Raw genomic sequence first — 55072 nt, forward strand, 5'->3', positions numbered from 1 at the left:
TCACGAGGTTCTGGCCGATTTGGCCGATAGCCTGTCGATGGACGGCGCGATGATCCTGCGGCTTTTGCAGAGTGATGCGGACCGAGAGGATATCGCCAATCGCGACAAACAGTTTCGTGAAATGGGCATCACCGGCGTGCCGACCTTTATCGTCGCCGGCCAGCATGCCGTGCCCGGCTGTCAGCCCGCCGATCTCTGGCTCAAGGTGATCGACGAGCTTGGCGCACAGGCGGGGGCCTGACCCGGGATGCAGCGCGCCAAAGCCCTTACCCTTGTGGCGATGCTTGTCCTGATCATCGCGGGGGGCACGGCGTTTTTTCATGCGGTCGAAGGCTGGAGCTGGCTTGACAGCTACTTCTTTACAGTCGTGACGCTTTCGACGGTCGGCTATGGCAACCTTGTGCCCGCCACGGCCCTCGGCAAGATCGGCACCACGGTCTTTATCATGATCGGCCTTGGCATCTTTGCCGTCATCATTCAGCAATTCGGCTCTTTCGCGGTGAAAAAGCGCGAAGAGCATACCGAATGGCTGATTGCGCGGCTGGGGCACCACCACAAGGCCGCGCCAGAGTCGGAACAGGCCGAAGAAGCCCCCCCTTCGGCCAATCGCGACAGGCCTCCGCAGTAACGCCCGCTCGGGATTTCAGGCGCAACTGCTGCCGTCTTGCGCGCCATGCTAAGCCGCCGCGGCAGACACCCCAAAGGACAGCCAATGCCCGCCGCCCCCCTTCCCGCCTCGCGCCCGATGTCGCAGGCCGAATTCATCGCCATGATGGCGATGATGGTGGCGACGGTGGCGTTTTCCATCGACGCCATGCTGCCCGGCCTGCCCCATATCGCCGAGGCGCTGACCCCCGAGGTGCCGAACCGCGCCCAGCTTATCATCACCAGCTTTCTGATGGGGCTTGGCGCGGGCACGCTGATCGCCGGGCCGCTGTCGGATTCCTTCGGGCGCAAACGCATCATCATGATCGGTGCGGTGATCTATGTCGCGGGCGCGCTTTTGGGGATGATCGCGCCAAGCCTGACCACGCTTTTGGCGGCGCGCGTCTTGCAAGGCCTTGGCGCGGCGGCGTTTCGGATCGTGTCGCTGGCGATCATCCGCGATATGTTCTCGGGGCGCGAAATGGCGCGGCTGATGTCCTTCGTGATGACGATCTTTGCCATGACCCCGGCGATGGCGCCGCTGCTTGGCGCGGGCATCATCTCGCTTGCAGGCTGGCGCGGGGTTTTTGGCGCATTCGTGGTTTTTGCCGGCATTCTGACGCTGTGGATGGCGCTGCGCCTGAACGAGCCCTTGGCGCCAGAGCGCCGCCGCCCGTTTCAAGCGCGCCCGATTGTGTCGGCCATAAAAGAGGTGCTGGCCAATCCGGTGACCCGGCTTGCCATTTTGGTGCAGACGCTCTGCATGACCACGCTGTTCACCTCGCTCAGCATGGTTCAGCCGATTTTCGAGCTGACCTTTGACCGCGCCGAGAGCTTTCCGCGCTGGTTCTTTGTGATGGCGCTTGTCGCCGGAAGCGGCAGCTTTCTCAATGCCCGCCTGATCATGCGTTTGGGGATGGAGCGGATGATCGGCTTTGCCCTTGGCGCACAGATCATCCTGTCGGTCCTGGCGATCGCGCTCTGGATGATCGGCCTGCCGCCACAGGCGCAATTCGCCGTCTTCGTGATCTGGCAGACCAGTGTTTTCTTTCAGGCCGGCCTGACGCTTGGCAATCTCAACGCGCTTGCGATGGCGCCGATGGGCGCGCTTGCGGGCACTGCCGCAAGCGTGATCGGCGCCGTCGCCACGATCGGAAGTGTCAGCCTCGCCATTCCCATCGGGCAGATGTTTGAGGGCACGCCCCTGCCCTCGCATATCAGCGTTCTGATCGCCGTGCTTGCGGGCTATGCCCTGATGTTGCGGCTCAAACATCACGCGGCTCTGGCATTTTGATGCAATTTAATTTTGTATACTGTCGCATACCGTCTTTCATGCACCACCGATTTGCGCTATGACCCGCCCAAGCAAACGATTCCGTGCCGCGCGTGTCTGCTCCGCCCCTGCGCCAGACCCACGGCACATTTCTTAACCTGATCGAGAGGTATGCCCGATGGTCAATAAAACTGTTCCCGATATCATTTACACCAAGGTTGACGAAGCCCCCGAGCTTGCAAGTGCTTCGCTCCTACCGATCATCCAGCGCTTTGCCGCCGCCGCCGACATCACCGTCGGCACCAGGGATATCTCGCTTGCCGGTCGCATCCTGTCGACCTTCCCCGACAAGCTGAGCGCCGATCAGCGCGTGTCAGACGACCTTGCCGAGCTGGGTGAACTGGTCAAAACGCCCGAGGCGAATGTGATCAAGCTGCCGAATATCTCGGCCTCGGTCCCGCAGCTTTTGGCCGCCGTGAGCGAGCTTCAGGCGCAGGGCTATGACATCCCCGATTATCCGTCGGAGCCCGCAACAGACGCTGAAAAAGACGTGCGCGCGCGCTATGACACGATCAAGGGCTCGGCCGTGAACCCGGTCCTGCGCGAAGGCAACTCTGATCGTCGCGCCGCCGCTGCCGTCAAGAGCTTTGCCCAAAAGAACCCGCACCGCATGGGCGAGTGGAGCGCCGACAGCAAAACCCGCGTCGCGGCGATGGACGGCGGCGACTTTTTCTCGAACGAGAAATCCGCCACCCTTGCCGATGCCGCCAAGGCCAAGATCGTTCTGGAAACCGCCGATGGCGAAACCGTCCTGAAGGACGGGCTGAGCTATCCCGCCGGCACAGTGGTCGATGCGACCTACATGAGCGCCGCAGCGCTTGACGCCTTCCTTGCCGAGGAAATCGAGAAAACCAAGGCCGAGGGCGTTCTGTTTTCGATGCACCTCAAGGCGACGATGATGAAGGTCTCTGACCCGATCATCTTTGGCCATGCGGTCAAACAGTTCCTTGCGCCGGTCTTCGAGAAATTCGGCGCCGAGATGGACGCGCTTGGTGTCTCGCCCAATTCAGGCCTTGGCGATCTGCTTGAGCGGGTCAAGGGCAATGCAGACATCATGGCCGCGATTGACGAGACCATGGCCGCGCGCCCGCCGATGTATATGGTCGACAGCGACCGTGGCATCACCAACCTGCATGTCCCCTCTGACGTGATCGTTGACGCCTCGATGCCCGCGCTGATCCGCGCCGGCGGCAAAGGCTGGGGCCCGGACAACAAGGAACATGACGCGGCCTGCGTCATCCCCGACAACAGCTATGCGCCGGTTTACGACGAGGCGATCAAATTCTTCAAAGCCAATGGCAAGCTCAACCCGGCGACCGCCGGCACGGTGCAGAACATCGGCCTGATGGCGCAAAAGGCCGAGGAATACGGCAGCCACCCGACCACCTTTGAAATCCCGGTGAACGGCAGCGTGAAAATGGTGCTTGATGACGGCACCGTGCTGCATCAGCACAGTGTCGAAGCAGGCGACATCTGGCGCTCTGCCTCGGCGCGCAAGGCCCCGATCGAGGATTGGGTGAACCTTGCCATCGCCCGTCAAAAGGCGACCGGTTACCGCTCGATCTTCTGGCTCGATGCGGCCCGCGCCCATGACGCCGAGCTTATTGCCATGGTCAAGCCGATCCTTGAGGCCCAGGGCGTGGCCGACAAGTTCGAAATCATGACCCCGCGTGACGCGACTCGCGCCAGCCTTGAGACCATCACCAAGGGCGAGAACACGATTGCCATCACCGGCAACGTGCTGCGCGATTACCTCACCGACCTCTTCCCGATTCTGGAACTGGCGACCTCGGCCAAGATGCTCTCGATCGTCAAGCTGATGCAGGGCGGCGGATTGTTTGAAACCGGTGCCGGCGGTTCGGCCCCCAAGCACGTGCAACAGCTTCTGGGCCAAAACCACCTGCGGTGGGATTCACTGGGCGAATTCTGTGCGCTTGGTGAAAGCTTCAAGTTCCTGGCCGAGACCAAGGACAACGCCCGCGCCAAGGTTCTGGGGGAGACCGTCGAGACCGCCACGCAGGGCATTCTTGACAATGGCCGCTCGCCAAGCCGCAAGGTCGGTGAGCCCGACAACCGCGACAGCCACTACTGGTTCGCGCGCTACTGGGCCGAAGCCCTCGCCGCGCAGAGCGACGACGCGGCCCTTGCCGCAGAATTCGCGCCCGTCGCAAAGGCCCTGGCCGAGAATGAGGGCAAGATCACCGGCGAGCTTGCCGAAGTTCAAGGCACACCGGCGGATATCGGCGGCTATTACCATGCCGACCCGGCCAAGCTTGTCGCCGTCATGCGCCCGAGTGCGACCCTGAACGGCATCATCGGCTAAGCCAAAAGGAGCGTGGGTTTCACCCACCCTACATGTGACAATGAGCGGGGGCCGATTTGGCCCCCGTTTTTATTGGCCGCGATTGTGGGTCTTTTCGTACATCTCGGCGATCATCCGGCTGGCGGTTTTATCAAACATCGCCGGGATAAGCGCATGGATCAGCGCCGCGAAACCCGCGCCAAACAGTTTCAGGCTGAACGTGCCGGCAAAGCGGGCATGCTCAAGATAGGTTTCATCGACAGACTTAGGATGATCGAGAAAGACTTTGGAAATCATGGCCTTGGCCCCCTTGGTTGATTGCTTGAATTGAAATTATCCCCGGGTCATGGCAATTTTTTCCCAAAGATGCGGGAAAATGCCGTAATTGTGGGATATTATCCCAAAATTAGAGGATTTCATGAGCACTCTTGACGACATCGACCGCCGTATCCTCAAAGAATTCCAGCGCGACGCCGCCATGGCGCTTGATGCCTTGGGCGAAAGGGTCGGCCTGTCGCGCAATGCCTGCTGGCGCCGCGTCAAGGCGCTTGAGGCCTCGGGCGTGATCCGTGCTCGCGTGGCCCTGCTTGATCCGGCAAAGCTTGGGCTTGGGCTGACCGTGTTCCTGCAAATCCGCGCCGCGCGCCATGACGCCGAGTGGCTGGCGCAATTCGCCCGCGCCACCCGCGCCCTGCCCGAGGTTCAGGGGGTTTACCGCATGTCGGGGGATCTCGATTACCTGATCCGCGCGCAGGTCGCCGATATGGCCGATTACGACCGTCTTTATCAGACCTTGATCGCGCGGGTACCGATGGGCGATGTCTCGGCCAGCTTCGTGATGGAAGAGATCAAACATACCACCGAACTCCCCCTGACCCACGCCTAGACATTTGCCAAATTGCGCCGTCGCGAAAAATTGGCTAGGGCTGGACGGGTTCAAGACGAAAGGTCGCGCATCATGATCCCCCAAGTCTATCTCGTTCTCGCCTTCGCCATCCTTGCCGAGACCGCCGGCACCACCGCCTTGCAGGCCAGTCAGCAGTTCACCCGGCTCTGGCCCTCGGTGCTTGCCTTCGTCGCCTATGGCATCAGCTTTTACTTTCTGGCGCAGGCCCTTCGGGTGATGCCGGTCGGCGTGGTCTATGCGATCTGGTCTGGCCTTGGCATCGTGTTCATCGCCGCCATCGGCTATCTGGTGTTTGGCCAGAAACTCGACCTGCCCGCGATCCTTGGCACCGCGATGATCCTTGCCGGTATCGTGGTGATCCAGCTGTTTTCGCGCGCCGGGGCACATTAATCTGCCAAAGCGGGCAAAAAGCCTAGAATCCTGCGTCGCTTGCCGCTATCCAGCGCGCGATGTTTAGACGCCCACCGTCCTGACACACACCGCAACCAAAAAGGCGGGGATTTGCCGCGATGACACGAGTGATGAAGCTGGCCTTTGGCAGTGTGTTCATCGGCCTTCTGGTGATGGGTCTCAAGGTGATCGCCTGGTGGCTGACCGGGTCGCTGGCGCTGATGTCGGATGCGCTTGAAAGCCTTGTGAACGTGGCGGCGGCCCTCGCCGTGGTGGTTGCCCTGCGCGTGGCAGAGCGCCCCGCCGACAGCAACCACCCCTATGGCCACCACAAGGCCGAGTTCTTTTCCGCGGTTCTCGAAGGCGTTCTGATCGTGATCGCGGCGCTCTTTATCCTGCGCGAGGCCTACGGCGGCTTCATGGCGCCCTTCGCGCCGGACGCGCCCTTTGCGGGCATGCTGATCAACGCGGGCGCCAGCCTGATCAACGGGGCCTGGGCCTTTGTTTTGATCCGTGCCGGGCGCGCGCATCGCTCGCCGGCGCTTGTGGCCGATGGCAAGCACCTGATCACCGATGTTGTGTCCTCGGTCGGCGTGCTGATCGGGGTCGGGTTGGCGCTTGTCACCGGATGGTGGGTGCTTGACCCGGTGATGGCGGGGCTGGTGGCGCTCAATATCCTGTGGTCGGGCTGGGGCGTGATCAAGCAATCGCTGAGCGGGCTGATGGACGAGGCGGTTTCGAACGAGGAATTGACCAAGATCCGCGAGACCATCGCCCTTGCCGCCAGCAGCGGTGACGCCGTCGAGGCGCATGACCTGCGCACCCGCCACGCCGGCCAGGTCACCTTTATCGACTTTCACCTTGTCATGCCCGGCGCGACCACGGTGGATGAGGCGCACATGCTCTGCGACCGGATCGAGGCGGCCTTGATGGATGCCCTGCCCGATGCCCGCGTCACTATCCATGTAGAGCCCGAACACAAGGCCAAGCATAACGGCATTGTCGTGCTGTCATAACGTCGGCTTTGGCGCTTTCCTTTGACAGGTAAGCCGGGCTAACAGGGGATGATCCTCTCACGAAAGACGGCGTTCAATGGAAAACCTGCGCGGCAGCATTCTCATGGTTCTGGCGATGGCCGGTTTTGCGCTTGAGGATATGTTCATCAAGCGGCTTGCCGTCAATCTTCCGGTCGGCCAGATCGTGATTTTCCTCGGCATCGGCGGCGCGATCATCTTTGCCGCGATCACCCTGTCGCAGGGCCACCGTCTTTTGTCGCGCGATGTGATATCGCGCCCGGTTCTGCTACGTAATTTCGGCGAGCTGATCGGCACCATCGGCTTTGTCACCGCGATTGCGCTCACGCCGCTGTCCTCGGCCTCGGCAATCTTGCAGGCGACGCCACTGGCGGTCACGCTCGGCGCGGCGCTTTTCCTTGGTGAGGCAGTCGGCTGGCGCCGCTGGAGCGCCATTCTGGTTGGCTTTTGCGGGGTCTTGATGGTGATCCGCCCCGGCGTGCAAGGCTTTGAACCTGCGTCACTTTTTGCCGTGCAGGGGGTGATCGGCCTTGCCATCCGCGACCTGGCCACCCGTGCCGTACCGCGCAGCATTTCGTCGATGCAGCTCTCGACCTATGCCTTTGCCACGCTGGTGCCGGCGGGCCTTATCCTGCTGGCGATCTCGGGCACGCCCGCCGTCCCCTCGGCGGTGGACTGGCGCGATTTCGGCTTTGCGATGATCACCGGGGTTGCCGCCTATTACGCGATTGTCGCGGCGATGCGGCTTGGCGATGTGGCGGTGATCACGCCGTTCCGCTACTCGCGGCTTGTTTTTGCCCTGATCATCGGCACCACGCTGTTTGACGAGCGCCCCGATGTCTGGACCCTCACAGGCGCCGCGATCATCATCGCCTCTGGCCTCTACACGTTTCTGCGCGAGCGCCGCGTTGCGCGCCGCTCGGTCGCGCCAAGTGCTGCCAGCCTGCCGCGCGGCTAACGAAGCACGGCGCCTATGTTAGCACTACCTGTCGCAGTTTCCATTTCCCGTGAAACTTGCTAAGGCACAGCCAACTTTAATGCATGCAAGGAATCCCCAATGAGCAGCATCATCGACATTCACGCCCGCGAAATTCTGGACAGCCGGGGCAACCCCACGGTCGAGGTGGATGTAACGCTGGAAGATGGCACAATGGGGCGCGCCGCCGTGCCGTCGGGTGCCTCGACCGGCGCCCATGAAGCGGTTGAGCGGCGCGATGGCGACAAGGCCCGCTACATGGGCAAGGGCGTGCTTGAGGCCTGCGCGGCCGTCAACGGCGAGATCGCCGAAGAGCTTGCCGGGTTTGATGCCACCGAACAGGTCGCGCTTGATATGGCGATGATCGAGCTTGACGGCACCCCCAACAAGGGTCGCCTCGGTGCCAATGCCATTCTCGGCGTCAGCCTTGCCTGCGCCAAGGCGGCGGCAGATTTCTCTGGCCAGCCGCTTTATCGCTATGTGGGCGGCACCTCGGCGCGGCTTTTGCCGGTGCCGATGATGAATATCATCAACGGCGGCGAGCATGCCGACAACCCGATTGATATTCAGGAATTCATGATCATGCCGGTCGCGGCCGAAAACATCCGTGACGCCGTGCGCATGGGCGCCGAAGTCTTCCACACCCTCAAGAAAGAGCTCTCGAACGCGGGCCTCTCGACCGGCATCGGCGATGAGGGCGGCTTTGCCCCCAACCTTAGCTCTAGCCGCGACGCGCTTGATTTCATTCTGAAATCCATCGAAAAGGCGGGTTATAAACCGGGCGAAGATATCTATCTTGCGCTCGATTGCGCGGCCACTGAATACTACAAGGGCGGCAAATACGAGCTCTCCGGCGAAGGCAAATCCCTGAGCTCGGATGAGAACGTCGCCTATCTTGCGGCGCTTGTGGCCGATTATCCGATCATCTCGATCGAGGATGGCATGTCCGAAGATGACTGGGACGGCTGGAAATCCCTGACCGACGCCATCGGCGACAAGGTACAGCTTGTGGGCGACGATCTTTTCGTCACCAACCCCGAGCGTCTTGCAATGGGGATCGAGCGGGGCTGTGCCAACTCTATGCTGGTAAAAGTAAATCAAATCGGGAGCTTGACAGAGACTCTTCAAGCGGTCGACATGGCGCATCGCGCGCGCATGACCAATGTGATGTCGCACCGCTCGGGCGAAACCGAGGATGCCACCATCGCCGATCTCGCCGTGGCCACGAACTGTGGCCAGATCAAAACCGGCAGCCTTGCGCGCTCGGACCGGTTGGCGAAATACAACCAGTTGATCCGCATCGAGGAAATGCTTGGCGAAACGGCGCAATATGCGGGCCACTCAATTCTGCGCGGCTAAGGTGTTTTGCACCTGGCTTTTTGAGGGCGCCCATATAATCGGGGCGCCCTTTTTCGTCTTAGGTCACGGCAGCACGCCCGACCCGTCGTACCTTGCTCGTTTATGGGCAGGGCGCTGTGTAATAGGTGCCATCGCCACGCGAATAGGCACAATTTTCCGTCGCAGTGTTCTGCGCCACCACGGTGCCTGCCGCCGCACCGGCCAAGGCCGCAATCAGACGCCATTCATTACTGGCGCCAAGCGCCTCGGCGGTGATAAGCCCGGCTGCAGCGCCCCCGGCCACACCGGCAACGGTTCTCGATTCAGGGGACATGCCCTCGCAGCCGCCCAGTGTCAGAACCGAAGCCCCCGCCGCGATCATCATCAAAATTCGCATCTGTTTCTCCTCTCGTATATGGCGACAGGCCGTGACACGACCTATCGGGCCAGACCTTGACCCGCGCCAAGTATAGCCGCGCCCAAAGAACGGCATTATGCGCCAGATCAGTTTTGCGCAGAATTCCGCCGCACCTTGATCCCAATCAAAATAGGGGTGCGCATTGCCACCTATGATTGGGCGCAGAGGGCAGGAACTGGCCCGGAAAACAGGAGACGACCTACGATGAAACGACTTACAGTCTTGTTGCTTGCCCTCATGACCACCGGCATGCTTGGCGCATGTGCTGAAGAAGGGCGATATCCGATCTCCGGCGAAGAATGCGGCCCCGATGATCCGGTCAAGGATATTGAGCCCGTTGCAGTGGATTGCTTACCAAGCTTCTGAACCAAAAGGGAAATTATAGCGCTCGCGTCACCGCGGGCGTGATCGCCGTCAGGTCATGAAGCCGCGCGCGAAGGCGATCAGTTGACGGGTGGAGGCATCTTTTTGCGCGCCATCGCGCGCGCCTTTCAGGATCGGCTCTAGCGTCACGGCCAGTTGCTTGCCAAGCTCGACGCCCCACTGATCGAAAGAGTTGATGCCAAGGATCACCCCCTCGACAAAGACGCGATGCTCGTAAAGCGCGATGATCTGGCCAAGGCGGCGCGGCGTCAGCTGATCATAAATCAGCGTGGTCGAGGGGCGATTGCCCGGAAACACCCGATGGGCGGCCTGACGCTCTAACTCGGCACCCTCAAATCCTTTCTCGACCATCAGGGCGCGCGCCTCTTGCATGCTGCGCCCGCGCATCAGGGCCACCGACTGCGCGAGGCAATTGGCCACCAAAAGCTGATGATGATGTTCCAGCTCGGGTTCGTGGCCTTTGGCGGCAACCAAGAATTCGCAGGGGACCACCGCCTTGCCCTGATGGATAAGCTGGTAAAAGGCATGTTGCCCGTTGGTGCCCGGTTCGCCCCAAACGACAGGGCCGGACGGCCCCTCAAGAGGCGCGCCCTGCATCGTGACGCCCTTGCCGTTGCTCTCCATTTCAAGCTGTTGCAGATAGGCCGACAAACGCGCCAGACGCTGGTCATAAGGCAGCACCGCGCGCGTGCCATGGCCGCGCACCTGATGATGCCAGACGCCCACAAGTGCCAGCATGATCGGCATATTTTCAAGTGGCGCGGCGGTTTGAAAATGCCGGTCCATCGTCTCGGCGCCGACCAGGAAGTCGGTGAACCTCTCGGCGCCGATGGCAATCATCAGCGCCAGCCCGATCGGCCCCCAGACCGAATAGCGCCCGCCAACATAGTCGCCAAAGCCAAACACCTGCTCGGGCGGGATGCCAAATTCATCCGTCTTGTCCACGGCTGATGAGACCGCTGCAAACTGCTTGCCAGGGTCTTTGACCGCCGCCGCCATCCAGGTCCTCGCCGTGGCGGCATTGGTCATGGTCTCAACCGTGGTGAAGGTCTTGGAGGCCACGATCACAAGCGTGCGTGTCGGATCAAGCCCCTTCAGGCAGTCGGAAATATCGGCGCCGTCAATGTTGGATACGAAATGACAGCGCGGCCCGTCATGATAAGGTCTAAGCGCCATCACCGCCATTTCAGGCCCAAGATGCGAGCCGCCTATGCCGATATTGACGATATCGGTGATCGCGCCGCCCGCCCCCTGAAACCGCCCCGAGCGGACATCTTCGGCAAAGCCCTGCACGCAGGCACGGGTTGCGTTGATCTCGGGCATGACATCCTCGCCCGCAACCCGGATCGCCCCGCCCGACAGGTTGCGCAACGCGGTGTGCAGCACGGCGCGACCTTCGGTTTCGTTGATCGGATCCCCGCGAAACATCGCGTCCCGCCGCCCCGCCACGTCACGCGCCGCCACAAGATCAACAAGAGCGGCACGGGTGGTCTCGGTCAGGCGGGTCTTGGAATAATCAAACAGCATCCCGTCAAACCGCAGCGAAAACGCTTCTGCCCGGTCTTTGGTCTTGAACAACTCAATGATGTCCACGGTCTCGGCCTCATCGGCCAAAGCCTTGAATTCTTGCCACATCGAAATACCCCTAACAGTGCCCTCTTACGGGGCCCAATGCACTGTTGCACCTGACAAAACCGCCGCAATCGGCGCGTCGACAGGTCTCATATAACGGGCGCGTTCAATGGCTGCACGCTTTTGATCGCCGGTGATGACAATATGTTTGCAAAGCGCTTCATCAAGCACATGCGCCGAGAGGGTCACCCGTACCTCGGGCACATTCGGTGCGCGCATCGGCACAAGGATCGGCGCGCGCGGCGCCAAGGCCTCTTCCAAGTTGTCGGCACCGGGAAAGATCGAGGCGGTGTGCATATCCGCCCCCATCCCGAGAAGACAGACCGAGATCGGCAGGTTCGGCGCGATATTGGCCTCCAACTCGGCCAGGACGGCCTCGGGGGTTTCGGCCCTGGCATAAAGCGGCAAGTACCGTGCCTTGGCCGCCCGCCCGGTCAAGAGCCGCTCGCGGATCAGCCGGCTATTCGAGCGGATATGCGCCTCGGGCAGCCAGCGTTCATCGCTGAGCAGCACATCGACCCGGCTCCAATCCAGCTCGGCGTCGCAGAGATCGTCAAAGATCGGCCCCGGCGTCGTCCCGCCTGGCACTACGAAAACTGCGCGCTCCTGATGATCGAGCGCCGCCTTCAATTCTCCGGCAAGCTCATTGGCCACGGCAATCGCCAGCATTTCGGAATCGGCATATTCGACAAAACTCATGGCTTGATCTCCCTCCAGCGGCGCCCGTCGCGATGCATCAGCATAAGCGCCTCATCGGGGCCGGAACTTCCCGATACATAGGGCAGCGGCGGCGCCGCACTTTCGGCCCAATCGGCGATGATCGGATCGGTCCAGGCCCAGGCCGCCTCGACCTCGTCACCGCGCATGAACAGGGTCTGGTTGCCACGTATCACATCCATGATAAGGCGCTCGTAAGCATCTGGAAAATCTGCATCTTCCGGCCCCAGAGCCTCGGAAAATGTCATGTCGAGCGGCACGTCGATAAGACGCATCCCCCCCGGCCCCGGTTCCTTGATGGTCACCCCAAGCTCGATCCCCTCGTTGGGTTGCAGGCGGATCGTGAGGATGTTGCGATGGCGCCCGGCATCGGCGCCAAAGATCGAATGCGGCGCGTCCTTGAACACCACTGCAATCTCGCTGGCGCGATCACGCAAGCGCTTGCCGGTGCGCAAATAGAACGGCGTGCCCGCCCACCGCCAATTGCTGATCAGCGCCTTGAGGGCGACAAAGCTCTCGGTGGTGCTTTCGGGGTCTTCAACCTGGGTGCGGTAGTCGGGCCGCTCGCCCTGTGCCTCGTATTGACCGCGCACCACATCGGCGCCGCGCACCGGATCAAGCGCGCGGATGACCTTGAGCTTTTCGTCGCGCACCGCGTCGGGATCAAACTTGGCCGGGGGTTCCATCGCGATCAGGCACAACAGCTGCATCATGTGGTTCTGCACCATGTCGCGCATCGCGCCTGATTTATCATAATAATCGCCGCGCCCGCCGACGCCGACAGATTCGGCCACCGTGATCTGGATGTGATCGACGTATTGGCTGTTCCAGAGCGGCTCGAACAGAACATTGCCAAACCGGATCGCCATCAGATTCTGCACGGTTTCCTTGCCGAGGTAGTGGTCAATCCGGAAAATCTGGCATTCATCGAAATGCAGCGCCAGCACCCGGTTAAGATCGCGCGAGGTTTCAAGATCGCGGCCAAAGGGTTTTTCCACCACGATGCGGCTTGTGTCATCGGCCATGCCATGCGCGTGCAACCGCTTTGCCAGATCGCCAAACAGCGAGGGCGCGACCGAGAAATAAAACGCCCGAATGCGATCCGGCCGCATCAGCACGGCCAGTTCAACCCAGCCTGCATCGCCGCGCGCATCCAGCGTGACATAGTGCAACATCTCGAGAAAGGACGACAAATCGTCTGTGCGCCCGGATTCTTCGCCGCCATGTTTCAAAATGGCCTTGTTCACGAACTCCTTGAACGCAGCGCTGTCCATCCCGCCACGGGCCGCCCCGATCAGGCGCACGTCACCTTCTATCTGCCCGGCCACAAAGCGGCGGAACAACGCGGGCCAGATCTTGCGGCGGGCAAGGTCGCCCGTGCCGCCGAAAATCACCAGATCAAAGGGTTCTACCGGGATCACCCGCGACGCCATGACGACCACTCCTGCTTTGCCGTACCCGATCTTTTCGGATGACGTGCCATCGCTGCCAACTCTAACATGTCGTGAGGCCTTCACAATGGCGTCAAGCGTTCTCAGACCCCTTCACTTGCCAGTTCACAGCAGATAGGCGACAAAAAGCAAACAGAAAGCGGATTGCAGTATGAAAGATGTCGTCGCGGGCCCGGCCAATTCGGGCAAGTTTCAGCACCCCAACGTTACCGCCGATGGCCAAACCCGCGCCAGCGTGGCGCTGAGCCATCCTGAAACGCTGTGGTTCAACACCGGAACGCTGTGCAATATCGAATGCGCCAATTGCTATATCCTCAGCTCGCCCAGCAATGACGCGCTGGTTTACATCACAGAATCAGAGGTGCGCGCGTATCTCACACAGATTACCGCCCGCGACTGGCCGATCACCGAGATCGGCTTTACCGGCGGCGAACCCTTCATGAACCCCGAAATGATCGCAATGGCGCGCGCCGCGCTTGAGGCCGGTCACGAGGTCCTGATCCTGACCAACGCCATGCGCCCGATGATGCGCAAGACCATGCGCGCGGGCCTGCTTGATCTCGCCAGGAACTGGCGCGACAAGATCACCCTGCGGATTTCTCTCGACCACTGGTCAGAGGAGCGTCACGACGAAGAGCGCGGCAAGGACGCCTTCAAACGCACCATCGAGGGCATGCAATGGCTGCGCGACAACGGGTTTGCCATGACCGTCGCCGGGCGCACCGTCTGGGGCGAGAGCGATGCGCAATCGCGCGAGGGCTATCGCCGCCTCTATTCCGAGCATGGCTTTGACATCGACGCCAACAACCCCGCCGCCACGGTGCTTTTCCCCGAGATGGACGAAACCGCCGAAGTGCCCGAGATCACCACCGCCTGTTGGGACATCCTTGGCAAAAGCCCGAGCGAGCCGATGTGCGCCTCGTCGCGCATGGTGGTGAAACGCAAGGGTGCCGAGAGGCCGGCGGTGCTGGCCTGTACCCTGCTGCCCTATGCGCCCGAGTTCGAGCTTGGAGAGACCTTGGCCGAGGCCGAGCGTGACGTCGCCCTTAACCATCCTCATTGCGCCAAGTTCTGCGTTTTGGGCGGGGCAAGCTGTTCGGGATAGGGCCCTGACGGGGGCATGTCCCGCTTGTCAGGCCGCGCGCCCTGCCCCATATATCTGGTATGATCCGTTTCACACCCATCCTTTTGGCGGTGCTTTACGCCTTTGTCATGTACCGCTTTTCGGTCTGGCGCACCTCGCGAGAGCTTGACGCGCAATCGACCGAGCTTGCCGATCCGATGCTCAAGCATATGACCGACCGGATGGCACGCGCGCTCGATATCGCGCGGGTACGGGTGCATATCTATGAGATCGACCCGGTCAATGGCCTTGCCGCGCCGGATGGCCGGATTTTCATCACCCGTGGATTTTATCGCAAGTTTCAGACCGGCGAGGTCACCGCCGATGAAATGGCCAGCGTCATCGCCCACGAGTTGGGCCATGTGGCGCTTGGCCATTCGCGCCGCCGGATGATCGACTTTTCCGGCCAGAACGCCCTGCGCACCGCGCTTGCGATGGTTCTGTCGCGGTTTCTGCCCGGCATTGGCGCCTGGATCGCAAGCGGTTTGACCCGGCTTTTGGCGGCGCGCCTGTCGCGCGGCGATGAATACGAGGCCGACGCCTATGCTGCCGCGCTCTTGACCAAGGCCGGGATTGGCACCGCGCCGCAAAAGTCGCTGTTCAAGAAGCTTGATGCGCTGACCGAAGGCGCGGGCGGCGTGATGCCGGCCTGGCTCTTGAGCCACCCCAAGACGTCCGAGCGGATCGCGGCGATCGAAAAGCTTGAAGACCGCTGGCAGAACGCCCTCAAATAGCATGCGGGATCGAGGCCTTTGACTTGGCTTTGAATTTTTTGATCAAATTATCTTGGCAAAGCCGGTGGCGAGCGGATAGTCTGTGGCAAATCATGTTCAGGATGTTTTTCAAATGGACCTTACCCAGTTCCAGACCTTCCGCGTGGCCGCCTGTGATCTCAACGGTCGCATGCGCGGCAAGCGCCTTCCCGCCAGCCACGCCAGTAAACTCGCCGATGGCAGCGTGCGCATGCCGCTGTCGTCGCTCAATGTCGATGTTTTCGGCGCCGATATCGAGAATTCTCCGCTGGTCTTTGAATCCGGCGATATCGACGGGCGGCTGATGCCGACCGATCGCGGCCCCGTGCCCCTGCCTTGGCTTGACGTGCCACAGGGCCTTGTGCCGATGGTCTTGCATAACGACGATGGCACACCGTTTGCGGGCGATCCGCGCCACGCGCTTGAGCGGGTGCTTGCCCGTTTTGCCGCGCGCGGTTGGACGGTCGATGCCGCAACCGAGCTTGAGTTCACCCTTGTCGACGACAGCGGGCGCAGCCTCAAGACCGTGCGTGACCCGCGCAGCGGGCGGCGGATGTCGGCCCCCGGCATCCTGTCGCTTGGCCAGATGGACGCCTTTGACGAATTCCTGAGCGCGCTTTATTCGGCCGGCGCCGAGATGGAAATCCCGGTCGAGACCGCTGTCAGCGAGGCCGGAATCGGCCAGTTCGAGCTTACCCTGCACCACCAGACAGCCTTGCGCGCGGCCGATGATACCTGGCTTTTCAAGACCATGATCAAGGGCCTGGCGCGCAAACATGGCTTTGTCGCCACCTTTATGGCCAAGCCGTTCGAGGATGACACCGGCAACGGCATGCATATGCATTTCTCTGTTCTCGACGCAGAGGGGCGCAACGTCTTTAACGACGGCACTGATGCGGGCACCGATTTGATGCGCGCGGCAGTGGCGGGCTGTATCGCGGCGATGCCGCCCTCAAGCCTGATCTTCGCGCCCAATGCCAATAGCTATACCCGGCTTGTGCCCGGCGCCCATGCGCCCACCGGCGCGGGCTGGGGCTATGAAAACCGCACCGTCGCGATCCGTATTCCGGGCGGGCCACCAGCTGCGCGCCGTATCGAGCACCGTGTCGCAGGCGGCGATATCAACCCCTACCTGAGCTTTGCCGCCATCCTTGGCGCCGCGATCACCGGGATCGAAGAGGGCATGACCCCGCCGCCGCCGATCAGTGGCAATGCCTATGAGGTGGACCTGCCGCAACTTGCCCCCGATTGGCAGAGCGCGATTGATATCTTCGAGAGCGACCCGATGATCGCCAGGATATTTGACGCCGAACTTATCCGCAATCTGGTGATGACCAAACGCCAGGAACTTGCGCGGATGGCGGAAATTCCCGAGGAACACCACTGGAAGACCTATCTCGATACGGTATAGCCTGATCCAGACCCGGCCATATCCGCCGCCCTTGCAGCCACGCATCGGTCGGGTTAGGCTAAATTTGATCAAATTATGAGAGCCCTATGAAGATCGGAATTCTGAAAACCGGCCACGCCCCCGATATCGTGCTTGATGAGCTTGGCGATTACGAAGTGATGTTTGCCAATCTGCTTGCCGGACACGGGTTCGAGTTTGACGCCTATAACGTGGTCGATGGCGACTTTCCCAGTGGTCCCACGGCCGCCGATGGCTGGCTGATCACCGGCTCGAAACATGGCGCATATGAGGATCTGCCCTGGATCGCGCCGCTGGAACAGCTGATCCGCGAGATATATGCCGATGGCCGCCCGCTTGTCGGGGTCTGTTTCGGTCATCAGGTCATCGCGCAGGCGCTTGGCGGCACGGTCGAGAAATTCGACGGCGGCTGGTCGGTGGGCGTGACCGAATACGAGATCGAAGGCACGCGCCTGCCGCTGAATGCCTGGCATCAGGATCAGGTCACCACCCTGCCCGAAGGGGCAGAGGTCGTGGGATCAAGCGCGTTTTGCGAAAACGCGGCGCTGGTCTATGGTGACCGGATCTATACGATCCAGCCGCATCCCGAATTCACCGCCACGATGGTGGATCGACTTATTCATCACCGTGGGCCCGGAAATGTGCCCGATGCCCTGCTCAAAGACGCGATGGAGCGACTGGACCAGCCGGTCGCAAATGCCGAAATAGCCAACCGAATGGCGACATTTTTCAAACGAGGTGCCTGAAATGGCCGATCTGTCCAAAATTACCGATTCCCTGCCCGCCGCGGCGCAGGCCTATCTTGAGGGCCGTCGGCTTGACGAGGTTGAATGCATCATCTCCGACCTGCCCGGCATTGCGCGGGGCAAGGCGGTGCCGGCCTCGAAATTCGCGCGGCAGGATTATTTTCACCTGCCCGACTCGATCTTTTTTCAGACCATCACCGGCGATTGGGGCGAGGCCGCAGGCGAAGACGGCTTTATCGAGCGTGACATGATCCTCAAGCCGGACATGAGCACCGCCACCGCCGCGCCGTGGACTGCCGACTGGACGCTTCAGGTGATCCATGACGCCTATGATCGCGACCACACGCCGATCCCGTTTTCCCCGCGCAACGTGCTGCGCCGGGTGGTGCAGATGTACAAGGATCGCGGCATGAAACCCGTGGTCGCGCCCGAAATGGAATTTTTCCTCGTGGCGCGTAACATCGACCCGGCGCAGGAAATCAAGCCAATGATGGGCCGCTCTGGCCGCCCCGCCGCCGCGCGCCAGGCCTATTCGATGACCGCGGTCGACGAATTCGGCCCGGTGATCGACGACATCTATGACTTTGCCGAGGCGCAGGGTTTTGAGATTGACGGCATCACCCAGGAGGGTGGCGCCGGACAGCTTGAGATCAACCTGCGCCATGGCGACCCGATCAAGCTTGCCGATGAGGTGTTCTACTTCAAGCGCCTGATCCGCGAGGCCGCGCTGCGCCACGATTGCTTTGCCACCTTCATGGCCAAGCCGATCGAGGACGAGCCCGGCAGCGCCATGCATATTCACCACTCGATTCTGGATATCGAGACCGGACGCAACATCTTTGCCGGGCCGCAGGGCGGCGAGACGGATGCGTTCTTCCACTTTATCGGCGGCTTGCAGCGCCACCTGCCCTCGGCCATCGCGGTGATGGCGCCCTATGTGAATTCCTATCGCCGTTACGTCAAGGATCACGCCGCGCCGATCAACCTTGCCTGGGGGCGCGACAACCGCACCACCGGCATCCGCGTGCCGCTGTCGGGGCCCGAAGCGCGCCGGGTGGAAAACCGCATGGCGGGCATGGACTGCAACCCATATCTTGGCATCGCGGCAAGCCTTGCCTGTGGTCTTTTGGGGATCATCAACGAAGAGCGCCCCGACAAGCAATTCAAGGGCGACGCCTATGCCGGGGATAGCGATATTCCCAACGTGATGGGCACGGCGCTTGACATGTTTGAAGAGGCAAAAGACCTGCACGCCATTCTCGGGCCGGAATTTGCAAGGGTTTACGGCATCGTGAAACGCACGGAATACGAGGAATTCCTTCAGGTCATCAGCCCGTGGGAACGCGAGCATCTGTTGCTGAACGTGTGACGCCGCTCGCATGAGTATTTGAGCCAAGAAGAAGCCCATGAACCTGCTTTATGCCAATGACCGTCGCGGCGAGTATCCACAAAGCTGGTACGCGGCGAGCGCGACGCCCCTGCCCGCATTTGCGCCGCTGAAGGGGCGCGGGCGGGCGGATGTCTGCGTGATTGGCGGCGGCTATACCGGGCTTTCGGCGGCGCTGCATCTGGCCGAGGCGGGCATGGATGTGGTGCTTTTGGAGGCGCAGCGCGTCGGCTTTGGCGCCTCGGGGCGCAATGGCGGGCAGTTGGGCAGCGGTCAGCGGATGGAGCAGACCGGGCTTGAGCGCCTGGTCGGGCGCGACGATGCCGCAAAGCTCTGGGGGCTGGCCGAAGAGGCCAAGGACTTGATCAAGTCGCTGGTGGCAAAGCACAAGATCGACTGTCATCTCAAGCCAGGCGTGGCGCATGCCTGTTTTTCGCCGCGCGAGGTGAAGGACGAGCATGGCTATGCCGAACATCTGTCCCGGATCTATGGCTATGATCAGATCGAGACTCTCGATCATGACGCGATGCAGGCGATCTGTCCGTCCCCGGCCTATAAGGGCGGCACTCTGGATATGGGGGCGGCGCATTTACACCCTTTGTCTTATGCGATCGGGTTGGCCCGCGCGGCGGCGGCGGCGGGCGTGCGCATTCACGAGGGATCGGCGGTGCATCACATCACCCGCGGCGCCCGCGTCAAAGTCGCAACCGATGCCGGGGCTATTGAGGCCGACCACGTGATCCTCGCTTGCAACGGCTATCTTGGCGGGCTTGATCGCAAGGTGGCCGCACGGGTGATGCCGATCAACAATTTCATCGCCGCCACCCGCCCGCTTGACGATGAGGTCGCGCGCGTTCTGACCCGCGATATCGCCGTGGCCGATACCAAATTCGTGGTGAATTATTTCCGCCTGAGCCATGACAAGCGCCTGCTGTTCGGCGGCGGCGAAAGCTATGGCTACAGGTTTCCGCGCGACATTGCGGCGACCGTGCGCAAGCCGATGGTCGAGATTTTCCCCCACCTGCGCGATGTCGAGATCGACTATGCCTGGGGCGGCACGCTGGCGATCACCATGAAGCGGATGCCCTATCTGGCACGGGTCGCGCCCAACATGCTCTCGGCCTCGGGATACTCCGGGCATGGTGTGGGAACAGCGACCCATGCCGGCAAATTGATGGCAAACGCCATTCTGGGCCAGGCGGCCGGGTTTGACACCATGACACGCGTCCCCACGCCAAGTTTTCCCGGCGGCGCGGCGCTGCGCTCGCCGCTTTTGGTGATGGCCATGACCTGGTTTTCCTTGCGCGATCGCCTGGGCGTGTAATCCACCCTTGTTTTGCGAAATGGCAACACCTTGCCCCGCGCCATTCCGGCCGCGGGTTTTTCTTTGGCTTTTTGCTACTTTCCCAGGATATACATTTATAAAATCCGAAGCTTACTTTCAGGAAAGCCGAATACATGACCCTATCCCCCAATGTTTATGACGCCGAACCGATCCCCGAAGCCGCCCGCGCCGAGGTCGACAGGATGCTGAAATCGGGTGATCTGTTTCGCTATACAGCGCCGGAAAATGCCCCCGTTACCCTGCTTGAGGCAGAGTTTGCGGCTTTGCTTGGCGCGAAATACGCCTTGGCGGTCTCATCCTGTTCGGCGGCGCTTTTCCTGTCGCTCAAGGCGCTTGGCCTGCCGCGTGACGCGCGGGTTCTGATCCCGGCCTTTACCTTTGCCGCAGTGCCCTCGTCGGTGGTTCACGCCGATTGCGTGCCGGTGCTCTGCGAGGTGGGTGAGAATTACCGCATTGACATCAAGGACTTCGAGGCGCGCCTTGCGGATAAGATCAGCGCCGTCATCATCAGCCACATGCGCGGACACACCTCGGACATGGATGCGATCCTTGCCCTTTGCGATGCGCGCGGCATTCCGGTGATCGAGGATGCGGCGCATTCGCTTGGCACCACATGGAACGGGCGCAACATCGGCACGCTGGGGCGGATCGGCTGTTTCAGCTTTCAGTCCTACAAGATGGTCAATGCCGGCGAGGGCGGCATAATGATCACCGATGACGCCGATCTTATTGCCCGCGCCGTGATCATGTCGGGCGCTTATGAGCACAACTGGGCCAAGCATATTGCCACCCCCGACCCCTTGCTTGAGGCGGCCTTCGCGCGCGCGCAGAACAAGTTTCCGCTTTATAATCTGCGGCTTAACAATCTGTCGGCCGCGATCATCCGCCCACAGCTTTCCGAACTTGCCCGCCGTGTCAGCCAGGGGCGCAGAAATCACGACTATGTCGCCGAGCGTCTGAACCTGTCGCCTTGGCTGAGCGTTCCGCCAAAACTCGGCCCGGAAGAGCGGGCCCCGGATTCGATCCAGTTCAACCTTGTCGGGCTCAGCGATGAGCAAACCCGCGCCTTTGCCGATGCCGCCTCTGCGCGCGGCGTCAAGGTTCAGGTGTTCGGGCAAAACGTCGATAACGCCCGCGCCTTCTGGAACTGGCAATTCATTCCCGGTGAGACGCCCCATCTGCCGCAGACGCGTGCGATGCTGATGCGGGCCTGTGATACGCGCCTGCCCGCGCGGCTGAGCATGCCCGAGTTGGACATAATTTCCGACGCGCTTGTCAGTGCCGCAGAGGATGTGATGGGCGTTGCGCGCGCCTACGGCACTTAAGGCGGCTCAATCAGAGCAACACAAAAGGCCGCCTGCATCCCCGCAGGCGGCCTTTTTCCGTGAGTGGTCAACAAGCCGGATGGCTTATTCGGCCTGCCCTGCTTCGATCGAGATTTTCACGTCGATTTCGTCGCTGACATAGGGCGCGAATTTGTCGACACCAAAGTCTGAGCGCAGCAAGGTGGTGGTGGCGTCAAACCCCATCCACGGCTTGCCGTTCATCGGGTGCGCCTCAAGGCTCTGGTTCAGGGTGGCGTCGAGGGTAACGGCTTTGGTCACGCCGTTCATCGACAGATCGCCGGTGATTTTGGCCGTATTGTCGCCGGTCACTTCGATGGCGGTCGAGGTGAAGGTAACCATGTCGCCCTCAGAGGCGCCAAAGAAATCCTCGGTCATGAAATGATCAAAGCGCTTTTGCCAGCCGGTCATCATCGACATCAAAGGCATCGACACAGAGACGGACGACGCGGCAGGATCTTCGGCATCAAAGCTGATCGCGCCTTCAAAGCCCGCGAACATGCCGTAGGTTGTCGAGAAACCGAGGTGGTTATAGGAAAACACCACCTGGCTGTGGCTCGGGTCCAATGTGTAGGTCTGCGGAGCAGCAAGCGCCCCGGTCGTGGTCAGGGCAAGAGCCGCTGCGATCAAAGTCTGTTTCATAATCAAAAGCCTCCAGGCGAGAAACGTACAAGTCATGCTTGTACACCTCGCCCCGGCGGCCCCAAATCACAATTGCGTAGATTCAAACAGAGGCTGTGGACTGGCGAACACTCGCCGGTTCAGGCGGCAAAGCTCAACGCGCGGCGCAGGGCGCGTTCGGTCGCACGGTCGTTCACTGGCAAGGCCACGATCTGGCGACCCGAGAAATCGCGCGCTGTCAGAACCTGATCACGCAGGGACAGTTCCGCCAGATCATCAAGCTCATGCACCGCAACCCGGCGCGTGCGCCCGTCGATTCCGGTCTCTATCACCCGAAGCTGACGGCGCTTGGTGTCGATCTGCACCTCGGGCGCGATGTCTTCGGGGTCGAGCGTTGAAAAGCACATCGCGCCGACACAGAACAGGGAGACGGAAAAGACCAGCTTGATCAACATCATCGCCGCGTCATTCGCCCCCGCCGACACCAGCCAGACGCCCGCCGCGGAGAGCAAGAGAACACTTCCGAGGAAGCCCTTGGCAGCACGACGAAGATCCGTCTTTTTCGCCTTGTCCTCGGACGTCGTGGTGCTGTCATGAAAGCTGTGGGGCGCGTGCTTGAAATCACGCGGCAGATCCGGCAAGGCAACCATGTCTTTATCCTTTCCACTCGAACAGTTACAAATTGGCCGCGAAAAGTGCCGTAAATGGGGCAAGCTCAAGGCATTCCTTCGACCCGGTCAAACCGGCTTGCGCGTCGACCACATCCATCGTATACGCGCCGGACCTTTCGCAATCGTTATGCACCGCGCAGTCTCTCGTGGATGGGCCGCGAAAGGGTCTTGCCCCTCCTATGAAATGCGCCTTGATAGAAATGGAGAAAACATGCCGCTATATGAGCATGTCATGATCGCGCGCCAGGACCTGTCCAACGCGCAAGCCGAAGGCCTTGTTGAACATTTCGGCGCCGTGCTGACCGACAATGGCGGCACACTCGTTGAAAGCGAGTACTGGGGCGTCAAGACGATGGCCTACAAGATCAACAAAAACCGCAAGGGCCACTATGCCTTTCTGAAAACCGACGCACCGTCGTCGGCGGTTCAGGAGATGGAGCGCCTGATGCGCCTGCATGATGATGTGATGCGCGTTCTGACCATCAAGGTCGACGAGCATGCCGAGGGCCCCTCGGTCCAGATGCAGAAGCGTGAAGAACGTGGCGAACGCCGCGAGCGCCGTTAATCCATCACTTGAAGAAAGGACTATAACCAATGGCTACCAAACCGTTTTTCCGTCGCCGCAAGGTCTGCCCCTTCTCGGGTGATGATGCGCCGAAAATCGACTATAAAGACACGCGCCTGCTGCAACGCTACATCTCTGAGCGTGGCAAGATCGTGCCGTCCCGCATCACCGCAGTCTCGGCTAAAAAGCAGCGTGAACTGGCCCGTGCCATCAAACGTGCCCGCTTTCTCGCCCTGCTGCCCTATGCCGTGAAATAAGGAGACATTGATATGCAAGTGATCCTTCTTGAACGCGTGGCCAAGCTTGGCCAGATGGGCGAAGTCGTTGACGTAAAGCCCGGCTTTGCGCGAAACTATCTTCTGCCGCAGCGCAAGGCGCTCTCGGCTTCGGCCAAGAACATCGAAGACTTCGCGAACCGCAAATCGCAGCTTGAGGCACAAAACCTCGAGACCCGCAAAGAAGCCGAAGCCATGGCGGACAAGCTGAACGGTCAGCAGTTCATCGTGATTCGCCAGGCCTCTGACAGCGGCGCGCTTTATGGCTCGGTCAGCACCCGTGACGCGGCCGACTCGGCAACCGAGAACGGCTTTACCGTCGAGCGCAAGCAAGTCGCGCTGACCAGCCCGATCAAATACCTGGGTCTTCATGACGTACTCGTCACGCTGCACCCCGAGGTCGAGGCGACCATCGTGCTCAACGTTGCGCGCTCTACCGAAGAGGCCGAGCTTCAGGCGTCTGGTAAATCCATTCAGGATGCCGCCGCAGAAGCCGAACAAGCCGCCGATTTTGAAATCGCGGAACTGTTCGAGGATATCGGCGCAGCCGCATCTGACGACGATGATCTGGCCGATGTTGCCCATAGCGCCGCATCGGACGACGACACCTAAGGTTGATCCGACCTGAGCAATGACGACAAAGCGCCGCGCAGATCACCTGCGCGGCGCTATTACGTTCATTAGCCATGCTCGACAAAACAATCTCGCTCATGCTAGGTTTCGAACTAATGTTGCGAAAGCCTTGGAGATGCCAAGTGGCGGCTATCAAGCGCAAGCTGCGGCTCACCTTAGACTTACCAATGTGTGGAGAACGACATTACATTGCTGGCACATACGGCATTCGGGCAAAGGCCCCTTATGGCAGTGGTCATTCCAAGCCTCTGGCAGGTGCCAGCAAGGCCAGTTGAAGGACGGTGTCGTGCCCATTCCATGGACAGGGTTCAGGGAACCTGTAGTGTTGTCGCACCGGTGCAAGGATCGACAGGATGAATCTGACACCTGCCCATAAGTCAGAGGTGCTGGATCTGAGCCTTCTGCCCGACAATGTCGGAAAGCTCGATACTTACCTCCACCAGATTTGTGACACGTTCGGCGTCGACAATGTTGCCTATGCCGGAATGAATCCGATCAATCGCTCCGTCTGTGGGCACGTAACCTATTGTGATGATTGGAAACGTCATTATGCGGAAAACGGATTTCATGAAATTGACCCGACACTGAAAGGCGCGCAAAGAAGCATTGCCCCGGTCGATTGGACACGCCTTGAGCACAATGAAGACTATAATCGCGTCTTCAATGCCGCCCGCGATTTTGGCATTGTCGATCAAGGCATAACAATCCCGGTCCGCGGTCCTTACGGGGACATGGGGGGCTTGAGTGTGACAAGTAGCCTGCCCGAAGCCCAATGGAAAAGCCTGAAGAAAGAGTTTTTACCCCAGCTTCAGGCGGTCGCCGTTCATATTCACGACATGGTCATTACCTCGGATGCGTTTTCAAACCTGCTGAGAACACCAACCCTGTCGCGCCGCGAAATTGAAATCCTGCAATGGACGGCAGCGGGAAAATCCCATCAGGACATTGGCGATATCCTGTCGATTTCCCACCGCACGGTCGAGGTCCATTTACGCTCGGCGCGTCATAAGTTATACGCGCTGACAACAGCCCAGGCCGTCGGTCGCGCGATATCCAGTGGCTTGATCTACCCCGGTTAGGCCCCGCCACAGCCCACTTGCAATCACATTAATGCGAGCTTACGGGATTCCCCCAATAGCGGTTCGTAAGGATTTGGCTAACCTTGTTCCCACAAGTTTGCCACTCACGGACAGACAGGTTTGCCACTCACGGACAGACATGGGGAATACGTAAAATGATCCTGACAATTGATGCACTCAACAAACACAGATTTCCAAGAATTCTGGATGACATGTTCCGCCTGCGGGCCCGCGTCTTTGGTGACCGTCTGGGATGGGAAGTGAACATCGAAAACGGGCGCGAGTTTGACCACTTCGACGCTCTTGATCCTGCCTATGTCGTCGGATTGGATGACGAGGGCGAAGTTGTATCCTGTGTGCGCGCCCTCCAGACCAACGGTCCGCACATGCTGGCCGATGTGTTTTCGGCAATTCTGGACGGTGAACCGCCGCTTCGCAGCGCCACAATCTGGGAATCCACCCGCTTTTGCGTAGACACCTCGCGCCTAGATCGCGGCAAGGGACCAAATTCGATATCCTATGCCACAAGCGAGCTTATGCTTGCCTCGCTTGAATACGCGAGGGACTCGGGCATCACCGACATCATCACCGTGATTGATCCGATCATGGATCGGGTCCTGCGGCGGTCGGACAACGCTCCCTATGATTACGTTGGCAAAAAGACGGATATGGGCAAGGTTCCCGCATTGGCGGCCCTTCTGGATTGCACGGACGAACGCATTGCCCGCCTTCGCAACTTCTCGGGCATTCATCACGATGTTTTTGCCGATGAAGATATGGTTGCCGACACATTCGAGGCCCACAAAGCCAACAACGCCGAGCCCGCAGAGGATGTTGCGGATTTGAATTCGTACTGCGAAGAACAGATCGCTGCCGCAACCACCGAACATGAAATACGTGCCGCAAAGGCCCTTCGGGCCGCCCTTGCGCATATGGTTCGTTCCAGCTCAGATATGCGCGCTTAACCCCCATAAAGCGCGTATTTCGCGGTTCAGACAGCACAGGCTGAACCGCGCAGCAGCACATGAACGAAAAAGGGCCGCCCCATTTCTCCCCGGGGCGGCCCTTCTTTTTGTGCTGACGCTGACGGCGATTATTCGTCGTTCATCGCCTCGATGGCTTTTTCCAGGTCGTCCTTGGAAATTTCCTTTTCGGAAACCTCGGCCAGCTCGACCACGAAATCAATCACCTTGTCCTCAAAAATCGGTGCACGCATCTGCTGACGCATTTGCGGGTTTTTCTGAACGTATTCAAAGAACTCCCGCTCGTGGCCCGGATATTGACGCGCCTGGTTCATCACCGCCTGGGTCATTTCGGCATCGGTCACTTCGACGTTCGCCTTCTGACCAAGCTCGGCCAGAACAAGCCCAAGACGCACCCGGCGTTCGGCAAGTTTGGTGTGCTCATCGGTCACTTCGACCTCGGGGTGATCATGACCCTGAACCTCGGGGTTGTCCTCGTGCCAAAGCTGATGCGCGATCTGCTTGGCCTCGGTTTCAACCATCGTCGGCGGCAGATCGAAGCTGATCTTTTCGTCCAGAACGTCAAGCAGGTTGCGCTTGAGGATGGCGCGCGAGGCACCGGCATATTCCGCCTCGAGGCGTTCGCTGATCTGGGCCTTGAGACCGGCAAGATCTTCTGCGCCGTACTTCTGGGCCAGCTCGTCGTCGATCTTGGCGGCAACCGGCTTGCGCACGGCCTTGATGGTGCAGTCAAAAACCGCCTCTTTACCGGCAAGATGCTCGGCCTGGTATTCCTCGGGGAAGGTGACCGTAACGGCCTTTTCTTCCTCGGCCTTCACACCGACCAGCTGTTCTTCGAAACCGGGGATGAAGCTGTTTGAGCCAAGCACAAGCGGGTAATCCTCGGCGCTTCCGCCTTCAAAGGCTTCGCCGTCAACCTTGCCGACAAAGTCGATCACGACCTGGTCGCCGTCTTTCGATTTCACGCCGGCCTTGCGGTCTTTGAAATCCTGCGCGCTCTCGGCGAGATTGGCCAGCGCCTCATCAACGGCCGCGTCGTCGGCCTTGACCACCAGACGCTCAAGCTTGATGGTTTTCAGGTCCATTTCCGGGATCGGCGGCAGAGCTTCATAGCTCATCTCGACTTCGACGTCGTCGCCTTCTTTCCAGTCCTTGTTTGTCATTTTGACATCGGGTTCAAACGCCGGGCGCTCTTTCTTTTCTTCGAAATGCGCTTTCATGGCGTCATCGACGGTTTCCTGCATGGCTTCGCCAAGCACCCGGTCGCCGAATTGCTTTTTCAACAGCGCCAGCGGCACTTTACCTTTGCGAAAACCTTTCATCTCCACATCGGGCTGGGCTTCTTTCAGCTTTTCCATAACCTTGGCGTCCAGGTCTTTGGCCGACAGGGTCATCGTGTAGCTGCGCTTTAGGCCTTCGTTCAGGGTCTCGGTGACCTGCATTGTTCGTCCTCATCCATTGCAATCGGGCCGCGGAGGCGTCCGCAGCGGTCAAAATCAGGGGTCGTTCTAGGTGGGGCAGACACCGCATGCAAGCAGAGTCTTGCCCCCTACCCGCCTATAGGCGCGTTTGGCGGCCGAAAAATGCCCGCTCACGGTTACAGCCAGGCCCTGAAACCGCGCAACTCTCCGCCAAATCGGCGAAAGAGCACGCAAGCGGGCGCCATCAGCCACGTTTGGACGCGCGATCGGCCGGGCCACGAGCAACCGCAATAACGCTATGCCCAGAGGCCCATTTGGGCTTGGTCTCGCTGGTGATGAAGGTAAGCGCGCCAGAACTGTTCAATTCCGCCAGGATCACCGCCTCGGGGTTGTCGGCTTGCCAGGCGTCAAAGTCATAGGTCTCGCTCAGGGTGGTGGTGCGCACGCTCCAGCCCTCGGTCATCCGCTTGGCAAGCTCGTAATGGCCGAGATCGCCCAGAATGATGCGCCCCCCCAGGCTTGCCGGCAGGGCATGGCGGGCGTGTTCCTGTTTCGCGCGGCGGAGCTGAAAGACGTTGTCGCGGCCAAATTCCGGGGCAAGGTCGGTGGCAACCAGCGTGTTATAGGCGTCATTGTCGCTGACCGCGAGAATGCGGCCGAAATTCATGATCTCGACGCCATGCTCGGCCGCCTCGGAGAGGATATCGCCAAAGAATGTCGGCAGGCCCGCCTCGCGCGCAGAGCGCAGGCGGCTTCGGTTCGGGTCACTGATCAGGACCGGCACCTCGATCGCCTGAAGCGCGCGGCCAAGCGAGGTGGCGAATTGCGAGCCGCCGGTGATGATCACCCCCGGCGTGCCCTGCCCGGCAAGGCCCAAAAGCTGTCCCATCGGGCGCAGCGAAAACCCGTGCAGCACCACCGTGGCCGCCACCAAAGCAAAGGCCAGCGGCGTCAACCGCGCGGCATCTTCAAAGCCAAGCGCCACGAGGCGTTCACCAAACAGCCCCGCCACCGCCACCAGGACCACGCCGCGCGGCCCGGTGAAGGCCACCAAAAGCCGCTCGTTCAGCGGCAGCTTGGTGCCGATAAGCGACAGCAGCACCGTCAAGGGGCGCACCAGAAGGATGGTGACCACCACGAAAATCGCGGCGCGCGCATCCAAAAGCGCAAGCGCCTCAAGGTTCATCGAGGCCGCCAAAAGGATAAAGACGCCCGAGACAAGCAGCACGGTCGCGTGTTCCTTGAAGCGGCGCAACTCGGCATAACTCGGCAGGTCGGCATTGGCGATATAGACGCCCATCACCGTGACCGTCAAAAGCCCGCTTTCATGCAAAACCCCGTCTGAAAGCGCGAAAACCCCCAGCAAAACGGCGAAAAGCACCGGAACTTTCATGTATTCCGGCACTTTGCCGTCGCGAAACACCCGCGACAGCCCCCAGCCAGCAGCAAGCCCGAGCGCTATCGCGATGGTAATGCCGCGCGCCATCGCCCAGACCGCCGAGGCGGCGGTTTCCGAGGTGTTGAGCACAAGCACCACCTCGAAGGCGAGCACCGCCGCAAGCGCGCCGACCGGATCGTTGACGATGGCCTCCCACTGCAAGAGTTGCGCGGGCCGCCGGGTCAGGCGCGCCTGCCGCAACAGCGGCGCGATCACCGTCGGCCCGGTTACGATCATGATGCCGCCAAACACCGCCGCAATCGACCACTCAAGCCCGGCCGCGTAATGCAGCGCCAGCGTCGAGCCAAGCCAGCCCACCGGCGCCCCGATCAGCACCAGCCGCCACACACCTTCGGCGGCGCCGCGCAGGCTGTGGATATTCAGGGTCAGGCCACCCTCGAACAGGATGATCGCCACCGCAATCGCCACCATCGGCCCCATCAGCGGGCCGATGTCGCGCGCCGGATCAAACAGCCCAAGCCCCGGCCCGACAGCAAGCCCGGCCAGAAGCATGAGCACGATGGCCGGCATGCGCAGACGCCAGGCCAGCCATTGTGCGCCAACCCCCAATGCGCCCACGAGCGCAAACACCATCACCGGCGACAAGGCCCCGGCCTGCGATTCGAGTGCCATGATTGCTAGTCTCTCCCTCTTTCGCCGGGCCCGCCCGGACCGCCCAACAGGCGGCCGTGCTGCTCAAGTGCAAACCGGTCAGTCATCCCGGCGATATAATCGCTCACCAGCCGCGCCAAGGCCGTCTTGTCGGCGGCGCGCGCCACGTCATCGCGCCACTCTTGTGGAAGATAGTGCGGCTGATCCAGATAAAAGGGGAAAAGATCACTGACAACACCGTGGACCTCTTCGCGCATCGCGTTGACCGAGGGCGCGCGATACATCCGGGCAAAGAGAAACTTGCGGATTTGTTGCAGATCGCCCCAGAGACCGGGCGAAAACCGGATCACCGCACGCCCCAGATGGCGCACCTCGGCCGCGCTTTGCGGCGCGGCGCGGGCCAGCTCGGCGCGCGAATGCTCGATCACATCGCCCACCATGACGCCAAACACCCGGCGCAACGCCTCGTGGCGTCGGCGGCTGGCATCCAGACCGGGATAGAGCCGATCCACCTCTTGATAACACGCCCCCACGATCGGCAGGGCGGCGATTTCATCATCATCGAAAAGCCCCGCGCGCAACCCGTCATGCAGATCGTGATTGTTATAGGCGATATCATCAGAAAGCGCCGCCACCTGCGCCTCGGCATTGGCGTGGGTGTGCAGCTCAAGATCATGGCGGGCGTTATATTCGGCCAATGCATAGGGCAGCGGCCCGGCCACCGGGCCGTTATGCTTGGCGATGCCTTCCAGGGTCTCCCAGGTCAGGTTGAGCCCGTCAAACTCGGCATAATGGCGTTCAAGCGTGGTGACGATGCGCAGGGCCTGCGCGTTGTGATCAAACCCGCCGTAGGGCGCCATAAGCGCGTCGAGCGTGTCTTCGCCCGCATGGCCAAAGGGCGTGTGGCCAAGGTCATGGGCAAGCGCCACCGCCTCGGTCAGCTCGCCGTTGAGACCAAGCGCGCCGGAAACCGTGCGCGCGACCTGTGCCACTTCGATGGAATGGGTCAGGCGGGTGCGAAAATAATCGCCCTCATGCTCGACAAAGACCTGGGTCTTGTGTTTCAGGCGGCGAAAGGCGCTGGAATGGATAATCCGGTCGCGATCGCGCTGAAACGGCGAGCGAAACGCGCTCTCCTCCTCGGCGACAAGACGGCCACGGGTCTGGGACGGATCAGAGGCATAGCGGGCCGTCATCTTGGATCTCCTTGTCGGCAGTTGTCGGCATCCCTATATTGCCCTGCAACAGAAGTCGAACACCAGCCCGGAGCCCCGCATGAACCTGCCCCCCAAAGTGACCCCCCGCGCCTTTGCCCGCCTCGCCGAGATTGGCGCGGATCAGCAGGGCAGCGCGCTTCGCATCGCGGTTGAGGGCGGAGGCTGTTCCGGGTTTCAGTACGATATCAAGCTGGATAAGCCCGCAGAGGATGATCTTGTGCTTGAAGGTCAGGGGCAGAAGGTTGTGGTTGATAGCACGTCCTTGCCGTTTCTGGCCGGGGCCACGATTGATTTCAGCGAAGAGCTGATCGGCGCGCGCTTTGTGATCGAGAACCCGAACGCCAGTAGCTCTTGCGGCTGCGGCGTGTCTTTCTCAATGTAAATCAAATATTTAAAAGGCACAGTTCATCTGCTTCGCTTGTCGCGCTCTTGCCTGCGCGCCGCGCTATTGGCGCACCGCTTGCCCCGCAAACCGCTTGTCAGCCCGTCGGCACTGGGCGATAGAGGGGCAAAGCAGACAGGGGGCCTTCTATGAAAATCGCCAGCTTCAACATCAACGGCATCAAGGCCCGGATCGAGGCCCTGCCCGCCTGGCTTGACGAGGCCGAGCCGGATGTCGCCCTGTTGCAGGAAATCAAATCGGTCGACGAAAACTTTCCGCGCGAGATATTCGAGGACCGCGGCTATACCGTCGAAACTCATGGCCAAAAGGGGTTCAACGGGGTTGCGATCCTCTCGAAGCTTCCGCTTGAGGATGTCAGCCGCGGCCTTCCGGGAGATCCGGAGGATGAACAGGCGCGTTGGATCGAAGCGACGGTGATCGGTGACAAGACGGCGGTACGGGTCTGTGGGCTTTACCTGCCCAATGGCAACCCGGTGCCGGGGCCGAAATATGACTATAAACTGGCCTGGATGGAGCGGCTGCGCCTGCGTGCGCAGGAGTTGCTGGCGAGCGAAGAGCCCGTGGTCATGGCCGGCGATTACAACATCATCCCGCAGGATGAAGACGCCGCCCGCCCCGAGGTCTGGGCGAGGGACGCGCTTGCCCTGCCCGAAAGCCGCGCCGCCTTTCGCCGAATCCTGAACCTTGGGTTTACCGAGGCGTTTCGCGCCCGCACGCAGGGGCCGGGGCATTTTACTTTCTGGGATTATCAGGCCGGGGCGTGGAACAAGAACGACGGCATTCGCATTGATCATTTCCTGCTCAGCCCACAGGCCGCCGATCTTTTGACCGACTGCCAGATCGACAAGGACATTCGCGCGCGTGAAAAGCCCTCCGATCACGTGCCGATCTGGATCACCCTGGACGCCTGAGGCGCACAGGTCCCGTCCAGACGCCTTAAAAAAGGCGCGCCGCTGGTACGGCGCGCCTTTTTGCACTTCAGCAGCCAGGCGGCAAAGCCCCTGCCCTGTCAATCTCTCAGAACGCCGAGTCAAGCAGCGTCGAGACAGCGTTGTGGCGCGGGGACATGGCCGACCGGCTGACGCTGTTCAGAGGATTTGCGTTCTGGCGATTGCCAAGCGGCAGGGTGACGCTCAGGCGGATCGTGTCGACATCCGCGCTTGCGCCGGGTTGGCTCAGGTCGGTGCGCGACAGTTCCAGAGAGACGGCGGCGGGAACGCTGCTGATCTGCTTGAGATCATAGCCGACCCCCACCCCGAAAGTCGTTGCATCGACATTTGCGTTGCCAAGATCGACAAAGCTCAAGCCGCCAAAGGCCGACCAACCGGCCCCAAATCCGTAATCACCACCAATGCCATAAGAGCTGATCTCGATATCGCCCCCGGGGCCGGAAATGTCGCTGCGGACCGCATGACCGCCAATGCGGGCCTGCGGCGAGATCACGTAGCGAAGGTTCAGACCGTAATCGACCCAATCCACGCCCGAGGGCAGGCTGGGCGAGGTTTCAGTCGCGCCAAGAAAGGCCTCGGCACCGAAGGTATCAGTCACATAGGCAAGCGTGCCGCCATATGAGGTGGCGTCGATATCCGCGGTGAATGTCCCCAGATCAAGCGTTGCGTAATCAAAATACCCGCCAAGAACGACCCCATTGACGAACTGATAATTCAGGGTGAGGCCAAAATCGGAGGCCGAGACATCGTTGCTTGTCCGATCCTCATCGACATTTACGAGGGAGCCGTAAAAACCAATGTTGAAATTGTTGTTCAACGCGATGTTCCCCACGCCATCCAGCGACAGGGTCGAGAGGTCGCCGGTCGCGCCCGATACAGACGAGGCGCCATAGCCAAGGGTGATGGCGCCGCCCGCGTCCTGCGCGGATGAAACAACCGGAATGGATGCGATGACCGCACCAATAATCATATTCAGCTTCATAGACATGGCCTGCTCCTGGTAGTTTTTTCATTCAATTCAACCTGTTAAACGCCCAGGAGAACAGCGCAAGCCTCGCGCGCCAATAAAGGGCACCCGTTGCTCTATTAACACGTATTAGCAGAAGATTATTCAGGCCGGGATTTGCGTCACGTCATGGCCGTAGAGCCAGTCAAACTGGCGCATCATGCGGGTCGGCGCCAGAGCCCCTCCGGCGCGCAGGGCGGTATGGGCGGCCCAGCGAAGCGGCGGGAACGACAGGTGATATTTCCAGGCGTTGCTATTGGCGGCCTCGACCACGCGGCGCACGCGGGCCTCGCGGCGGGTCTGATAGCGGGCGAGCGCCTCTGACAGATCCGCGCGCCCCGCAAGGGAATCGCCCAGAACCCAGCCATCCTCAAGCGCCATTGACGCGCCCTGTGCCATGAACGGCAGCGTCGGATGTGCGGCGTCGCCCAAAAGGGCGACATTCCCGGCCTGCCAGACCGGCGCGACCGGATGGCGGAACAGCCCCCAGAGATGCACCTCCTGCACCGCATCAAGCATGGCGCGAACCTCGGGGCAAAAATCGTCGAACGCTGCGCGCAGGGCGTTGGGGTCGTCTTTCTGGCTCCAGCTTTCGGCGGCCCAGGCGGCTTTTTCCTGCACCGCGACGATGTTCAAAAGCGTGCTGTCGCGCAACGGATAGCTGACCACATGGCGCATCGGCCCCATATGAACGCGCGCTTCTGGTCCGCGCCCGGCAAGGTTGGGGATCGTCGCGCGCCAGGCCACCTGGCGGGTGAAAAACGGTGCCGAGGTGCCATTGAGCGCGGCGCGGGCATGCGAATGCAACCCATCCGCCCCGATCACCAGATCCGAACAGAGCGTTGCGCCATTGGCCAGCTCGACCTTGGGGCGCGCGCCGGGACTCACGCCAGAGACCTTTTGCAACAGCCGGATTTTAACGCCAGCCGCCCGCGCCCCCGTCGCCAGGATGTCGATCAGGTCGGCGCGGTGGATGAAATAATAATCGTCGTTCTCGAGCACCCCGAGATCAAGGCGCAACACCTCGTCGCGGCGATAATCGCGCAGGCTGACGGCGCGGGCCTGAACCGCACTGCGCCGCAGCGCATCGCCAAGACCAAGCGCGCGCAGCACCGCAAAGCCGTTCGGGCTTATCTGAAGGCCGACGCCGACTTCGGAAATCTCGGCGGCCTGTTCAAGCACGGTCACGCGCGCCCCGCGCAGGGCCAACCCACGCGCCACGGCAAGACCACCGATACCGGCCCCGATGACCGTTATGTTGAGCTTGTCCAACTCCATAAGGCCCCTTTGAACCGAAACGCGCCGGGGATAAAGCCCCGACGCGTCATTTCGCGAAAAACCTCTGTGCGCCGTGGCGCCGCCTGCCTTAGTCGTCGCGGTGAACCTTTTCGCGCCGCTCGTGGCGTTCTTGCGCCTCAAGGCTCATGGTGGCGATCGGGCGCGCATCCAGCCGCTTGAGGCTGATCGGCTCGCCGGTCACTTCGCAATAGCCGTATTCGCCCTGGTCAATCCGGCGCAGGGCCGAGTCGATCTTGGCCACGAGCTTGCGCTGACGATCCCGCGTGCGCAGTTCAAGCGCGCGGTCGGTTTCTTCGCTTGCGCGATCCGCAACATCGGGAATGGCGCGTGTGCCGTCCTGCAAGCCTTCGATGGTCTCGCGGCTACCCTCAAGAAGATCCTCGCGCCAGGCCAAAAGCTTGCGACGGAAATATTCCGTCTGGCGCTCATTCATGAACGGCTCGTCTTCAGCTGGTTGATAATCTTCTGGCAAAAAAACTTCTGCTTTCATGTCGATCCCCTCACCAAGGCCAGTGCCAGGCATGATAATCTCCTTGGGCCGGTGGCGCCCCTGCGCGGTGATCTACACCTGCCTAATCAGATTGTCACTAGGCAATCACACGCCATTGATGTGAATTGTCGGACAATCTAGGGTGGCCGAAATAACTGGCGCGAAATGCCGCATAAAGGACGTAAGAACAGATGAAATTTGAAGGCACCGACGCCTATGTCGCCACCGATGACCTGACCGTTGCGGTCAATGCTGCCGTGACGCTGGAGCGTCCGCTTCTGGTCAAGGGCGAGCCGGGCACCGGCAAAACCGAACTGGCCCGACAGGTGGCGCAATCGCTTGGCATGCGGCTGATCGAATGGAACATCAAATCCACCACCAAGGCCCAGCAGGGCCTTTATGAATACGACGCCGTCAGCCGCTTGCGCGACAGCCAGCTTGGCGACGCGCGCGTGCATGACGTGAAGAACTACATCAAGCGCGGCAAGCTCTGGGAGGCTTTTGCCTCTGACGAAAAGGTCGTGTTGTTGATCGACGAGATCGACAAGGCCGATATCGAGTTCCCCAACGACCTGTTGCAGGAACTCGACCAGATGGAATTTCACGTCTACGAGACCGGCGAAACCGTCAAGGCGCGCAACCGCCCGGTGATCATCATCACCTCGAACAACGAAAAAGAGCTGCCGGATGCGTTTTTGCGGCGCTGTTTCTTTCATTACATCCGCTTTCCCGATGCCGATACGATGCGCAAGATCGTCGAAGTGCACCACCCCGGCATCAAGGATGCGCTTCTGACCACCGCCCTGACCCAGTTTTTCGAGCTGCGCGAGCAACCCGGTCTCAAGAAAAAACCCTCGACCTCCGAAGTTCTCGACTGGCTCAAGCTGATTTTGGCCGAAGACCTGAGCGTTGAGGATCTGCGCCGCGACGGGGCCGACGCCCTGCCCAAGCTGCATGGCGCGCTTCTGAAGAACGAACAGGATGTGCATTTGTTTGAACGGCTGGCCTTCATGGCCCGGCGTCAACGCTGATTTATCGGGTCGGGATCGGGTGATTTGGGGCAAGAAACAGGGCCTCGAAACACCCGCCCTGCACGCGTGAATTGCATTTGCCACATTTTTGCCTTAAATGCTCCTTACCCAGAACAGGATGAACATCAATCCTGCCCCTGACCCGGCGATGGATTGGCCGGGATGAGGTGCGGGCTGATCTTTAAGCGACCGCGCCTTTTCTTGACCGCCTGTGTCGATGTACGGCCCCTCGTGTCTTGGATGGAGGGTCTTTTGATGCTGAAAACAATTTCGGGGGCCCGATGCGTCGCGTAATTTTGCCAATTTGTCTGTTGCTTGGCGCCTGTGTGCCGGGGCGATACAACGAAATGCCGACCCGCGCAGCATTGCAGCAGGAAAGCACCATGCCGCCGATGAAGTCGTTCTCGGCGCCGCGCCCCTTGCCGCCGCAACGCTCGAACCGCGATATCCAGCGCGATTTTCTCGACCTCAGCTTTCAGCTTGAATCGGGGCGGATGCTGCAACATCTGTCGCGTTTTGAAGGGCCGATCACCGTGCAGGTCACCGGCCGCCCGCCGCCCACCCTGATCCCCGATCTCAACCGCCTTTTGCACCGCTTGCGCACCGAGGCCGGGATTGACATTAGCCGCGTCAGCGACAGCGGCGCCAATATCACCATCGAGGCCGTAAGCCGCGATGACATTCGCCGCAGCCTGCCCAAGGCGGCCTGTTTCGTGGTGCCTAACATCTCGCGGCTGTCGCAATATCGCGCCGCGCGCAATTCGCGGCTCACCGATTGGAGCCAGCTTAAAGAGCGCAAGAAGATCGCCATCTTCGTGCCAAGCGATTCCAGCCCGCAAGAGGTGCGCGATTGCCTGCATGAAGAGCTGGCGCAGGCGCTTGGCCCGCTCAACGACCTTTACCGGCTCTCAGACAGCGTGTTCAACGATGACAATGTGCATGCGGTGCTGACCGGCTTTGATATGCTGGTGCTGCGCACCTATTATGCGCCCGAATTGCGCAGCGGCATGTCGCGCCGCGAGGTCGAGGCCCGCCTGCCCGGCATCCTGTCGCGGCTTCACCCGGCCGGTGATCACGTCGCGCCCCGCTTTGCCGGATCGACGCCGCGTGCCTGGATCGAAGCGATCCAGACCGCCCTTGGGCCCGGAAGCCGCCCCAATCAGCGCCGTCTTGCCGCCCAGGATGCGCTTCGCATTGCCAAGGCCGTAGGCTGGAGCGATCACCGCCGCGCCTTCAGCCATTTCGCGCTTGGCCGTATCACGCAGGCAACCGACCCCGATTACGCACAGGACCAATTCGTCGCCGCCGAGCAATATTACAAACGCACCCCCGGCACCGATCTGCACCGCGCCTTTAGCGCCGCGCAACTTGCCGCCTATGCCATCAGCCAGGGCCGCGGCGAAGACGCGCTCATGCTGCTTGGGCCCCACCTTGGCACCGCGGAACGCTATGAAAACGCGGCCCTTTTGGCGACCCTGATGATGCTGCGCGCCGAGGCGCTTGACCTAAGCGGGCGCGTGTCGGAAGCGCAGAGCATTCGACTGGACAGTCTGGGCTGGGCACGCTACGGCTATGGCGCAGATTGGGCGGTGCGCGCAAAGCTAAGAGAAGTGACCGCGCTCAGCCCGTTAAAAGGACCGAACGGGTAAAAAATGATCGTTATTTTCGGGGCACTTATCGGCGCACTGACCGGCGCGCTTCTGGCGCGGCGTCGTAAGGGCAAGCTGGCCGATATCCTGCAATACGCCTTTGTCTATGCGCTCATGTTTGCGCTTGTGGGCCTGTTCGTGACCTTGATCATTCACCGCAACGCTTTGTAAAGCGCGATGTTTCTGCCGTTTTTCGAGAACCTCAGAAAAGCCGGCCTGCCGGTCTCTTTGCGCGAATACCTGACCTTTCTCGAGGCCATGCTTGCCGGGCTTGTGACCTATGACGTCGAGGGGTTTTACTACCTCGCCCGCAGCGCCATGGTCAAAGACGAGCGCCTCATTGACCGCTTTGACCGCGCCTTCGCCGCAAGCTTTGACGGGCTTGAGGCGCTCAGCGCCGATGACGTGCTCAACGCCGTCGATCTGCCCAAGGAATGGCTTGAAAAGCTGGCCGAAAAGCACCTGAGCGCCGAAGAACGCGCCGAGATCGAGGCGCTTGGCGGCTTTGACAAGCTGATGGAAACGCTCAAGGAGCGCCTCAAGGAACAACAGGGCCGCCACCAGGGTGGCAGCAAATGGATCGGCACCGCCGGCACAAGCCCCTTTGGCGCCCATGGCTATAACCCCGAAGGCGTGCGCATCGGTCAGGACAAGTCGCGCCATCAGCGCGCGGTAAAGGTCTGGGACAAGCGTGAATTTCGCAATCTCGACGACAATGTCGAACTGGGCACCCGCAACATCAAGGTCGCCCTCAAACGCCTGCGCCGATGGGCGCGCGACGGGGCGGCGGACGAGCTTGACATGGATGGCACCATTCGCGCCACCGCCGAGCATGGCTATCTTGACGTCAAAACCCGCCCCGAACGGCGCAATGCGGTCAAGGTGCTGTTGTTTCTCGATGTCGGCGGCTCGATGGACCCGCATATCAAGGTGGTGCAGGAGCTGTTCAGCGCCGCACGCGCCGAATTCAAGCATCTGGAATACTATTATTTCCACAACTGCCTTTACGAAGGCGTCTGGCGCGACAACGCGCGGCGCTGGAACGCCCAGACCCCGACTCAAGAGGTACTGCGCACCTACGGCCCTGATTACAAATGCATATTCGTGGGCGACGCCAGCATGTCCCCCTATGAAATCGCCTATCCTGGCGGCGCGAACGAGCATTGGAATGCCGAATCCGGGCAGGTCTGGCTAGAGCGGGCGCGCGCGCAATGGGCGGGCAATCTCTGGATCAATCCGGTGCCGCGCAACCAGTGGGATTACACCCATTCGATCGCCATGATCCGCGATATCTTTGAAGATCGCATGGTTCCGATGACGCTTGAAGGGCTGGATCAGGGCATGCGCGACCTGGTCCGCTAGAGCATATCGCCTTCATTCGAATTCACGCTATATGCTCTAAGTTATTGAATTCGCATGTTCGAGAAGCTCAAAACCGGTGCCCACTTTTGAGCAACATGCTCTAGAAACACGCCAATAGGCTTCTTCTTGGCAAAAATACTGAACCACTACCGGCTGGCGCCGGTAGGATCAGCGATGTGCTGTTCCAGGTACTGAAGTACGATGTCTTCCGTAATGGCACCGTTGGTGGTTGAAAAGTATCCTCGGCCCCAAAATCGGCAGCCCCAGTAGCGCTTTCGGATGGCTGGAAACTCCCGTTGCACCTTGTGGGACGAACGGCCCTTCATCTTGCGCACCAGATCCGAGATGGCGAGCTTCGGCGGCACCGAGACGAACATGTGGACGTGATCGCTCGACAGCACCCCGCGCAAGATGTCGACCTCGTTCTCGCGGCAGACCTGCCGACAGATGTCGCGCACCCGCAGTCGCAGTGCCCCCGTCAGCACCTTATAACGGTACTTGGTCGACCAGACGATGTGGTAGCGGTGATAGAAAACGCAGTGTTTGCCGGTGTCATATTGCATGATCGTACCCTCAGAAAAATGAGCCTCCGACCCGGCTGCGGCTCATTTTTCTGAGGGTACGATCATAAAGCGATTCTTTCACGCTGAAGAGGGTCCGACTGGAAGTCGGAGGGTTTGCTCCACGGCGTGGATACTCAAAAGCGCGACGGCGCCACCATGCCCGGCGATCAGACAGTCGAGAGCGCCTTGGCCAGACGCGGCAAACGCGCCTTCTTCAACAGGGGGCGCATCTCCCATTTGGCACTGGACAGGCGGATCGCCTCGGCCAGAACGCGCTCGGCGGCATCGCTGACAAGACCCGGCTGTGCCTTCCATATGCCATGCAGAAAGCTATCGGGATCGGCGCGCCAGAGGCCCTCTTCGGCCAGGATATTGCGGGGGAAATCGCGCGCGTTGAGGGTGATGATCCCATCGGCAGAGCCCGCAATCGCCGCGGCCAGAACATGGGTATCGGCCGGATCGGGCAGCCAGAGCCGCGCTTCAAGCGAGGGCGCATAGGTGACCTGCGCGCTCGGCCATCTCGCGGCCATCATCACCGCCTCAGAGCCCGCCTGAGCAAGCCCATCGGGCCCAAGCTTGGCCGCCGCATGTTGCCATTCGCCGATGATGCGCGCCGACCAGAGCGGGGTAAAGGCCCCCGCCTCGGCCACGCCCAAAAGCATTTGCCGCATGACGGTGGGATAGATCACGCAGGTATCAAGCAGCACCTTCATAGGCGATAGAACAGCGCCTTCAGATAGCCGCTTTCGGCCAGTTGCGGGTGCAGCGGGTGATCCGGCCCGGCATAGCCGGTATGGATCAGCGGCCCGGCGCGCCCGGCGCGGCCAATCCCGCGGCTGCATGCTGCGCGGAATTTCGAAAGATCCGCCGCATGCGAACAGGAACACAGGCCCAGAAAGCCATCCGGCGCCACAAGTTCGGCGGCCAGCTTTGCCACCCTCTCATAGGCGCGCAGCCCCGCTTCGAGCGATTTCTTGTTGGGGGCAAAGGCGGGCGGATCACAGATCACAAGATCAAACCGGGCCCCCTCTTCGCCAAGCGCGGTGAGCACGTCAAAAGCATCGCCTTTGCGGGTTTCAAACCGGTCCTGCATGCCCATCTCGACCGCGCCCTGCGCCGCCAGGGTCAGCGCAGGCTCAGAGCCATCGACCGCAAGCGCATGCTCGGCCCCTGCCGCAAGGGTCGCAAGGGCAAAGCCGCCAACATGCGAGAACACGTCGAGCACCCGCGCGCCCTTGGCAAGCCGGGCGGCAAAGGCGTGGTTGGGGCGCTGATCAAAGAACAGGCCGGTTTTCTGCCCGCCCATCAGATCGGCCATGTAGATCGCGCCATTCATCGGCACCGCAACCGGCCCATCGGGCGCCTGCCCGACCAGAACGGCATGCTCTTCGTCCAACCCTTCAAGAACGCGCGCGCGCCCCGAGGCGTTCTTCAGAACGGTGCTCACGCCTGTCACCTCGACAAGCGCCGCCACCAGATCATCCAGGACAACTTCGGCCCAGGCGGCGTTGGGTTGGATCACGGCGATGTCGCCAAAGCGGTCGATCACGATCCCCGGAAGGCCATCGGCCTCGGCGTGGATCAGGCGGTAATGCGGGGTGTCATAAATCCGCTCGCGCATCGCGTGGGCCCGTGCAAGGCGCACGCGATGCCAGTCCTGATCGACCCGCGCGGTGGCGTCGCGATCAAGCATGCGGGCCATGATCTTGGAGGTCGGGCTAACGGCGACAAGGCCAAGCGGCGCGCGATCACCATCCTCAAGCACCGCGATGGTGCCGGGGGCAAGGCCGCGCGTGCGCCGGTCGGTCACAAGCTCGTTGTCAAAAACCCAAGGGGCGCCGTGGCGGATTGCGCGGGCGTGAACTTTGGGAAGGAGGCGGATAACGGGATAAGGGGACAGTGTCATACTGTCCCCTTACGCGGTTTCTTGTCGGTTGGAAAAGGGAAAAGATCAGATCTGGTTCAAAGCACCAAGCAGACCGTTTGCCTCGGCGTGATACCCACCGGCGCCCTGAAGCTCCTGACGGATGACTTCCGAGATCTGATGGGTGATCCGCACCTTCTGGGTCAGACCCTTGCGCTCGGCGTTGATTGCAAGCTGACCACCGTAGGCCTTGAAATCTGCCTTGACGAACCGCGGCTCGCCGTAGGCTTCGCCGGTTTCGGGGTTGCGCAGGACGAATTTGAATTGCACCGCATGCACACCGCCAATGGTGTAACGGGCCTTTTCGCTCAGGGCGTGAAAACGGGTCACCATGACATCAAGCATCACCGGAACTGTGCCGTGATCCATTTCGGCGATGCCCTTGTTAAGGCCTTCTTCAAAGATCGCCTTGACCTGTGCGTGACGGTCGCCAAGCGGATCTTCGCGCCAAACGATGTCGCCACCGGGATAATAGCGGTTCCGCTCGGACACCTTGAGGGATTTGGGCACCGAGACGCGGACGGCACGAATATCAAGCGAGAGCGGCGCGGCCTGCATGACCGGGCTTTCGAGCGGCGCGTTACGGGTGGCGGTATCAACTGTTGCGCAGGCCGACAGGCCAAAACCAAGCATCAGAGCGCCAATCAAACGAAAATATTTCATGTCTTCCTCCACGGGCTATTACCCTTTGTTCCACCGGAGGATGCACTTGAATTGAGGCGCCTTTTAGACAAATTCGGTGCAATAGCGTGATGCTTATGCGGCTTTGCAGGGTGATTCTGCCCTAAATGGCCCTCATGACACGGCGCGCAACGCTCAACCTTCGCGGGAACGAGAGCGCCATCCGCCCCGGCGGCGCGGGGTGGTGGTGGCGGCAGTGGCCTCGCGCAGCACCTCGGTCATCGGGTGATCGGGGGCCTCGGGCGCATAGCGCGCGATCATGGTGGCAATCGCGGCCTGGGTGTCCTGGCCATCGGGCAAGGACAGCGCCCAATCCAGAAATATCGAGCGGCATTCGGCACTTACGATGCCCTCGATGCGATAGGCCTCACGGATTAGGCCTTTTGTGTCAAGCGGGTCGCGTTGCATCTGTCATACCTTCTTTGGCAGCCGTTCAAGTGCTGCATCAATCACACCGGCGGCCGCTTTGCTGGCGCTCTCAAGGCAGGCCTCAAGCCTCGCCAAATCCTGCTGGCCGGTTTCACGCAGCAAAAACGCCGCGCCACTCTCGCCCATCAACCCCGGATCAAGCGGTTTGTCGCTAATCAGCCGCGCCACCATCTGTACCTGCCAACAGATCGCATAGGCGCGCGCCAATGCATCCCTGTCCGCGTCATCAAGCCAGCCGATTGCGACACCGCCGTCCAAGCCAGAGGCCACATCGCGCGCGCCCTGCCCCGCCATCAGCGTGCCCGCCTGCGCGATCAGCTCAAGCTCCATCAACCGGCCGGGGCCAAGCTTGGCGTCCCACGGCCCCGCCGGGGCCTTGGCGGATGCAATGCGGGCGCGCATTTCGATCAGTTGTGCCAGCACCGCCCCGGGCGCGCCCTTGTCACGCATCAGCGATTGGCGAAACGCCTCGACATCGCGCGCAAGGCCCGATTCGCCGGTGATCACCTGCGCCCGGGTCAGCGCAAGATGCTCCCAGACCCAGGCATCGGTCTTTTGGTATTCCTGAAACGACGGCCAGCTGGTGGCGACCGGCCCCTGATTGCCCGAGGGGCGCAGGCGCATGTCGACCTCATAGAGCCGCCCCTCGGCCATCGGGGCGCTCAGCGCGGTGATCATCGCCTGCGTCAGGCGCGCGTAATAGGGCCGCGCCGCCAGCGGGCGGCGACCGTCAGAGGCCTCGACATCGCCCGCGTCATAAATCACGATCAGGTCAAGATCAGACCCCGCGTTCAGCCGCGACGCCCCGAGCGAGCCCATGCCAAGCACCACGGCCCCACGCCCCGGCGGCGCGCCGTGCTTGGCGCTGAACTGTTCAATCACAAGCGGCCAGACCCCGCCAATCACCGCCCGCGCCAGATCGGCGTATTGCGCGGCCGCCGCCTCGGCGTCGCAAAGACCGCGCAGGTGATGCACCCCGATGCGGAAATGCCATTCCTTGCGCCAGCGGCGCACCGCGTCAAGCGCGTGCTCGTAATCCACCTCGGGGCCGAGGCGCGCCGACAGCTCGGCCTCAAGCGCCGCCTGCCCCGGCCATGGTGCAAAGAAATCGCCCGCGATCACCGCGTCAAACACACCCGCATTGCGCGACAAATGCGCCGCAAGCGCGGGCGCGGTGCCGACGATATCGACCAGCAACTCGATCAGTTGCGGATTGGCCTCGAACAGCGAAAACACCTGCACCCCTGCAGGCAACCCCGCCATGAAGCCGTCAAAGGCCAACAGCGCCTCATTCGGGTTCGAGGTGCGTGCCAGACGGGCAAGGATATCGGGCTTGAGGCGGCGGAAAATCTCGACCGCGCGGTCCGAGCGCAGCGCCGGATAGGTCGGCCAGCGGGCGATCACCTCGCCGTCAAGCGCCTCGGCGGCGTCACTTGCATCGGGGGCCTCTTCGGGTTTGAAAAACCCTTCGATCAGGTCATGCACCGCGTTGAGGCGGCGCAAGATCTCTGCGCCAAGATCATCGCTTTCGCGGCCCATGAAGGCGGCGAGCCGCTCAAACTCTTCCTCGGAGTTGGGCAGGACATGGGTCTGGGCATCGCGCAGCATCTGAAGCCGGTGCTCGACCTCGCGGTGAAACCGGTAATTCTCGGTCAGGACCTCTTTAGCCTCGTCGGGCACCCAGCCCTTTTGCGCAAGCGCCGCCAGCCCCTCGACGGTGCCCCGCAGCCGCAGATCGGGGTCGCGCCCGCCTGCGATCAACTGTCGGGTCTGGGTGAAGAACTCGATCTCGCGGATGCCGCCCCGGCCAAGCTTCATGTTGTGGCCCAAAAGGCTGAGCGCGCCGCCAAGCCCCTTATGTTCGCGGATACGCAGGCGCATGTTATGCGCGTCCTCGATCGCCGTGAAATCCAGATGCTTGCGCCAGACGAACGGCTTGAGCGCGGCCAGAAACCGATCCCCCGCCGCGATATCGCCCGCACAGGGGCGCGCCTTAATATAGGCCGCGCGTTCCCAGGTCCGCCCGAGGCTTTCGTAATAGCTTTCGGCGGCGGCCATCGCGAGACAGACCGGCGTGACACTCGGATCAGGGCGCAGCCGCAGATCGGTGCGGAACACATAGCCTTCGGCGGTACGATCATTCAGCATCGCCGCCATTTTCCGGGTCGCGCGCACAAAGGACGCGCGCGCCTCGTGATAATCATCCGGCGCAAAACGGGTTTCATCAAACAGGCAAATCAGGTCGATATCCGAGCTATAGTTGAGCTCATGCGCGCCCATCTTGCCCATGGCCAGCACCACCATGCCGCCCGCCGTCGCGATATCCGCCTCGCTCATCCCCGCAAGCTTGCCGCGACGGATTTCCGCGCCGACAGCGGCCTTGAGCGCCAGATCACAGGCCAGATCGGCAAAATCCGTCAGCCGCCCGGTGACCACCTCAAGCGGCCAGACACCGGCTAGATCGGCCAGCCCGGTCAACAGCGCCACGCGCCGCTTGCCCTGGCGCAGGGCATCGCCAAGCGCCTCGGCGGGCACCTCGTGCAACTCTGAAAAAAGCCGCTCAATCGCCGCTTCGGGGTCATCAAACGCAGAGCGCAGCCAATCGCCCTCGCGCAGGATCAGCGATTTCAGGAATGGGCTACTGCCCCCGGCCCCGGCGATCAGATCGCTCAGCGGCTCTGGAAGATCGGGCATGGCGGCAAGCGCCTCCTGCCCGTCAACGGGGTCATGGGCGCGGGGCAAACGGGTGATGCGGTCAATAAAATTCATCGGCCCAGTGATACAAGGCGCGCGGGGCTGGTCAATGGCTGACAGAGTTGGAATACTGCGAAAAAACCGAGGGACGATCATGAGCAAAAGCCTGAAACGCGTGACCCGCGCACTTGTCGACGCGGGTCTTGAGATCACACCGGTCGAGACCGGCAATGCGACCACGGCGCAAATGGCGGCCGATCTTGTCGGCTGCGAGATTGATCAGATCGCCAAGTCGATCATTTTTCGCGGGCAAGACAGCGGCGCGGCGCTTTTGTTCGTGACGGCGGGCGGCAATCAGGTTGACGGCGCGCGCGCAAGCGCGCTTGCCGGAGAGCCCTTGGGCAAGGCCGATGCGGCGCTGATCCGGGCGCAGACCGGTTTTGCCATCGGCGGGGTATCGCCGGTTGGCCACCTGACAGCGCCGCGTGCGTTTTTCGACCCGCGCCTTTTGGCGTTTCAAACGGTCTGGGCGGCGGCGGGCACTCCGCGCCACCTTTTCGGCATCGCGCCGGATGTCTTGCTGCGGATTTCGGGGTCCGAGCTGGGGGAATTTAGCGCCGCTTAAACCGCGTCGGCCCTTGCAAATCGCCCTCGGGGTGCCGACCTTATACTGGTAACCGCCCCCTTGAAGGACCCAAATGGCCGATATGAGCGACATGAGCTGGCACCTGCCCGACCCTGAAACGCAGCCCGAATTTTACGCCGATGTGCCCACCAAACGGCTATTGGCCTTTGTGGTCGATACCATCGTGATCATCGCGATAAGCCTTGCGATCGTGCCGTTCACCGCCTTTACCGGCCTTTTCTTTTTCCCGGTGCTGATGGCGGTGGTGGGCTTTGCCTATCGGGTGATCACAATCTCGCGAGGCTCGGCCACCTGGGGGATGCGTCTGACGGCGATCGAATTTCGCACGGCAAGCGGCGAGCGGTTCGATCTTGGCATGGCCTTTGCCCATACTTTCGGGCTTACACTCTCATTCCTGTTGCCGCTGTTACAGGTGATTTCGATTGTCTTGATGCTCACGAGCGCGCGCGCGCAGGGGCTGAGCGATCATGTTCTGGGCACCGTCGCCATCAACCGCCGCGCCGCCACCTAAAACTAGCGCTATAACCCACTTGGCGGGGCGCATTATCATTGTTATCGTCGGGCAAAGCCAAGCCGGACCACTGAAGACATGCGTCACACTCTTCCCATCGCGCCCCAGTTTTACGTGACGGCGCCGCAACCCTGCCCCTATCTGGCGGGGCGGATGGAGCGCAAGCTTTTCACCGCGCTTCAGGGCGACGGCGCGCAGCGGCTGAATGATGGTCTCTCAAAGCAGGGGTTTCGCCGGTCGCAGAACGTTCTTTATCGGCCGTCCTGCGCCGATTGTGCCGCCTGCCTCTCGGCGCGCATCAACGTGGCCGAGTTCACGGCAAGCAAAAGCCAACGCAAGACCATGCGGCGCAACGCCGGGCTGACGCGGCGGGCCACATCGCCCTGGGCCACCGAAGAGCAATACGCGCTGTTTCGCCGTTACCTTGAAAGCCGCCACGCCACCGGCGGGATGGCGGATATGGATACCTTCGAATTCGCGGCGATGGTCGAAGAAACCCCCATTCGCACCCGTGTGGTGGAATATACCGATAGCGCCTCTGGCGATCTGGCGGCGGTCTGTCTGACCGATATCCTCGATGACGGGGTCAGCATGGTCTATTCGTTCTACGAGCCCGATATGCAGAGCGCCTCGCTTGGCACCTATGTCATTCTCGATCATATCCAGATCGCGCGCGAAAACGGTCTGCCTTATGTCTATCTCGGCTATTGGGTGCCCGGCAGCGAAAAGATGGGCTATAAGGCCGGGTTTTCCGGGCTTGAGGTCTATGTCGGCAACACCTGGCAGAAGATGCGCGACCCCGAGGCCTTCAGCAGCCACGCACGCCCGCTTGTGAATGATCCGATTGCCGAGCAGGTGGCCAATATCTCATTGCCCGATGGGCGCCCGTTGCGCCCCAAGACTGTCTGAGGGCGCCTAGAGCATGTCGCGTTCATTCGAATTCACGCGACACCCTCTAAGCTGTTGATGTCGCATGTTGTCGACGCTCAAAACCGCTTCCCACTTTTGAGCAACATGCTCTAGCCCGCCGGACAGCCTCGGATATCAACCGCATCGCCACTGCTCAGGATCGTGATCCGCAGGCCGGAGCGGTTCAGCGCAAAGCTGTGACCCTCGCCATGGTAAATCTCGGTTTCGGCGCGCAGCCGGTTGCCGTTGCGCGAGGTGATGGCCTGGGCAACCCAAAGATCGGGATTGTCGGTTTCCAGAACCGCGAACTCGCCCTTGCCCATCTGTTCCATATCGACCTCGGCCACGACGTGAAGCCCGCCCTCGACCGGCGTCACCTGGCAGGCGACGCGGCCAACGCGCGCCTCTTTGGCAGTATAAGGGCGCGAGGCAAGCGCGGCAGCAATCTGCGGGTCCGGGCTGGTGACGCCACGGGGCAGATCCTGCGCGATGCTGAGGGTGACGGGCACGCAGATATCGCTGCAAACGCCGATTTCAAGCTCGGCGGCAAGGTGGATCGGCTGCCCGGATTTCGCAGGGTTCAGACGGATCGGCAAAACCAGCGAATGCTCATAGCCGATGGTGCGCATACCATTGGTGACGGTTTGCACCGGAGTCGGCCATTCCACCGCCACTGCGGCGAGATTGCGCGATCCGCTCCAATTAAAGCGCGGCGGAATGCCCGCCTCGCCCGGCGCGCGCCAATAGGTTTTCCATCCGTCCTTGAGCACGAATTTCAACGCCGCCACATGGCTTCCGTCGGCCATGGTCCAGCCTGGAAGGACACTTACAGTGACCATGTCATCCAAGGATTTGGCAGGCGCGGCCTGAAGCGACAGCGACAGCGACAGAGTCGCAACAAGAGAGAGGAAAAACGCTTTGATCATAGCACTCAAATGGGGCATGGCGTGGCGAATGCCAACTCACTTTCCGGAGAGAATTGTTAGCGTGACGTTAATGCCGCGCTTGCAGAGCGGCCCCATGATGCCCATTCTTGTGTAAAGACAAAGAGGTATCCCATTTGACCCAAGATATGGACCTGACCGGAAAAATGTTGATTGCCATGCCCGGCATGACCGATACGCGCTTTGGCAATGCGGTTGTCTTCCTGTGCGCGCATTCGCCCGAGGGCTCGATGGGGCTTATCGTCAACAAGCCGACGTCGGATTTGAAGGCGCGCGATCTGTTTGAACAGCTTTCGATCACGATCGGCCCGGACGCGCGCGAACTGCCGGTTTATTTTGGCGGACCGGTGGAACATGGCCGCGGGTTTGTCCTGCATGAGCGCGGCTATAACTCGGCGATCTCGACGCTGAACGTGAACGGTGATTTCGCCATGACGGCAACGCTTGATATCCTTGAGGACCTAGCCGACGGGCGCGGCCCGGCCAAGGCGCTTTTGGCGCTCGGCTATGCCGGTTGGGGGCCGGGGCAGCTTGAGGCCGAGCTGGCGCAAAACGGCTGGCTGACCTGTGACGCGGATCATGAGCTGGTGTTTGATGTCCCCGATCCCGACAAATGGGAGGCCGCGCTGGCGCGCCTCGGGGTGTCACCGCTGATGCTGTCCTCTGATGCCGGGCGGGCCTGAGGCCGCGCTTTGGCGCTTTCCAACTGCGGGGCGGCGCTGATAGATTGACCCCCATGTCGCGCATACCGCCCCTGACCCTGATCATCGTGCCTTTCGTGCTTGTCGTCGCCCTGATCGGCGGCACGGTCTGGCATTATGGCTATCGTCAGGCGCTGGATCAGCTTGAACGGCGCGGCACGGCGGATATGTCTTTGGTGCTCGGCGGGCTGGTGTCTGATCTGCAACGCTACCGCGATCAGGCGGTCGCTTTGGCCGAACATCCGACCCTGACCGCGCTGAGCGCCCCCGCCACCCCGCATCAACAGGACGCGGCGCGCCGTCTTTTGGTGGCCGCCGCCGACCGGACCGGCGCCACGGCGCTGTTTTATGTCGATGCCATGGGCGATGTGCTTGCCGGCTCACAGGCGCGCGCGCCCGAAGGTCTTGCCCGCTCGCAGTATTTCACCCGCGCGATGGATGGCGCGCTTGGCACCGCGCATGGGCTTGAGGGGGCGGCCAAGCGGCGGGTGTTTCAATTCGCGGCCCCGTCTTTTGCCAGCAATGGCAAGGTTCAGGGCGCGCTCGTGGTCCTGGCCGACGCCGAGAATGTCGAATTCGGCTGGCGCGGGTCACAGACGGCGGTGTTTCTGGTGGATGACGATGGCCGGGTCTTCATGTCGAACCGCTCTGAATTGCTTGGCTGGCGCGGGGTGCGGAATGATGACCTGTTGATCCCGCCCGAGGGGGCACCGGTCGGCTTTGCCCGCCAGAGCGTTGGCCCGCATGACATCTGGCAGGTCGACCTCGGCCCCTATCTTCCCAAACGCGCGCTGCAACTTGGCCAGGATCTGCCGCGCATCGGCATGACCGGGGTGGCGCTTGTCGATGTGGCCCCGGCCCGCCAGATCGCCGCGCTTCAGGCCGGCGCGGTGGCCGGGGGGCTGTTGTTCTTTGGCGCCTTGCTTGTCCTGACCCAGGAGCGGCGGCGCAGCCTTGCGCGCGCCAATGCCCAGCTAGAGGGCCGCGTGGCCGAGCGCACCGCGACCCTGACCCAGACCAACCTTGCCCTGCGCCGCGAAGTGCGCGAACGCCAAGAGGCCGAGGCCGCCCTCAAGCGCGCCCAGGCCGAGCTTGTGCAGGCGGGAAAGCTGCGTGCGCTTGGCCAGATGAGCGCCGGCATCAGCCACGAGCTGAACCAGCCCTTGATGGCGATCCGTCAGTTCGCGGCCAACGGCGGCGCCTTCCTGAAACGCCAAGAGCCAGAGAAAGCCGCCGAAAACCTTGGTCGGATTGACGAAATGGCCCACCGCATGAGCCGGATCATCCGCAACCTGCGCGCCTTTGTGCGCAACGAAAACGAACCGATGGGCCAGGTCGACATCATGCAAGTGATCGAGAGCGCGCTTGAGATGACCGGCGAGCGGCTGCGCGGCGATGGCGTCGACGTCGCCTGGCAGGCCCCGCCTGCCCCGGTCTGGGTGCGCGGCGGCGAAGTGCGGCTTGGGCAGGTGATGATCAACCTGATCACCAACGCCGCCGATGCGATGACCGACAGCGACACCAAGCGCCTTGAGATCGCGGTCGAGGGCGGCGCGCCGGTCACCGTGCGCCTGCGCGATACCGGCCCCGGCATCGAAGAGCCGGAAAAGATTTTCGATCCGTTCTATTCCACCAAGCTTGTCGGCGCGGGCGACGGCATGGGGCTTGGGCTGTCGATATCCTACGGGCTTGTGCAGAGCTTTGGCGGCAAGATCACCGGCGCCAATACCGGCAGCGGCGCTGAATTCACCGTCGAGCTTGACCCGTGGGCCGAAACCGCCCGGCCCGCAGAGCAAAGAGAGGGGGCCGCATGATCCGGACTGTTCTGGTGGTGGATGATGACCGCCCGGTGCGCGAGGCGCTTGCGCAGACGCTTGAGCTTGCCAATTACAACGTGCGCGCGGCGGGCTCGTTCATCGAGGCCAAGGATCATATCACGCCCGAGTTCGAGGGCGTGATCCTGTCCGATATCCGCATGCCGGGGCGCGACGGGTTTCACCTTTTGGCCCATACCCGCGCGCTTGACGACGAATTACCGGTGATCCTGCTGACCGGCGAGGGCGATATTCCGATGGCGGTCAAGGCGATGGGCCAAGGGGCGTTCGATTTCCTCGAAAAGCCCTGTGCGCCCGATGCTCTTATCCCGGTGCTGGAACGGGCCATGAAAAACCGCGCTCTGGTGCTTGAGAACCGCCGCCTCAAGGCGCAGCTTGAAACCGGCGATCCGGCGGCGCGGATGCTGTTTGGCACCTCAGAGCTTGCCGAAGAACTGCGCGCGCGGGTACGCCAGGCGGCGCGCGCGGGCACCGAAGTGCTGGTCACCGGCCCGGCAGGTGCGGGTGTGTCGAAGGTGGCCGAGGTGATCCACCACATGTCGCAGGGCGCCGGTGGGCCCTATATCAAACGCGCCGCCGCGACGCTTGATCCCGGCGCGCTTGATGCGGGGTTTCAATCGGCCTCGGGCGGCACTCTTTTCCTTGATGAAATAAGCGCCCTGCCCGCCGAGGCGCAATATGCCCTGCTTGAGCGTCTGGAGGACGGCGACAGCGCGCGCCTGATTGCCGGCAGCACCGCCGATCTGTCCGCCGCGGTCGAGGCCGGGCGCTTTAACGGCGACCTCTATTACCGGCTTGAGGTGATGCGCGTGCGTATCCCGGCCCTCTCTGAGCGCCCCGAGGATATCCCGGTGCTGTTTCGCCAGTACGTGGCGCAGGCCGCCGAGCAGGCCGGGCTGACCCCGCCCGAGGTTGGCCCCGATCGCCTTGCGGCGCTGATGGCGCAGGACTGGCCGGGCAATGCGCGCTCGCTGATGTCGGCGGCGATGCGCTTTGTGCTTGGCATGCCGGATCATGCCGAGGCCGCCGATCTTGGCCTTGCAGATCAGATGGCGCGGGTCGAGCGGTCCTTGCTGATCGCGGCCCTCGGGCGGCAGAACGGGCGTGCGTCAGAGGCGGCAAAGGCGCTCAGGCTGCCGCGCAAGACGCTTTACGACAAGCTCGCGCGCTATGGGATTCGCCCCGAGGATTACCGCCGCTGATCCCCACCGCGATCTGTGCGAAAAACCGCACAATACCACGGTGCCGCGTGCGGATTTCCGCACAGCGCGCACGGAAGCGGCGTAATGTCACATCACCCTTGAACTGTAACCTTCTGAAAAAGATTAAAAATACCGCGTATTGCGCATTTTCATGACATTTACTTGAGGCCACGCGCCGTTTCTCTCACGATGTGCTCACCGCGCCCCTCTGGGTGCTGCGTAGACACGTCTCAAAATGGGAGGAGACCCGAATGAAATTTTTGACCGCTGCCGTCTCGGCACTGGCCCTGACCGTTGGTGCCAACACTGCAATGGCCGCCTGCGATGATGGTGAAATCGTCGTCAAGTTCAGCCATGTGACCAACACCGACAAGCACCCCAAGGGCATTGCCGCCTCGCTGCTTGAAAAGCGTATCAACGAAGAGATGAACGGCACCATGTGCCTTGAGGTGTTCCCGAACTCGACCCTCTATAATGACGACAAGGTGCTTGAGGCCATGCTGCAGGGCGATGTGCAACTCGCCGCGCCGTCGCTGTCGAAATTCGAAAAGTTCACCAAGCAATTCCGCCTGTTCGACCTTCCGTTCCTGTTCTCGGACGTGAACGCGGTCGACAGCTTTCAGGCCTCTGAAACCGGCCAGGGCATGCTTGACAGCATGCAGCGCCGCGGCCTTCAGGGCCTTGCCTATTGGCACAACGGCATGAAGCAGATGTCGGCCAACGTGCCGCTGCTCGAGCCGTCGGATGCCAATGGCCTCAAGTTCCGCGTTCAGTCGTCGGATGTTCTGGTTGCGCAAATGGCCGCCATCGGTGGCAGCCCCCAGAAGATGGCCTTCTCTGAGGTTTACGGCGCGCTGCAACAGGGCGTTGTCGATGGTCAGGAAAACACCTGGTCCAACATCTACGGCAAGAAGTTCTTCGAGGTTCAGGACGGCACGACCGAAACCAACCACGGCATCATCGACTATCTTCTGGTGACCAGCGTTGATTGGCTCGACAGCCTTGATCCGGCCGTGCGCGAGCAATTCCAGACAATCGTCAAGGAAGTCACCGAGACCCGCAACGCGGAATCGAGCAAGGTCAACGCCGAAGCCAAGCAGGCGATCATCAATGCCGGTGGTGTTGTCCGTCAGCTGACCCCCGAACAGCGTGCCAAATGGGTTGAAGTCATGAACCCGGTCTGGGACCAGTTCAAAGGCGACGTGGGCCAGGAAAACATCGACGCGGCCGTCGCGTCAAACTCGAACTCGTAACACGGGTTTAACCAGTACGGCCCTTGGCAACAAAGGTCTGTGTCAGCATCGGGCGGGTTCAAAAGACCCGCCCGAAGTGTAAGAAATAGCAATAAAATCTGGGAAACGGGACGATGAAGCACAAAACCGGGCTAATCGACAACATCGAGGAATCGGTCATTGCCACCCTTCTTGGGCTAATGACCGTGGTCACATTCGCCAACGTGGTTGCGCGATATATCTTCAATGCAAATATCCTCTGGGCACTGGAATTGACCGTGTTCATGTTCGGCTGGCTGGTTTTGCTGGGCGCCTCCTATGCGGTCAAGAAACACGCCCACCTCGGGGTGGATGCGGTTCTGAACATGACCCCGCCGCCGGTGCGGCGCGTGTTGGCGCTGATCTCTGTCGGGGCCTGCCTGATATTCTCGCTGCTGCTTTTGAAGGGTGCCTATGATTACTGGGCGGTCTTCGCCGATCTTCCGCCGACCTCGGGGCGCTGGTTCCCGACCGGGTTTGACATGAGCGCCCGCAGCCAGAGCTTTTACGAAGTGCAGGACGTGCCAATGCTTGGGGTGTTCCGCTTTCTCGAAGACATGATCAACTATGGCGACAGCTATGAAAAGCTGCCCAAGGTCGTGCCCTATATCGTGCTGCCGATTTCGGCATTCCTGTTGGTGATGCGGTTTTCGCAGGTCGCCGTGCAGGTCTGGAAAGGCGAGGTTGACCGCCTTGTCGCCTCTCACGAGGTCGAAGACGAACTAGACGAAATTCGCGCCAGCCATGAGCACGATAGCCAGGAAGGAACACGATAATGGACGTGCTTTTGCTCTTTACGATGGTCGTCACCCTGCTTTTGATCGGTGTGCCCATCGCCATTTCGCTCGGCCTCAGCTCGACGCTGTTCCTGCTGATCTATTCCGACAGTTCGCTGGCCTCGGTCGCGGGCACCCTGCTTGAGGCCTTTGTCGGCCACTATACCCTGCTGGCGATCCCGTTCTTCATCCTCGCCTCAAGCTTCATGACCACCGGCGGCGTCGCACAGCGGATCATCCGCTTCTCAATCGCCTGCGTCGGGCATCTTCCGGGCGGTCTGGCGATTGCGGGCGTCTTTGCCTGCATGCTGTTTGCCGCCCTCTCGGGCAGTTCACCCGCCACCGTGGTCGCCATCGGCTCTATCGTGATCGCGGGCATGCGTCAGGTTGGCTATACCAAGGAATTCGCCGCCGGCGTGATCTGTAACGCGGGCACGCTCGGCATCCTCATTCCGCCCTCTATCGTGATGGTGGTCTATGCCGCCTCGGTCGATGTGTCGGTGGGTCGGATGTTCCTGGCCGGCGTCATTCCGGGCCTCATGGCCGGCTCCATGCTGATGATCACCATCTATGCCATCGCCAAGATCAAGGGCCTGCCCCAGGGCGAGTGGAAAGGCTGGGGCGAGGTC

Annotated in this window: 57 protein-coding genes (2 of these 57 running past the window's edge); 37 read left to right on the forward strand and 20 right to left on the reverse strand. The window is 61.3% G+C overall.

Annotation, left to right across the window (positions count from 1 at the left end):
* The 4 genes from ROG8370_RS01500 to ROG8370_RS01515 form a co-directional block, all read left to right on the forward strand.
* A protein-coding gene (locus tag ROG8370_RS01500; RefSeq protein WP_085825328.1) for a DsbA family oxidoreductase crosses the window boundary here: on the forward strand, positions 1–241 show its end. It extends 398 nt beyond the left edge of the window; the window shows 241 of its 639 coding nt (coding positions 399–639); its start codon lies off the left edge, out of view; it ends in the stop codon at positions 239–241.
* Positions 242–247: 6 nt separating this feature from the next.
* Positions 248–628 carry a potassium channel family protein gene (locus ROG8370_RS01505; protein ID WP_085825329.1) on the forward strand — a complete coding sequence of 127 codons (381 nt, stop codon included), beginning with the start codon at positions 248–250 and terminating at the stop codon, positions 626–628.
* Between the two features lie 84 nt (positions 629–712).
* Positions 713–1939 (forward strand): MFS transporter, encoded by a 1227-nt coding sequence (locus ROG8370_RS01510; RefSeq protein WP_085825330.1) that lies wholly within the window; start codon positions 713–715, stop codon positions 1937–1939.
* A gap of 157 nt (positions 1940–2096) precedes the next feature.
* Positions 2097–4301, forward strand: a complete 2205-nt coding sequence (locus ROG8370_RS01515; RefSeq protein WP_085825331.1) for an NADP-dependent isocitrate dehydrogenase — start codon at positions 2097–2099, stop codon at positions 4299–4301.
* A gap of 69 nt (positions 4302–4370) precedes the next feature.
* Here the strand turns inward: ROG8370_RS01515 and ROG8370_RS01520 are convergent, their stop codons facing one another.
* Positions 4371–4577: a DUF6356 family protein gene (locus ROG8370_RS01520; protein WP_085825332.1), complete on the reverse strand. Its 207-nt coding sequence runs from the start codon at positions 4575–4577 to the stop codon at positions 4371–4373.
* A gap of 121 nt (positions 4578–4698) precedes the next feature.
* Here ROG8370_RS01520 and ROG8370_RS01525 point away from each other — a divergent pair, with 121 nt between their 5' ends.
* From ROG8370_RS01525 to eno, 5 genes are all read left to right on the forward strand, one after another.
* Positions 4699–5166 carry an Lrp/AsnC family transcriptional regulator gene (locus tag ROG8370_RS01525; protein WP_085825333.1) on the forward strand — a complete coding sequence of 156 codons (468 nt, stop codon included), beginning with the start codon at positions 4699–4701 and terminating at the stop codon, positions 5164–5166.
* A 72-nt stretch (positions 5167–5238) separates the two neighbouring features.
* Positions 5239–5577 carry a DMT family transporter gene (locus ROG8370_RS01530; RefSeq protein ID WP_073194665.1) on the forward strand — a complete coding sequence of 113 codons (339 nt, stop codon included), beginning with the start codon at positions 5239–5241 and terminating at the stop codon, positions 5575–5577.
* Between the two features lie 119 nt (positions 5578–5696).
* Positions 5697–6593: a cation diffusion facilitator family transporter gene (locus ROG8370_RS01535; protein WP_085825334.1), complete on the forward strand. Its 897-nt coding sequence runs from the start codon at positions 5697–5699 to the stop codon at positions 6591–6593.
* 76 nt (positions 6594–6669) lie between these two features.
* Positions 6670–7569 carry a DMT family transporter gene (locus ROG8370_RS01540; protein WP_085825335.1) on the forward strand — a complete coding sequence of 300 codons (900 nt, stop codon included), beginning with the start codon at positions 6670–6672 and terminating at the stop codon, positions 7567–7569.
* Between the two features lie 99 nt (positions 7570–7668).
* Entirely contained in the window at positions 7669–8946 is a 1278-nt protein-coding gene (gene eno / locus ROG8370_RS01545; RefSeq protein ID WP_085825336.1) for a phosphopyruvate hydratase, read from the forward strand.
* A 100-nt stretch (positions 8947–9046) separates the two neighbouring features.
* Here eno and ROG8370_RS01550 read toward each other — a convergent pair whose 3' ends face one another.
* Positions 9047–9322: a glucose-6-phosphate isomerase gene (locus tag ROG8370_RS01550; RefSeq protein WP_085825337.1), complete on the reverse strand. Its 276-nt coding sequence runs from the start codon at positions 9320–9322 to the stop codon at positions 9047–9049.
* Positions 9323–9547: 225 nt separating this feature from the next.
* On the opposite strand from ROG8370_RS01550, the gene ROG8370_RS20455 reads away from it, so the two are divergent.
* Complete coding sequence (locus ROG8370_RS20455) at positions 9548–9709, forward strand: hypothetical protein (protein WP_170925155.1); 162 nt, start codon at positions 9548–9550, stop codon at positions 9707–9709.
* Positions 9710–9757: 48 nt separating this feature from the next.
* Here the strand turns inward: ROG8370_RS20455 and pgi are convergent, their stop codons facing one another.
* Genes pgi through zwf form a run of 3 tightly spaced genes read right to left on the reverse strand, consistent with a single transcriptional unit; the run spans position 9758 to position 13509 of the window.
* A complete protein-coding gene (pgi, locus tag ROG8370_RS01555) occupies positions 9758–11362 on the reverse strand; it encodes a glucose-6-phosphate isomerase (RefSeq protein ID WP_085825338.1) in 1605 nt (534 codons plus the stop codon).
* A 24-nt stretch (positions 11363–11386) separates the two neighbouring features.
* Positions 11387–12058 (reverse strand): 6-phosphogluconolactonase, encoded by a 672-nt coding sequence (gene pgl / locus ROG8370_RS01560; RefSeq protein ID WP_085825339.1) that lies wholly within the window; start codon positions 12056–12058, stop codon positions 11387–11389.
* On the reverse strand, positions 12055–13509 hold the full coding sequence (gene zwf, locus ROG8370_RS01565; protein ID WP_085825452.1) for a glucose-6-phosphate dehydrogenase: 1455 nt from the start codon (positions 13507–13509) through the stop codon (positions 12055–12057). The genes pgl and zwf overlap by 4 nt, the downstream gene beginning before the upstream one ends.
* Positions 13510–13678: 169 nt before the next feature.
* Between zwf and ROG8370_RS01570 the strand changes: the two genes are divergently transcribed.
* The 7 genes from ROG8370_RS01570 (at position 13679) to ROG8370_RS01600 (ending at position 21634) form a co-directional block, all read left to right on the forward strand.
* Positions 13679–14632, forward strand: coding sequence for a radical SAM protein (locus ROG8370_RS01570; RefSeq protein WP_085825340.1), 954 nt, complete (start codon positions 13679–13681; stop codon positions 14630–14632).
* Positions 14633–14691: 59 nt separating this feature from the next.
* Positions 14692–15384, forward strand: coding sequence for a M48 family metalloprotease (locus tag ROG8370_RS01575; RefSeq protein WP_085825341.1), 693 nt, complete (start codon positions 14692–14694; stop codon positions 15382–15384).
* A 112-nt stretch (positions 15385–15496) separates the two neighbouring features.
* Positions 15497–16813 (forward strand): glutamine synthetase family protein, encoded by a 1317-nt coding sequence (locus tag ROG8370_RS01580; RefSeq protein ID WP_085825342.1) that lies wholly within the window; start codon positions 15497–15499, stop codon positions 16811–16813.
* Positions 16814–16899: 86 nt separating this feature from the next.
* Positions 16900–17577 carry a type 1 glutamine amidotransferase gene (locus ROG8370_RS01585; RefSeq protein ID WP_085825343.1) on the forward strand — a complete coding sequence of 226 codons (678 nt, stop codon included), beginning with the start codon at positions 16900–16902 and terminating at the stop codon, positions 17575–17577.
* Position 17578: 1 nt separating this feature from the next.
* A complete protein-coding gene (locus ROG8370_RS01590; protein ID WP_085825344.1) occupies positions 17579–18946 on the forward strand; it encodes a glutamine synthetase family protein in 1368 nt (455 codons plus the stop codon).
* A gap of 37 nt (positions 18947–18983) precedes the next feature.
* Complete coding sequence (locus ROG8370_RS01595; protein WP_085825345.1) at positions 18984–20288, forward strand: NAD(P)/FAD-dependent oxidoreductase; 1305 nt, start codon at positions 18984–18986, stop codon at positions 20286–20288.
* A 134-nt stretch (positions 20289–20422) separates the two neighbouring features.
* A complete protein-coding gene (locus tag ROG8370_RS01600) occupies positions 20423–21634 on the forward strand; it encodes a DegT/DnrJ/EryC1/StrS family aminotransferase (protein WP_085825346.1) in 1212 nt (403 codons plus the stop codon).
* An 84-nt stretch (positions 21635–21718) separates the two neighbouring features.
* On the opposite strand, the gene ROG8370_RS01605 is transcribed toward ROG8370_RS01600, so the two are convergent.
* Entirely contained in the window at positions 21719–22294 is a 576-nt protein-coding gene (locus ROG8370_RS01605) for a YceI family protein (protein ID WP_085825347.1), read from the reverse strand.
* Between the two features lie 119 nt (positions 22295–22413).
* Complete coding sequence (locus ROG8370_RS01610) at positions 22414–22923, reverse strand: hypothetical protein (protein ID WP_085825348.1); 510 nt, start codon at positions 22921–22923, stop codon at positions 22414–22416.
* Positions 22924–23155: 232 nt separating this feature from the next.
* Between ROG8370_RS01610 and rpsF the strand changes: the two genes are divergently transcribed.
* The 5 genes from rpsF (at position 23156) to ROG8370_RS01635 (ending at position 26461) form a co-directional block, all read left to right on the forward strand.
* On the forward strand, positions 23156–23509 hold the full coding sequence (rpsF, locus tag ROG8370_RS01615; protein ID WP_085825453.1) for a 30S ribosomal protein S6: 354 nt from the start codon (positions 23156–23158) through the stop codon (positions 23507–23509).
* A gap of 29 nt (positions 23510–23538) precedes the next feature.
* Positions 23539–23766 (forward strand): 30S ribosomal protein S18, encoded by a 228-nt coding sequence (gene rpsR, locus ROG8370_RS01620; RefSeq protein WP_039002053.1) that lies wholly within the window; start codon positions 23539–23541, stop codon positions 23764–23766.
* Positions 23767–23778: 12 nt separating this feature from the next.
* Entirely contained in the window at positions 23779–24396 is a 618-nt protein-coding gene (gene rplI / locus ROG8370_RS01625; protein ID WP_085825349.1) for a 50S ribosomal protein L9, read from the forward strand.
* A 374-nt stretch (positions 24397–24770) separates the two neighbouring features.
* Entirely contained in the window at positions 24771–25496 is a 726-nt protein-coding gene (locus tag ROG8370_RS01630; RefSeq protein ID WP_085825350.1) for an autoinducer binding domain-containing protein, read from the forward strand.
* A gap of 155 nt (positions 25497–25651) precedes the next feature.
* Positions 25652–26461, forward strand: coding sequence for an acyl-homoserine-lactone synthase (locus tag ROG8370_RS01635; protein WP_085825351.1), 810 nt, complete (start codon positions 25652–25654; stop codon positions 26459–26461).
* Positions 26462–26589: 128 nt separating this feature from the next.
* On the opposite strand, the gene tig is transcribed toward ROG8370_RS01635, so the two are convergent.
* The 3 genes from tig to ROG8370_RS01650 all read right to left on the reverse strand — a co-directional run bounded on the left by tig (position 26590) and on the right by ROG8370_RS01650 (position 31146).
* Positions 26590–27921 carry a trigger factor gene (gene tig / locus ROG8370_RS01640; protein WP_085825352.1) on the reverse strand — a complete coding sequence of 444 codons (1332 nt, stop codon included), beginning with the start codon at positions 27919–27921 and terminating at the stop codon, positions 26590–26592.
* Between the two features lie 223 nt (positions 27922–28144).
* A complete protein-coding gene (locus ROG8370_RS01645; protein ID WP_085825353.1) occupies positions 28145–29971 on the reverse strand; it encodes a cation:proton antiporter in 1827 nt (608 codons plus the stop codon).
* A gap of 5 nt (positions 29972–29976) precedes the next feature.
* Positions 29977–31146 (reverse strand): deoxyguanosinetriphosphate triphosphohydrolase, encoded by a 1170-nt coding sequence (locus tag ROG8370_RS01650; protein WP_085825354.1) that lies wholly within the window; start codon positions 31144–31146, stop codon positions 29977–29979.
* Positions 31147–31225: 79 nt separating this feature from the next.
* Here ROG8370_RS01650 and ROG8370_RS01655 point away from each other — a divergent pair, with 79 nt between their 5' ends.
* Entirely contained in the window at positions 31226–31549 is a 324-nt protein-coding gene (locus tag ROG8370_RS01655) for a HesB/IscA family protein (protein ID WP_085825454.1), read from the forward strand.
* Positions 31550–31698: 149 nt separating this feature from the next.
* Positions 31699–32481 carry an exodeoxyribonuclease III gene (gene xth / locus ROG8370_RS01660; RefSeq protein WP_085825355.1) on the forward strand — a complete coding sequence of 261 codons (783 nt, stop codon included), beginning with the start codon at positions 31699–31701 and terminating at the stop codon, positions 32479–32481.
* 106 nt (positions 32482–32587) lie between these two features.
* On the opposite strand, the gene ROG8370_RS01665 is transcribed toward xth, so the two are convergent.
* The 3 genes from ROG8370_RS01665 to dksA all read right to left on the reverse strand — a co-directional run bounded on the left by ROG8370_RS01665 (position 32588) and on the right by dksA (position 35348).
* Positions 32588–33508 (reverse strand): porin, encoded by a 921-nt coding sequence (locus ROG8370_RS01665; RefSeq protein WP_139838015.1) that lies wholly within the window; start codon positions 33506–33508, stop codon positions 32588–32590.
* 123 nt (positions 33509–33631) lie between these two features.
* Complete coding sequence (locus tag ROG8370_RS01670; RefSeq protein WP_085825357.1) at positions 33632–34804, reverse strand: FAD-dependent monooxygenase; 1173 nt, start codon at positions 34802–34804, stop codon at positions 33632–33634.
* A gap of 88 nt (positions 34805–34892) precedes the next feature.
* Positions 34893–35348 carry an RNA polymerase-binding protein DksA gene (dksA, locus tag ROG8370_RS01675; protein WP_085825358.1) on the reverse strand — a complete coding sequence of 152 codons (456 nt, stop codon included), beginning with the start codon at positions 35346–35348 and terminating at the stop codon, positions 34893–34895.
* 158 nt (positions 35349–35506) lie between these two features.
* On the opposite strand from dksA, the gene ROG8370_RS01680 reads away from it, so the two are divergent.
* The 4 genes from ROG8370_RS01680 to ROG8370_RS01690 all read left to right on the forward strand — a co-directional run bounded on the left by ROG8370_RS01680 (position 35507) and on the right by ROG8370_RS01690 (position 39357).
* Positions 35507–36346: an AAA family ATPase gene (locus ROG8370_RS01680; protein WP_085825359.1), complete on the forward strand. Its 840-nt coding sequence runs from the start codon at positions 35507–35509 to the stop codon at positions 36344–36346.
* A 281-nt stretch (positions 36347–36627) separates the two neighbouring features.
* The gene (locus ROG8370_RS01685; protein ID WP_085825455.1) at positions 36628–37995 is read left to right on the forward strand and encodes a DUF2927 domain-containing protein; all 1368 of its coding nucleotides are present in this window, start codon (positions 36628–36630) and stop codon (positions 37993–37995) included.
* A 3-nt stretch (positions 37996–37998) separates the two neighbouring features.
* Positions 37999–38166, forward strand: a complete 168-nt coding sequence (locus ROG8370_RS20460; protein ID WP_170925156.1) for a hypothetical protein — start codon at positions 37999–38001, stop codon at positions 38164–38166.
* A 6-nt stretch (positions 38167–38172) separates the two neighbouring features.
* A complete protein-coding gene (locus ROG8370_RS01690; protein WP_085825360.1) occupies positions 38173–39357 on the forward strand; it encodes a vWA domain-containing protein in 1185 nt (394 codons plus the stop codon).
* Positions 39358–39503: 146 nt separating this feature from the next.
* On the opposite strand, the gene tnpA is transcribed toward ROG8370_RS01690, so the two are convergent.
* The 6 genes from tnpA to ROG8370_RS01720 all read right to left on the reverse strand — a co-directional run bounded on the left by tnpA (position 39504) and on the right by ROG8370_RS01720 (position 45723).
* Positions 39504–39920 (reverse strand): IS200/IS605 family transposase, encoded by a 417-nt coding sequence (gene tnpA / locus ROG8370_RS01695; RefSeq protein ID WP_085825361.1) that lies wholly within the window; start codon positions 39918–39920, stop codon positions 39504–39506.
* Positions 39921–40087: 167 nt separating this feature from the next.
* Entirely contained in the window at positions 40088–40633 is a 546-nt protein-coding gene (locus ROG8370_RS01700; protein WP_085825362.1) for an RSP_2648 family PIN domain-containing protein, read from the reverse strand.
* Positions 40630–41826, reverse strand: a complete 1197-nt coding sequence (locus ROG8370_RS01705; protein ID WP_085825363.1) for an RSP_2647 family RNA methyltransferase — start codon at positions 41824–41826, stop codon at positions 40630–40632. The genes ROG8370_RS01700 and ROG8370_RS01705 overlap by 4 nt, the downstream gene beginning before the upstream one ends.
* Positions 41827–41871: 45 nt before the next feature.
* On the reverse strand, positions 41872–42507 hold the full coding sequence (locus ROG8370_RS01710) for a DUF6778 family protein (RefSeq protein ID WP_085825456.1): 636 nt from the start codon (positions 42505–42507) through the stop codon (positions 41872–41874).
* Between the two features lie 153 nt (positions 42508–42660).
* A complete protein-coding gene (locus ROG8370_RS01715; protein WP_085825364.1) occupies positions 42661–42933 on the reverse strand; it encodes a hypothetical protein in 273 nt (90 codons plus the stop codon).
* A 3-nt stretch (positions 42934–42936) separates the two neighbouring features.
* Positions 42937–45723 (reverse strand): [protein-PII] uridylyltransferase family protein, encoded by a 2787-nt coding sequence (locus ROG8370_RS01720; protein ID WP_085825365.1) that lies wholly within the window; start codon positions 45721–45723, stop codon positions 42937–42939.
* Positions 45724–45802: 79 nt separating this feature from the next.
* On the opposite strand from ROG8370_RS01720, the gene ROG8370_RS01725 reads away from it, so the two are divergent.
* The 3 genes from ROG8370_RS01725 (at position 45803) to ROG8370_RS01735 (ending at position 47714) form a co-directional block, all read left to right on the forward strand.
* Complete coding sequence (locus ROG8370_RS01725) at positions 45803–46273, forward strand: YbaK/EbsC family protein (RefSeq protein WP_085825366.1); 471 nt, start codon at positions 45803–45805, stop codon at positions 46271–46273.
* 82 nt (positions 46274–46355) lie between these two features.
* Positions 46356–46805: an RDD family protein gene (locus ROG8370_RS01730; RefSeq protein WP_085825457.1), complete on the forward strand. Its 450-nt coding sequence runs from the start codon at positions 46356–46358 to the stop codon at positions 46803–46805.
* A gap of 78 nt (positions 46806–46883) precedes the next feature.
* Positions 46884–47714 carry an arginyltransferase gene (locus tag ROG8370_RS01735; RefSeq protein WP_085825367.1) on the forward strand — a complete coding sequence of 277 codons (831 nt, stop codon included), beginning with the start codon at positions 46884–46886 and terminating at the stop codon, positions 47712–47714.
* Positions 47715–47824: 110 nt separating this feature from the next.
* On the opposite strand, the gene ROG8370_RS01740 is transcribed toward ROG8370_RS01735, so the two are convergent.
* On the reverse strand, positions 47825–48640 hold the full coding sequence (locus tag ROG8370_RS01740) for a protein-disulfide reductase DsbD domain-containing protein (RefSeq protein WP_245827138.1): 816 nt from the start codon (positions 48638–48640) through the stop codon (positions 47825–47827).
* 146 nt (positions 48641–48786) lie between these two features.
* Here ROG8370_RS01740 and ROG8370_RS01745 point away from each other — a divergent pair, with 146 nt between their 5' ends.
* From ROG8370_RS01745 to ROG8370_RS01770, 6 genes are all read left to right on the forward strand, one after another.
* Positions 48787–49341, forward strand: coding sequence for a YqgE/AlgH family protein (locus ROG8370_RS01745; protein WP_085825369.1), 555 nt, complete (start codon positions 48787–48789; stop codon positions 49339–49341).
* Positions 49342–49394: 53 nt separating this feature from the next.
* Positions 49395–51173 (forward strand): sensor histidine kinase, encoded by a 1779-nt coding sequence (locus ROG8370_RS01750; RefSeq protein ID WP_085825370.1) that lies wholly within the window; start codon positions 49395–49397, stop codon positions 51171–51173.
* Positions 51170–52396, forward strand: a complete 1227-nt coding sequence (locus ROG8370_RS01755) for a sigma-54-dependent transcriptional regulator (RefSeq protein ID WP_085825371.1) — start codon at positions 51170–51172, stop codon at positions 52394–52396. The genes ROG8370_RS01750 and ROG8370_RS01755 overlap by 4 nt, the downstream gene beginning before the upstream one ends.
* Positions 52397–52647: 251 nt before the next feature.
* Positions 52648–53649 (forward strand): DctP family TRAP transporter solute-binding subunit, encoded by a 1002-nt coding sequence (locus ROG8370_RS01760; protein WP_085825372.1) that lies wholly within the window; start codon positions 52648–52650, stop codon positions 53647–53649.
* Positions 53650–53762: 113 nt separating this feature from the next.
* Entirely contained in the window at positions 53763–54443 is a 681-nt protein-coding gene (locus ROG8370_RS01765; protein WP_085825373.1) for a TRAP transporter small permease, read from the forward strand.
* Positions 54443–55072: the 5' end (the start) of a TRAP transporter large permease gene (locus ROG8370_RS01770; protein WP_085825374.1), read on the forward strand. It continues 744 nt past the right edge of the window; 630 of the gene's 1374 nt are visible here — the first part of the coding sequence; its start codon is at positions 54443–54445; the stop codon falls past the right edge of the window. The genes ROG8370_RS01765 and ROG8370_RS01770 overlap by 1 nt, the downstream gene beginning before the upstream one ends.

Origin of the sequence: Roseovarius gaetbuli, assembly GCF_900172365.1 — a bacterium.
Taxonomy (GTDB): domain Bacteria; phylum Pseudomonadota; class Alphaproteobacteria; order Rhodobacterales; family Rhodobacteraceae; genus Roseovarius; species Roseovarius gaetbuli.

Excerpts from the sequence above, each read along its gene's own strand:
- ROG8370_RS01720 (WP_085825365.1), bottom strand. The coding sequence starts at position 45,723 with ATGAATTTTATTGACCGCATCACCCGTTTGCCCCGCGCCCATGACCCC.
- ROG8370_RS01685 (WP_085825455.1), top strand. The coding sequence starts at position 36,628 with ATGCGTCGCGTAATTTTGCCAATTTGTCTGTTGCTTGGCGCCTGTGTG.
- ROG8370_RS01730 (WP_085825457.1), top strand. The coding sequence starts at position 46,356 with ATGAGCGACATGAGCTGGCACCTGCCCGACCCTGAAACGCAGCCCGAA.
- ROG8370_RS01715 (WP_085825364.1), bottom strand. The coding sequence starts at position 42,933 with ATGCAACGCGACCCGCTTGACACAAAAGGCCTAATCCGTGAGGCCTAT.
- zwf (WP_085825452.1), bottom strand. The coding sequence starts at position 13,509 with ATGGCGTCGCGGGTGATCCCGGTAGAACCCTTTGATCTGGTGATTTTC.
- ROG8370_RS01580 (WP_085825342.1), top strand. The coding sequence starts at position 15,497 with ATGGACCTTACCCAGTTCCAGACCTTCCGCGTGGCCGCCTGTGATCTC.
- rplI (WP_085825349.1), top strand. The coding sequence starts at position 23,779 with ATGCAAGTGATCCTTCTTGAACGCGTGGCCAAGCTTGGCCAGATGGGC.
- ROG8370_RS01570 (WP_085825340.1), top strand. The coding sequence starts at position 13,679 with ATGAAAGATGTCGTCGCGGGCCCGGCCAATTCGGGCAAGTTTCAGCAC.
- xth (WP_085825355.1), top strand. The coding sequence starts at position 31,699 with ATGAAAATCGCCAGCTTCAACATCAACGGCATCAAGGCCCGGATCGAG.
- ROG8370_RS20460 (WP_170925156.1), top strand. The coding sequence starts at position 37,999 with ATGATCGTTATTTTCGGGGCACTTATCGGCGCACTGACCGGCGCGCTT.
- ROG8370_RS01725 (WP_085825366.1), top strand. The coding sequence starts at position 45,803 with ATGAGCAAAAGCCTGAAACGCGTGACCCGCGCACTTGTCGACGCGGGT.
- ROG8370_RS01700 (WP_085825362.1), bottom strand. The coding sequence starts at position 40,633 with ATGAAGGTGCTGCTTGATACCTGCGTGATCTATCCCACCGTCATGCGG.
- ROG8370_RS01705 (WP_085825363.1), bottom strand. The coding sequence starts at position 41,826 with ATGACACTGTCCCCTTATCCCGTTATCCGCCTCCTTCCCAAAGTTCAC.
- rpsF (WP_085825453.1), top strand. The coding sequence starts at position 23,156 with ATGCCGCTATATGAGCATGTCATGATCGCGCGCCAGGACCTGTCCAAC.
- rpsR (WP_039002053.1), top strand. The coding sequence starts at position 23,539 with ATGGCTACCAAACCGTTTTTCCGTCGCCGCAAGGTCTGCCCCTTCTCG.
- ROG8370_RS01630 (WP_085825350.1), top strand. The coding sequence starts at position 24,771 with ATGAATCTGACACCTGCCCATAAGTCAGAGGTGCTGGATCTGAGCCTT.
- ROG8370_RS01550 (WP_085825337.1), bottom strand. The coding sequence starts at position 9,322 with ATGCGAATTTTGATGATGATCGCGGCGGGGGCTTCGGTTCTGACACTG.
- ROG8370_RS01535 (WP_085825334.1), top strand. The coding sequence starts at position 5,697 with ATGACACGAGTGATGAAGCTGGCCTTTGGCAGTGTGTTCATCGGCCTT.
- dksA (WP_085825358.1), bottom strand. The coding sequence starts at position 35,348 with ATGCCTGGCACTGGCCTTGGTGAGGGGATCGACATGAAAGCAGAAGTT.
- tig (WP_085825352.1), bottom strand. The coding sequence starts at position 27,921 with ATGCAGGTCACCGAGACCCTGAACGAAGGCCTAAAGCGCAGCTACACG.
- ROG8370_RS01510 (WP_085825330.1), top strand. The coding sequence starts at position 713 with ATGCCCGCCGCCCCCCTTCCCGCCTCGCGCCCGATGTCGCAGGCCGAA.
- ROG8370_RS01735 (WP_085825367.1), top strand. The coding sequence starts at position 46,884 with ATGCGTCACACTCTTCCCATCGCGCCCCAGTTTTACGTGACGGCGCCG.
- ROG8370_RS01520 (WP_085825332.1), bottom strand. The coding sequence starts at position 4,577 with ATGATTTCCAAAGTCTTTCTCGATCATCCTAAGTCTGTCGATGAAACC.
- ROG8370_RS01585 (WP_085825343.1), top strand. The coding sequence starts at position 16,900 with ATGAAGATCGGAATTCTGAAAACCGGCCACGCCCCCGATATCGTGCTT.
- ROG8370_RS01665 (WP_139838015.1), bottom strand. The coding sequence starts at position 33,508 with ATGTCTATGAAGCTGAATATGATTATTGGTGCGGTCATCGCATCCATT.
- ROG8370_RS01765 (WP_085825373.1), top strand. The coding sequence starts at position 53,763 with ATGAAGCACAAAACCGGGCTAATCGACAACATCGAGGAATCGGTCATT.
- ROG8370_RS01525 (WP_085825333.1), top strand. The coding sequence starts at position 4,699 with ATGAGCACTCTTGACGACATCGACCGCCGTATCCTCAAAGAATTCCAG.
- ROG8370_RS01600 (WP_085825346.1), top strand. The coding sequence starts at position 20,423 with ATGACCCTATCCCCCAATGTTTATGACGCCGAACCGATCCCCGAAGCC.
- ROG8370_RS01610 (WP_085825348.1), bottom strand. The coding sequence starts at position 22,923 with ATGGTTGCCTTGCCGGATCTGCCGCGTGATTTCAAGCACGCGCCCCAC.
- ROG8370_RS01745 (WP_085825369.1), top strand. The coding sequence starts at position 48,787 with ATGGACCTGACCGGAAAAATGTTGATTGCCATGCCCGGCATGACCGAT.
- ROG8370_RS01605 (WP_085825347.1), bottom strand. The coding sequence starts at position 22,294 with ATGAAACAGACTTTGATCGCAGCGGCTCTTGCCCTGACCACGACCGGG.
- ROG8370_RS01530 (WP_073194665.1), top strand. The coding sequence starts at position 5,239 with ATGATCCCCCAAGTCTATCTCGTTCTCGCCTTCGCCATCCTTGCCGAG.
- ROG8370_RS01595 (WP_085825345.1), top strand. The coding sequence starts at position 18,984 with ATGAACCTGCTTTATGCCAATGACCGTCGCGGCGAGTATCCACAAAGC.
- ROG8370_RS01515 (WP_085825331.1), top strand. The coding sequence starts at position 2,097 with ATGGTCAATAAAACTGTTCCCGATATCATTTACACCAAGGTTGACGAA.
- ROG8370_RS01645 (WP_085825353.1), bottom strand. The coding sequence starts at position 29,971 with ATGGCACTCGAATCGCAGGCCGGGGCCTTGTCGCCGGTGATGGTGTTT.
- ROG8370_RS01755 (WP_085825371.1), top strand. The coding sequence starts at position 51,170 with ATGATCCGGACTGTTCTGGTGGTGGATGATGACCGCCCGGTGCGCGAG.
- ROG8370_RS01710 (WP_085825456.1), bottom strand. The coding sequence starts at position 42,507 with ATGAAATATTTTCGTTTGATTGGCGCTCTGATGCTTGGTTTTGGCCTG.
- ROG8370_RS01670 (WP_085825357.1), bottom strand. The coding sequence starts at position 34,804 with ATGGAGTTGGACAAGCTCAACATAACGGTCATCGGGGCCGGTATCGGT.
- ROG8370_RS01680 (WP_085825359.1), top strand. The coding sequence starts at position 35,507 with ATGAAATTTGAAGGCACCGACGCCTATGTCGCCACCGATGACCTGACC.
- pgl (WP_085825339.1), bottom strand. The coding sequence starts at position 12,058 with ATGAGTTTTGTCGAATATGCCGATTCCGAAATGCTGGCGATTGCCGTG.
- ROG8370_RS01540 (WP_085825335.1), top strand. The coding sequence starts at position 6,670 with ATGGAAAACCTGCGCGGCAGCATTCTCATGGTTCTGGCGATGGCCGGT.
- pgi (WP_085825338.1), bottom strand. The coding sequence starts at position 11,362 with ATGTGGCAAGAATTCAAGGCTTTGGCCGATGAGGCCGAGACCGTGGAC.
- ROG8370_RS01650 (WP_085825354.1), bottom strand. The coding sequence starts at position 31,146 with ATGACGGCCCGCTATGCCTCTGATCCGTCCCAGACCCGTGGCCGTCTT.
- ROG8370_RS01740 (WP_245827138.1), bottom strand. The coding sequence starts at position 48,640 with ATGATCAAAGCGTTTTTCCTCTCTCTTGTTGCGACTCTGTCGCTGTCG.
- ROG8370_RS20455 (WP_170925155.1), top strand. The coding sequence starts at position 9,548 with ATGAAACGACTTACAGTCTTGTTGCTTGCCCTCATGACCACCGGCATG.
- ROG8370_RS01635 (WP_085825351.1), top strand. The coding sequence starts at position 25,652 with ATGATCCTGACAATTGATGCACTCAACAAACACAGATTTCCAAGAATT.
- ROG8370_RS01690 (WP_085825360.1), top strand. The coding sequence starts at position 38,173 with ATGTTTCTGCCGTTTTTCGAGAACCTCAGAAAAGCCGGCCTGCCGGTC.
- ROG8370_RS01750 (WP_085825370.1), top strand. The coding sequence starts at position 49,395 with ATGTCGCGCATACCGCCCCTGACCCTGATCATCGTGCCTTTCGTGCTT.
- ROG8370_RS01655 (WP_085825454.1), top strand. The coding sequence starts at position 31,226 with ATGAACCTGCCCCCCAAAGTGACCCCCCGCGCCTTTGCCCGCCTCGCC.
- tnpA (WP_085825361.1), bottom strand. The coding sequence starts at position 39,920 with ATGCAATATGACACCGGCAAACACTGCGTTTTCTATCACCGCTACCAC.
- ROG8370_RS01590 (WP_085825344.1), top strand. The coding sequence starts at position 17,579 with ATGGCCGATCTGTCCAAAATTACCGATTCCCTGCCCGCCGCGGCGCAG.
- eno (WP_085825336.1), top strand. The coding sequence starts at position 7,669 with ATGAGCAGCATCATCGACATTCACGCCCGCGAAATTCTGGACAGCCGG.
- ROG8370_RS01505 (WP_085825329.1), top strand. The coding sequence starts at position 248 with ATGCAGCGCGCCAAAGCCCTTACCCTTGTGGCGATGCTTGTCCTGATC.
- ROG8370_RS01760 (WP_085825372.1), top strand. The coding sequence starts at position 52,648 with ATGAAATTTTTGACCGCTGCCGTCTCGGCACTGGCCCTGACCGTTGGT.
- ROG8370_RS01575 (WP_085825341.1), top strand. The coding sequence starts at position 14,692 with ATGATCCGTTTCACACCCATCCTTTTGGCGGTGCTTTACGCCTTTGTC.